Here is a 56,833-nt window from a genome sequence, read left to right as displayed (position 1 = left end):
CGCACCGACGGATAGCGCCCCCATATACCAGGTGAGCGCGCAGGTTAATAGCCCCGTCCACAACAACCAGCGAGGATAACGATAGCCTGACATCAGGTCGGCTCGTTTCCAGCCCACGTAGATAAAAAGCGTCATGCCGATCGGTAAAATCAGGCCGTTAAAACCACCGGCAAAGACCAGCAGCGCCGCAGGAGCCGTGCCCAACATCAGGTAAATAACCAGCGAGACGGCGATAAAAATGACCGTCGCAATACTGCGCTGGCGCTCGCCCATTTGTTTATTAAATACCGTCATAAAGGTCACAGAAGTGTAGGCTGCACCAATCACGCTGGTAATCGCCGCCGCCCAGAAAATGAAGCCGAAAAGCTGCACGCCGAAGGAGCCCACCGCATGTTGAAATGCCTGTAGCGCCGGGTTTGCAACCTGGCTGGAGATATCTAACGTGACGCCACTTGCAACGACGCCCAATACGGCGAGGAACAGGATATAACGCATTAACCCAACGACAAGTATGCCTTTTGTCGCGCCAGAAGAGACGGCCTGAATATTCTCCACGCCGCCCATGCCCTTATCCAGCAAGCGGTGCGCGCCGGCGTAGGAGATATAGCCGCCGACGGTACCGCCGACGATAGTGGTAATGGTGGCAAAATTAATGTGATCGGGCAGGACGCTCTGGTACAGGGCTTCGCCCACCGGCGGGCCTGAAACGAAAGCCACGTACAGCGTGAGCGCAATCATTACCAGGCCAAGGACGATCATCAGGCGGTCAATGGCCGTGCTGGCGCGGCGGGAAGAGAAAATATAAATGGCCAGCAGCGCGCTGAGTAATCCCCCCCATTTTGGCGCCAGGCCAAACATGGCATTCAGCCCCAGACCGGCCCCGGCAATATTGCCGATGTTGAATACCAGCCCACCAAAAATAACCAGTATGGATAGAAGGTAACCGCTGCCCGGCAGCGTTTCGTTGGCAAGATCGGACGCGCGCATTTTCGTGACCGTGACCACACGCCAAATGTTCTGCTGCACCACAAAATCAATGACAATCGAAGCCATAATGCCGAAGGCAAAGGCCGAGCCCATCGTTGCGGTAAAGGTGGCTGTCTGGGTGATAAATCCAGGCCCAATGGCCGAGGTCGCCATCAGAAATATTGCCGCGATCAGCGATGAGCGTCGCTTCTGAACAAAGGATTGGTTATCAGTTTCATGCGCTGCCATCTTACTCACTCCATTATTAGAATTATGACGTTGTCTGTTAAGCAATAAGCAGGCCATCGTTGATGTAAATAGCCATATTGTTAATCAAATATGAATTTATTGTTGAACAATAAGCTAATGACTGTTGATTAAACAGACAAACAGAATCGAGAAATGGATGATAAAAAACAAACGCCGATCACTTTTTGGCATCTTCTCAGAACTGAGCGCACCAAATAAGTGCATAAAAACGCACATAATCACCAAAATGGCGCATAAATTACCGCTTATTTTGAAATAATCTCGCTATGTCAATGTCTTGCTGCCCCCAGGCGAATATGCAAAGATTGCGACTTACCCGATCACGCGCGGAAAACCATGAAAAAAGAGCTGCCCGCTCAGATGCTGAGCGAGAAAATCGCCGAAACCGTTCGCCATAAAATCATTATCGGAGAACTTGTACCGGGTACGCGTCTGTCGGAGGCCGCGCTCAGCGAACAGTTAGATATTTCGCGCAACACGCTGCGGGAGGTGTTTCGTATGCTGACGCAGGAAGGATTATTGCGCTATGAGCCCAACAGGGGCGTGTATGTTGCGATACCCGATATGGCAGACATCCTCGACATCTACCGCATTCGCCGATTGATTGAATGCGATGCGTTAGCGCACGCTTATCCGTTGCATCCCGCGGTCACAAAAATGGAAGCCGCCGTGCAAGAAGCGAGAGAATACAGCCAAATCAGCGACTGGCGCAGCGTGGGAACGGCCAACATGAAGTTTCATACGGCGATTGTCGAACTTGCCGACAGCGAACGCCTGATTCGCCTCTACCGCAATATCTCCGCGGAGCTGAGGCTCGCGTTCGGGCACCTGAACGACCCTGAAATGCTCTATGCCCCGTACATTGAGAAAAATGCGCATATACTTGCCCTGCTCAATACCGGCAACAATGCCCAGGCCGCCGCAACGCTCGCCGAGTATCTGGAACTTTCGGAGCGTACGGTGCTGGCGGCGTGGTCACGGCATCAGCAAACCCACTGATAACGCTATTTTCTTAGCGGCTCATTTTTCATCAACAGCGCCAGGACAAAACCCAGCACAACAACGCCCGCCGAAATGATAAACACGGAATGAATTGCTGAGCCAAAGGCTTGCAGATAATCGTTACGGATCGCCACGGGCAGTTCGTGTACCGCCTGCGCGCCGAGCTGACGCGGCAGTTGAGTCCCCTCCGGGATCAGCCTCTCAAGATTACTGCGCAGCACGGAGGTAAATACCGCGCCGAACGCAGCCACGCCGATTGAGCCGCCGATGGAGCGAAACAGCGTCGCACTTGAGGTCGCGACCCCGATAAGTTTTATTTCCACGCTGTTCTGCACGGCCAGCACCAATACCTGCATCACCATGCCAAGCCCGAGCCCTAAAAGGCCAACATGCAGATAAAGCGTGGTCAGCGGTGTATCCAGCTTTAGCGTACCAAGCAGCGCCATCGCGATAAAACTTAACAACGTGCCGATAATGGGAAAAATGCGGTAGCGGCCTATTTTACTGATGATACGCCCGCTGATGATTGAGGTCAGGATAAGCCCCCCCATCAGCGGTAACATTTGCATCCCCGCCTGGGACGGCGTAGAAAACTTTACCACCTGCAGATAAAGGGGCAAAAAGGTCATCGAGCCAAACAGCGACATACCGATGATAAACCCAATCAAGCAGCTCAATAAAAAGGTGCGGTTGCGGAACAGGTTTAGCGGGATCATCGGCTCAATCGCCAGCCGCTCTTCATAGATAAACCCCATCAGCGCCACGACAAAGAACGCGAAGATGCACCACAGCTGCGGGTCAGACCACGCCATCACCGTACCGCCTTCGCTGGTGAATAAAATCAGGCAGGTCAGTGAAATCGTCAGGTAGCCCGCGCCGAGAAAATCAATCTGATGGCGAATTCGCGCCGTCTGGGATTTCAGCACTGCGCCGATAACCAGCAGGGCAAAAATCCCCAGCGGCAGGTTGATATAGAAAATCCAGCGCCAGGAAAAATGCTCAACCAGAAAACCGCCAATCAGCGGACCAATAACCGTCGCCAGGCCAAAAACACCGCCAAAAAGCCCCTGGTATTTACCGCGTTCGGCGGGCGGGATCACGTCGCCTACCGCCGCCATGGTGACCACCAATAGCCCGCCGCCGCCCAGCCCCTGCAGCGCCCGCATTAAAATAAGCTGCGTCATGTTTTGCGCGAGCCCGCACAGCGCCGAGCCAAGAAGAAAGACCACAATCGCCGTTTGCAACACAACTTTGCGCCCAAGCAGGTCACCAAACTTGCCGTAGAGCGGCACGACTATCGTGGAAGCCAGTAGATACGCCGTAACAACCCAGGAAAGCCTGTCCAGTCCGCCCAGTTCACCCACAATAGTCGGCAAAGCCGTAGAAACGATGGTCTGGTCCAGCGCGGCCAGCAGCATGACCAGCATAAGTGCCGCGAACAGCAGGCGGACTGAGGTTGTTTGCGGCGAGCCAGATGAAGCAGTTTCTGTTGTTGTCATGGTCGTTTTCATTAAGGGGAATACGTTCGCCCTGGCGATTTGCTGAGAGTGTAAAGATACCTGCTTAACCGCCGCCTGAACTGCATCAAAACTCTGAAAAGCGCGTTTAATCCGTTACTGGCAAATTAACCCTGTCGCCTCGGGTCGTCGGCTGCGAGATAACAAGAAATTCAACCTCGTTAGCGGAATCATTGCGAGCCTGATGCTTTGCCTGCGGCGGAATCGGGATCCCCTTCCCCGCTGGCACAACGTAGCGCTCTCCTTCTAGCTCCATCGTCAATGCTCCGGTTAACACAAAAAAGAATTGCTGCGCCACGGAATGGTAGTGCCTTTGTTCCGTCCGGCCCGGCGGCATACGTTCATGAATCACGCTCAAAGTAGGATCTTTTAACAGATGCCATCCATCACAGTCTGTTCCCCACAGATAGTGTTCCGCATTTTCTTTTGAAACGATCATCTTTCCTCCTGTTCAGCGAAAAAATTAATAAAATTTAGCGTAAGCAAAAATACTTATTTTTAGACGAAAAATATCACCAAAAAAGCGATATATCCTAATGTTTTTAATGAAGTAAATAAGGCATCACCTCCACCCAATTAAAGTTCAAAAAATAGACAACTGTCACAATTTTGAGACACTTGTTTTCATTTTTAATTTGGGAGTACATTAGCGCCGTCCGGGTAAGGTTTTACCTCCGAATACCAGATGAAGCGGCATCTTAAAAGCAGGTTGCGGCTTCAGCTTATTATGTACCTGTTGAGATGCGCGTCAGCGCGGAGCGATGTGAAGTGAAATATTTTCTGATGGGTATTTCTGTGATTGTTGTGTTGTGGGCCGGTACCTTCTTCCTGATGGTTGAATAAGCCTTCACAAACAGCAGCGCAAAAAGAACAGGAGCCAAAAGGCTCCTGTTTTCGTTTCATTACTCTGCGTTTTCCGCCGCGTTTTTCGGCAGCGGTGGCAGCAGCCCGTCAGCCCTGAACATCGCCTTAATACCGCGCACGGCCTGGCGGATACGATCCCGGTTTTCAATCAGCGCGAAGCGAACGTGAGTGTCGCCGTAGTCGCCGAAGCCAATCCCCGGTGAAACGCAGACTTTCGCTTCCTGTAGCAGCTTCTTGGCGAACTCCAGCGAGCCCATCGCCGCGTAGTGTTCAGGAATTTTTGCCCAGACGTACATGGACGCTTTCGGACATTCCACCATCCATCCCGCTTCGTGTAGGCCTTTCACCAGCACGTCCCGACGGCGTTTGTACTGCTCGGCGATATCTCGCACGCACTGCTGATCGCCTTCCAGGGCAGCAATCGCCGCCACCTGCAGTGGCGTAAAGGTGCCGTAATCATGGTAGCTCTTGATGCGCGCCAGCGCGCTGACCAGCTCCTGGTTGCCGACCATAAAGCCGATGCGCCAGCCCGCCATATTGTAACTTTTTGACAGCGTGAAGAACTCCACGGCCACGTCGCGCGCGCCGGGCACTTCCATAATGGAAGGGGCTTTCCAGCCGTCATACACAATATCGGCGTAGGCCAGGTCATGAATCACCAGCACGTCGTATTGCTTCGCCAGGGCAACAACCTTCTCGAAAAACTCCAGCTCCACGCACTGCGCGGTTGGGTTAGACGGGAAGCCGAGGATCATCATCTTCGGTTTAGGGTAACTTTCACGAATGGCTCGCTCCAGCTCGGCAAAAAAGTCCACGCCTTCCACCAACGGCACGGAACGAACCTGCGCCCCGGCGATCACCGCCCCGTAAATATGAATCGGGTAGCTTGGGTTTGGCACCAGCACGGTATCCCCGTGATCCAGCGTCGCCAGCATCAGGTGCGCCAGCCCTTCCTTCGAGCCAATAGTCACAATGGCTTCGCTTTCAGGGTCGATATCCACGTCGTAGCGATCTTTGTACCAACGAGAAATGGCGCGGCGCAGACGAGGAATACCTCGCGAAGTGGAATACCCGTGCGTGTCTTCACGCTGGGCCACGGTGCAAAGTTTCTCAACGATGTGCGGCGGCGTCGCCCCGTCCGGGTTGCCCATGCTGAAATCAATAATGTCTTCGCCGCGACGTCGCGCAGCCATTTTCAGCTCGGCAGTGATGTTAAAAACATAAGGGGGTAAGCGATCAATACGCGAAAAACGACGTTTTGGACTGGAGTCAGCCATAAATTCCTCAGAGTAACGTGAGCGCCCGGACCGTCCGAGCGACGCTGCCACGCGATGTGGCCTGTTTTGAAAATAGCCTGAATAAAAATCGCCTGTCGAGGGGGAAATGAAAATATTTTTCCGTTGCATAAAATGGGAAATTTCGAATGAAACATATCTCTATTTCATTTAATGATTCAGGCATACATTAACCAGGTAGCAACAACTCAGTAACCTACTCTCTGAAAGAGGAAGTCCCCTATGCACCTGGACATTAACGATCTGCCAAAAGCTATCCGTGAGATAAAACAAAAGCTGCGCCGCGATCTGCCCAACTATCAATCGGTCTTTGCCGGGCTTGAAGCCAATATTCGCCAGCAGATCGAAACGATCCGCGAAGAAATGGCGCGCGGCGAAAATCCTGTCCCGCAGCTCGACGCCGACGACATTCTTCAGGGCCGCGTGAGCGAGCAACAAAAAGCGCTGATTCGCCAGCGCGGCTGCTGCACGATCCGGGGCGTTTTCCCACAGGAGCAAGCTCGCGGCTGGAATGAAGAAATCGGCAATTATCTGGCACGAAATCACTTTGTTGAACGCCTGAAAAATGCGGCGGAAGATAACTATTTCGGCACTCTTGCCGACAGTAAGCCGCAAATCTACGGCATTTACTGGTCTAAACCGCAAACCGAAGCCCGTCAGCATGAGCGTATGAAAGCAGTGCAGGTGTTCCTGAATAATTTGTGGCAAACGGAAAGCCACGACAGGCAGCACTTCGATCCAAATCGCGTTGTATCCTACGCGGACCGCACTCGCCGCCGCCCACCCCACTCAAGCTCTCTTGGGCTTTCCCCACACGTTGACGGCGGCTCGGTTGAACGCTGGCTGGACGAGAACTTCCGCCACGTATATCGCCACGTCTTTTCCGGCAACTGGAAGGATTACGACCCGTTTGCCGCCGAGGGCAGAACGGAAGTAAGAGAATTCCCGTCCCCTGCGGTCTGTTCAATGTTCCGGACCTTCCAGGGCTGGACGGCGCTAACGCCCCAACGCAAACACGGTGGCACGCTGAATTTGCTGCCGGTGGCTAACGCTATGGCCTGGATCCTGCTGCGTGCGCTGCAGGACGATGTGCCAGAAGAATCGTTGTGCGAAGCTAAGCCAGGCAGAGCATTATCCATTAACAAAGAGTGGCATCCCCTTTTACTGACTGGGATTTCCTCCATTCCCGATATGGAGCCGGGCGATACCGTTTTCTGGCATTGCGATGTGATTCATGCCGTCGAGAACGAACACCTCGGCGAGTTCGACAGCAACGTGATGTACATCGCCGCCGCGCCTTGGTGCGAGAAGAACGCCGGGTATCTGCCGCGCCAGTGGGACGCGTTTGTTGAGGGCAAAACGCCGCCGGATTTCGCCGCCGATGATTTTGAGGTGGATTTTGTTGGCCGCGCTACAGAGCAGGATTTGACGCCCGCCGGAAAAGAGCAGCTTGGCGGGAAGTGAAGTAATGACCCTCACCCTGGCCCTCTCCCTGGAAGGGAGAGGGAATAAACAAACTCTCCCACCACCGTTTTCTCCCTCACCCCTTGGGGTGAGGGAATAAACAATCTCTCCCGCCACTGATTTCTCCCTCGCCCCTTTGGGGTGAGAGAATAAACAAACTCTTCCACCACTGATTTCTCCCTCTCCCCTTTGGGGTGAGAGAATAAACAATCTCTCCCACCACTGACTTCTCCCTCGCCCCTTTGGGGAGAGGGTCGGGGTGAGGGGCTCCCTCAACTGGAAACCCCCGCCAAATTTCCTTATCATTGACGCTTCCCTTCTGAGCCACGCGAGTGACCCGTGCACGAAATTTTTACTATGCTGCTGGCGGTGTTCGATCGTGCGGCGCTGATGCTTATTTGCCTTTTCTTCCTGATTCGCATTCGTCTGTTCCGCGAATTGCTGCACAAAAGCGCCCATACGCCTAAAGAACTGCTGGCCGTCACCGCTATCTTCTCGATGTTTGCCTTGTTCAGTACCTGGTCAGGCGTGCCGGTTGAAGGCTCGCTGGTTAACGTGCGTATTATCGCGGTGATGTCCGGTGGGATCCTGTTTGGCCCCTGGGTGGGGATTATTACCGGGCTTATCGCCGGGACGCACCGCTACCTGATTGATATCGGTGGCATTACCGCTATCCCCTGCTTTATCACCAGCATCCTTGCCGGGATAATGTCCGGCTGGATCAACCGCAAGGTGCCGAAAGAGAAGCACTGGCGGGTCGGTATCATCGGCGGCATGCTCTGCGAAACGATGACCATGATTCTGGTGGTGCTCTGGGCACCAAGCACCGCGCTCGGCCTCGATATCGTCTCCAAAATCGGCGTGCCGATGATCCTCGGCTCGGTCTCTATCGGCTTTATTATCCTGCTGGTGCAAAGCGTTGAGGGCGAGAAAGAGGCCAGCGCCGCCCGCCAGGCCAAACTGGCGCTGGATATCGCCAACAAAACGCTGCCGCTGTTCCGCAAGGTGAACAGTGAGTCGCTGCGCCAGGTTTGCCAGATTATTCGCCACGATATCGATGCGGATGCGGTGGCCATTACCGATACCGAAAAAGTGCTGGCCTACGTCGGGCTGGGGGAAAATAACTACCACGAGAACGACCAGGCTTTCAGCCCGCGCACCCGTCAGGCACTGAACGAGGGGCGCATCATCATTCGCAACGACGACGAAGCCTGGCGAACGCCGGAAATTCACTCCTTAATCATCATCCCGCTGTGGGAAAAAGGCGTGGTGACCGGCACCCTGAAGATCTATTACCGCCATGCCCACCAGATCACCTCCACGCTGCAGGAAATGGCGGTTGGCCTGTCGCAAATTATTTCTACCCAGCTTGAGGTTTCCCGTGCAGAGCAGCTCCGCGAAATGGCTAACAAAGCCGAACTAAGGGCGCTGCAAAGCAAGATAAACCCGCACTTCCTGTTCAATGCGCTGAATGCGATATCGTCCTCAATCCGCATGAATCCAGACACCGCACGCCAGCTTATCGTCAACCTGTCACGCTACCTGCGCTATAACATCGAGCTGAACGATGACGAACAGATTGATATCCGCAAGGAGCTGTATCAAATCAAGGATTACATTGCCATTGAGCAGGCGCGCTTTGGCGACAAACTGACGGTGATTTATAACATTGATGAGGAGGTCAACTGCCGGATTCCCAGCCTGCTTATCCAGCCTCTGGTGGAAAATGCGATTGTGCACGGCATTCAGCCCTGTAAAGGTAAGGGCGTGGTGACGATAAGTATTGAAGAGAGCGGCAACCGGGTGCGTATTGCCGTGCGTGATACCGGCCACGGGATCGATCCTAAAGTAGTCGAGCGCGTGGAGAATAACGAAATGCCGGGGAATAAAATTGGCCTGCTGAACGTGCATCACCGCGTGCAGTTGCTCTACGGCGAAGGGCTGATCATCCGCCGCCTGGAGCCGGGGACAGAAATCGCCTTTTACGTGCCGCGCTATGTCCCCACCGCCGCGCCCCGCCCACTGGAAGGGAGAGAAGCATGAAGGTCATTATCGTAGAGGATGAGTTTCTGGCGCAGCAGGAGCTGAGCTGGCTCATCAAAAACCACAGCGAAATGGAGATTGTCGCTTCCTTCGACGATGGTATGGACGTGCTGAAGTATTTGCAGCATCACGAAGTCGACGCCATCTTCCTCGACATCAATATTCCGTCGCTGGACGGCGTGCTGCTGGCGCAGAACATCAGCAAATTTGCCCACAGGCCGTTCATCGTGTTTATTACCGCCTGGAAAGAACATGCGGTGGAAGCCTTTGAGCTGGAGGCGTTTGACTACATTCTGAAGCCGTATCAGGAGTCACGCATTATTGGCATGCTGCAAAAGCTAGAGGCCGCTTATCTGCAGCAAACCTCGCAGCCTGCCGCCAGCCATGAAAACCGTGATGCCACGACGATTAACCTGATCAAAGACGAGCGAATTATCGTTACCGACATCAACGATATTTACTACGCGGAAGCCCACGAGAAGATGACATTTGTCTATACGCGCCGCGAGTCTTACGTCATGCCGATGAATATCACCGAATTCTGCAGCCGTCTGCCGGAGAGCCACTTCTTCCGCTGCCACCGCTCTTATGTGGTGAACCTGAGCAAAATTCGTGAAATAGAACCGTGGTTTAACAATACCTATATTCTGCGCCTGCGCGACCTGGATTTTCAGGTGCCGGTGAGCCGCAGCAAGGTGAAAGAGTTCAGGCAACTGATGCGCCTGTAGAGAAGGGAAACTGGCGGGCGCAGTGCGCCCGCACGGTATTACAGGACGTGACCCAGCGTCTGACGCAGGTGCGCCCCGGCACCCAGCAGCCCCGGCTGATCGTGCACAATGAGATACACAGGAATACCCTTCACAAATTCTTTGAAGCGACCTTTGTCTTCAAACCCACCGCGGAAGCCCGAAGCCTTAAAGAATTCCAGGAAGCGCGGCACGATACCGCCGGCGATATACACGCCGCCAAACGTACTCATGTTCAGCGCCAGGTTGCCGCCGAAACGCCCCAGGATCACGCAGAACAGCGACAGCGCGCGTCGGCAGTCGGTGCAGGTGTCATCCACGGCTTTTTCGGTAATGTCCTTCGGCTGGTAGTTTTCCGGCTCACGACCGTCGGCCTTAACGATGGCGCGGTAGAGATTCAGCAGGCCAGGTCCGGAGAGAATGCGCTCGTTGGAGACGTGCCCAAGTTCGTTGCGCAGTTGCTCCAGGATAATGCCCTCTTCTTCGCTGTTCGCCGCGAAATCTGAGTGGCCGCCCTCGCCCGGCAGGCTGATCCAGCGTTTGTCGACATGAACCAAGTGAGAAACACCCAGTCCGGTGCCCGCACCATACACCACCACCGGTTTGCCTGCTACAGGCTCGCCGCCGCCGAACTGAATCAGATGCTCTTTTTTCAGCGCCGGAATGGCCATGGAAACGCCGGTAAAGTCGTTGATAATTTCCAGATGATCGAAGCCCAGGTTTTGCTTCATTTCAGCGGTGGAAAACGCCCAGGTGTGGTTGGTCATTTCCACCCAGTCCCCGTTTATCGGGCAGGCGATGGCCACGCAGCCCGACTGCACGCTGATGTTATGTTCTTTGAGGTAGTGCTGAATCACCGCTTCCAGGCTTGGAAAATCAAGGCCGGAGTAAGTCTTTGCCTGTGAAATATCACCCGTGTTCAAATCGCATAGCGCCAGACGTGCATTGGTGCCGCCGACATCTCCCACCAAAGCATATTTTGTCATTCTCAAACAGCTCCGCTAAAGTCAGAATAAGTTCTGGCAACACTGTAAAATTAGCCAGCCGAAACAACAACGACCATCATTCAGGTGCGGCGCGATTGTTGAACCAGGTCACATTCTGGCTTTACCGTTTCAGCTCTATTTGCAATGCGGCTTAAGACTTTCCGTTTTTGCGCCGTGCGACTCCCTATTGTAAGGATTGACTATGCTCCATCCGCGAGCCAGAACAATGCTGGTACTTTCCATTCCGGCTCTGATTATCGGCGTCTTATCCAGCCTGGTGTTAATTGTCGTTATGAAGGTTGCCGCTGCACTGCAGGAATACCTGTGGGCAACACTGCCCGCGGCGCGCGGGTACGATCCCCAGTCCCCGTTTTGGATACTGCTGATTTTAACCCTGACCGGTGTCGCGGTTGGGCTGGTTATCCGCTATTTACCTGGCCACGGCGGGCCGGACCCCGCTACCGAACCGCTTATTGGAGCCCCCGTACCGACAATGGCTATTCCAGGGCTGGTGATGGCGCTGGTGATTGGCCTGGCGGGCGGCGTGAGCCTGGGGCCAGAGCACCCGATTATGGCGGTAAACATTGCGCTCGCGGTGGCGCTTGGTGCACGGGTTTTGCCGAAGGTCAGCCCGCTCGACTGGACTATTCTCGCCGCTGCAGGCACCGTCGGCGCGTTATTTGGCACGCCGGTGGCCGCTGCGCTGATCTTTTCGCAGACCCTGGGCGGAAATAATGAAGTGCCACTGTGGGACAGGCTGTTCGCGCCGCTGATGGCCGCCTCCGCCGGGGCGTTGACCACCAACATTTTCTTTCAGCCGCACTTTGCTCTGCCGGTTGCCAGCTACCCCGAAATGCACATTGAAGACCTGTTCAGCGGGGCGGTTGTCGCGGCTATCGCCATTGCGATGGGCATGGTGGGCGTCTGGTGTTTGCCAAGATTGCACCGCCTGATGCACCAGCTCAAACATCCGGTGCTTGTACTTGGCGCTGGCGGATTTTTGCTTGGCCTGCTGGGGGTAATCGGCGGTGAGGTGACGATGTTTAAAGGCCTGGATGAGATGCAGCAGTTGGCTATTTCCGACTTCTCCGTTTCATCATTGCTGCTGTTTGCCGTGGTGAAGCTGGCCGCGTTGATTATCGCGGCAGCCAGCGGTTTCCGGGGCGGACGTATTTTTCCGGCAGTGTTTGTGGGCGTGGCGTTGGGCATGATGCTGCACCAGCATGTAGAGGCGGTTCCTGCCGCGATTACGCTCTCCTGCGCCGTCCTTGGCATGGTGCTGGTCGTCACACGCGACGGCTGGCTGAGCCTGTTTATGGCGATGGCCGTGGTGCCGGACGTCAAACTCCTGCCCTTGCTGTGCATCGTGATGTTACCCGCCTGGCTCCTGCTGGCGGGTAAACCGTTGATGATGGCCGGGCGGCCAAACCGCTAATTAATGTTCCATTTCCGAGTTGCGTTTACCTAGCGAGGTGGTGACCGCCCTTAGCAGCTCGGGAATGTCCTGCTTAGGCAGCACCACTTCCACCAGCGCCAGCCTCTCCGGGCTGGCCAGTTTTTCCAGCACGGCAGCAAGCTGTGATGTTTCGGTGACACGCCAACATTCGGCCAGGCTATCCACGTTCATCGCCTGCGGCAGGCGGGTCCAGTCCCACGCGGCAATGTCGTTGTAGCGCTGTTCCGGGCCATGGATCGCGCGCTCAACCGTGTAGCCATCGTTATTCAGCACCATCACCACCGGTTTCTGGCCGTCGCGCTGCATGCTGCCCAGTTCCTGAATAGTCAGCTGGGCGGAGCCGTCGCCTATCAGCAGAAGTACACGCCTGTTCGGCCATGCGGTTTGCGCCCCAAACGCCGCAGGCAGCGTAAAACCAATTGATCCCCACAGCGGCTGGACGATAAACGTCACGCCTGCGGGCAGCGTTAAGGCCGCGGCACCAAAGGCCGCCGTACCCTGGTCGGCCAGAATGATATCGCCCGGCTGTAAGGCATCCTGCAAGGTTTGCCAGAAAGCATGCTGGTCCAGCCGGTCACTGTCACAGGCTGGAAGCTGAGGTGGCCTTTGCGTAGCCTCGGGCCAGGAGGCAGTCTGTTGCGCACACAGCGGCTGTAAAATAGATATGGCCAGCGCCATAGAGATCCCGCTAAACCAGCGATCGCCAACCCGCACAGCCTCCGGCTGAACCTCAATCGTCTGCTGCTGGCTTAACTTCTGGCTGAAGCCGGCGGTGATGGTATCGGTAAACTTCACGCCCACGCAGATAACCAGCTCCGCGCTTTCAATCCCCTGCTTCACCTGCGGCGGGCTGGCCGCTCCGCTGTAGGTGCCCAGAAAACCAGGCTGACTTTCATCGAACAACCCTTTCCCCATCAGCAGCGAAGCGTGAGGGATGGGCGTGCTCGCCATCCACTGCTGGAGCGTTTTTTGCTGCCCATAACGCAGAGCCAGAAAATCAGCCAGCAGCGCCACGCTTCGGCTTTCGGCTATTTTTGCCTGCGCACAATGACGAAACGCTTCCAGCGTTGCCGGTTCAGCCGCCGTTACAGGAGCCATTAACCGTTTTGAGGGCCGCGTTGCCGGTGCTTCCGCAACGTCGCTCGGCAGTAACAGGTAACCGGGGCGCTGCTGCTTGAGCGCTTCCAGAATTACGCGATCAATTTCGCTACAGGCATTGGCGGGCGTGAGCGAAGCCTGCGCCACGGAGACTTCTTCGGCAATACGCAGGAAATGGCGGAAATCCCCGTCCCCAAGCGTGTGATGCAGCAATTCTCCGCGCTGCTGGGCGCGGCTATTGGGCGCGCCAACAATATGAATGATGGGAAGATGTTCGGCATAGCTGCCCGCCACGCCGTTCAGCGCGCTCAGTTCACCCACGCCAAACGTGGTCAGCAGCGCCGCTGTACCTTTACAGCGGGCATAGCCGTCGGCGGCGTAGGCCGCGTTCAGCTCATTAGCACAGCCCACCCAGGCAAGCCTCGGATGCGCAATAACGTGATCCAGGAAAACAAGATTGTAGTCACCGGGGACACCGAAGAGGTGGTCGATCCCGCCTTCGTTAAGCCGGTCAACAAGATAGTCTGCCACACAGTAGCGCATAGGATTTTCCTTCTATGAGGGCTTGCTGTGAGTATTAAGTAACCGGGATCGGTGTCGAGAATATATCCGATTTAAGGGGTGGCACGTGGAATTTACAGTGGAATACGGCGTATTCTGGGTTGTGAAAGCGTATACACTGATTTCTCTGTTACCTATAAGGATGACAATAATGACCTGGCAGCCCAACCCTGAACGCTATTCGTCTATGGAGTACCGTCGCTGCGGCCGCAGCGGCCTGAAACTGCCCGCCATCTCCCTTGGCCTTTGGCATAATTTTGGCGATGAAACGCTGCTGGAAACCAGCCGCCAGCTGCTGAGAAAGGCTTTTGATCTGGGCATTACCCACTTTGACCTTGCCAATAATTACGGGCCACCGCCTGGTTCAGCGGAAGCAAACTTTGGGCGCATTTTGCAGGAAGATTTTCAGGCCTGGCGCGACGAGCTGATTATCTCCACCAAAGCGGGCTACACCATGTGGGATGGGCCTTACGGCGACTGGGGTTCACGCAAGTATCTGATTTCGAGCCTCGACCAAAGTCTGAAGCGCACGGGGCTTGAGTATGTCGATATTTTCTATCATCACCGCCCGGATCCTGACACGCCGCTGGAAGAGACCATGCGTGCCCTCGACCATGTGGTACGCCAGGGCAAAGCCCTGTATGTCGGGATCTCTAACTACCCGGCAGATCTGGCTGAAAAAGCCATTAATATCCTGAACGATCTCGGCACGCCTTGCCTGATCCACCAGCCGCGTTATTCCCTGTTTGAACGCTGGGTTGAAGGTGGCCTGCTGGATTTGCTGCAGGAAAAAGGCGTCGGCAGCATCGCTTTTTCCCCGCTCGCCGGAGGCCAGCTAACCGACCGCTATCTGAGCGGTATCCCCGCGGATTCACGGGCTGCCAGCGGCAGCCGTTTCCTGAACCCCGACCAGATTACGGCAGAGAAGCTGGCCAAAGTACGTCAGCTCAACGCGATGGCGGAGAAACGTGGGCAGAAACTGTCGCAGATGGCGCTGGCCTGGGTACTCCGCGATGAGAAGGTCACTTCGGTGCTTATTGGCGCGAGTAAAACCAGCCAGATAGAGGACGCCGTGGGCATGCTAAACCAGCGCCATTTCAGCGAACAGGAACGAGCGGAAATTGAGGCGATCTTAGTGTAAACGTTTAACTTTCTCTCCTGGTTCACACCAGCATTTGTGCAAAAAGTGCTGCGACCGATGATTTAGGAATTGTGTAGTTCATCGGCCCGTTTGTCGGTTTGTAATATTGTGTTAACAAGCCGCAACACGGCTATGAGAACCAGGGAGAGAAAGTATGTTCAGGTCACTAATGCTTGCCCTTGCCTTACTGGCCGCGGCGCCGATGGTTGCTAACGCGGGTGAAATCACCCTGCTGCCGTCGGTGAAATTACAGATTGGCGATCAAGATTATCGCGGTAATTACTGGGACGGCGGCAGATGGCGCGACCGTGATTACTGGCACCGCAACTATGAATGGCGCGATCGCGGCTGGCACCGCCACCGTGGCTGGGATAGAGGTTGGGACCGCGGTCGCAATAGCTATGAACGAGGCTATCGTGAAGGCTGGAACGATCGCGATGACCATCGCGGCAGAGGCCACGGACACCGTCATTAATAAAAAAGGGCTGGATAATCCAGCCCTTTTACTTTCTATGGCAAGGTTAGTTGCCAAACAGCGTACTGAAAATTAACCAAAGGTTGAGCGCCACCACCACCGCGACAATCGCCCAGCCAACCAGCTTAACCCAGCGCACGTTAACCAAATCACCCATCAGCTTTTTGTCGCTGGTAAACACCAGCAGCGGCACCAGCGCCAGCGCAATGCCGAAGCTCAGCAGGACCTGGCTCATGACCAGAATCCGCGTTGGGTCTAGCCCCATCATGATGACCACGAAGGACGGCGCCATAGTAATAGCGCGGCGTACCCAAAGCGGAATATAAAAACGCACAAAGCCCTGCATCACCACCTGCCCGGCAAGCGTGCCCACCACCGTGGATGACAAACCGGCCGCCACCAGGCTAAGCCCGAAAACCGTCGCTGCGGCATGGCTCAACAGCGGCTCCAGCGTTTTATAGGCATCTTCCAGCTCGGCGACGCCGGTATGCCCGGTGAAATGAAACGCCGCTGCGGCGGTGGCCATCATCGCCAGATTGACGAAGCCGGCAATGGTCATCGCTATCGCCACGTCCCATTTAGTGGCGGAATAGCGCTCTGCCCGGTTGCCCGCGTGCAGGTGCTGAGTCAGAGAAGAGTGCAGGTAAATCACGTGCGGCATGATAGTCGCGCCCAGAACGCCAGCGGCAAGATAGACCGCTTCGGACGTCGGCAGGCTTGGGATCAGCATCCCTTTGCCCAGCTCAGCCACCTTCGGCTGGGAAAAAATAAGCTCAACGATGTAGGCCGCGGCCACAAACAGCAGCAGCCCGCCAATGACTTTTTCCAGAGGCTTTTGCCCACGGCTTTGCAGCATCAAAATCAGGAAAGTGGCTATCCCGGTCAGCACCGCCCCTTGTAGCAAAGAGACACCCAGAATCAGCTTAAAGCCAATGGCCGCCCCGATAAACTCCGCGAGATCCGTCGCCATGGCGATAATTTCCGCCTGAACCCAGTAAATCCACACCAGCGGACGCGGGTAATGATCGCGGATTTGCTCGGCGAGGTTCTTGCCGGTGGCGATCCCAAGCTTAGCGGAGAGCACCTGAATCAGCGCCGCCATCAGGTTAGCCCACACCACCACCCACAGCAGTTGATAGCCATAGCTCGCCCCGGCCTGGATATTGGTCGCGAAGTTACCGGGGTCGATGTAGCCGATAGCGGCGATAAACGCTGGCCCCATCAACGCCAGCCGCAGCTTGCGCGCGGTGCGTCCGGTATTGCTGTCAATGCGACTGCTTGTCATCTTCTGCCTCTGAGATATAGCCTTTGCTATGTTTTATGCTATCAAAATGAGAATGGTTATCAAGTTCATTTAGTGCGGGGAAATTGATTTCTCTGATAGCTGAAAACGATGTGCAGGAGGCGTGAGATGGTGAATCTGGATGTCGGTTAACGGATTAACATTTGACCAACGTGTAAACTGTCGACAAGCCATCTTAACGTAACTTTTAGCTTCTTTACTTAACATAGCAGAAATGTATGGTGGATCACTATTTTTGCGTTCCGTCACAGGTCATCACTATAGTGTGGAATTGATCTCGTTTTCTTATTGCTTGTTACATAGAATGTGCAACGAAATTAAACCTGCCTCATATTTGGAGCAAATATGTCCCGCGTTTTGCACTTTGTTTTAGCGCTTGCTGTGGTCGCGCTGCTGGCTTTGCTGGTTAGCCCTAACCGCAAGCAAATTCGTATTCGCTTTGTCATTCAACTGTTAGTGATCGAAGTGTTACTGGCCTGGTTCTTCCTGACCTCTGACGTCGGCCTGGGTTTCGTGAAAGGTTTCTCCGAGATGTTCGAGAAACTGCTCGGTTTCGCTAACGAAGGGACAAACTTTGTCTTCGGCAAAATGAACGACGAAGGCCTGGCTTTCTTCTTCCTGAAGGTGCTGTGCCCTATCGTGTTCATTTCTGCGCTGATCGGTATTCTGCAGCACATTCGCATTCTGCCGATTGTTATCCGCGCCATCGGTACCGTGCTTTCTAAAGTCAACGGTATGGGTAAGCTGGAATCCTTTAACGCCGTAAGCTCGCTGATTCTGGGACAATCAGAAAACTTCATCGCCTATAAGGATATTCTCGGCAAGATGTCGCGCAACCGCATGTACACCATGGCGGCGACCGCTATGTCTACCGTGTCCATGTCAATCGTGGGTGCGTACATGACCATGCTGCAGCCAAAATACGTGGTTGCCGCACTGGTGCTGAACATGTTCAGTACCTTCATCGTGCTGTCGCTGATCAACCCGTACCGCGTGGATGAGAAAGAAGAGAACCTGCAGATGACTAACCTGCACGAAGGTCAAAGCTTCTTCGAAATGCTCGGCGAGTACATTCTGGCAGGTTTCAAAGTGGCGATTATCGTTGCCGCCATGCTGATTGGCTTCATCGCCCTGATTTCTGGCCTGAACGCGCTGTTCGCTGCCGTGCTGGGTATCTCCTTCCAGGGTATTCTGGGCTACATCTTCTACCCGGTTGCCTGGGTGATGGGCGTGCCGTCCGGTGAAGCCCTGCAGGTCGGCAGTATCATGGCGACCAAACTCGTTTCCAACGAATTCGTTGCCATGATGGATCTGCAGAAGATTGCCAGCTCCCTGTCTCCACGCGCGGAAGGCATCCTGTCTGTATTCCTGGTATCCTTCGCTAACTTCTCTTCTATCGGTATTATCGCCGGGGCCATTAAGGGCCTGAACGAAGAGCAAGGTAACGTGGTTTCTCGCTTTGGTCTGAAGCTGGTTTACGGCTCTACGCTGGTGAGTATCCTGTCCGCGTCTATCGCCGCGCTGGTTATCTAATTTCTGCGTATTAAAAAGCCGGTGCTGGTCACCGGCTTTTTTTATGCCTGCGATTCAGCTTCTCCGCCCCAACACACTCTGTTTCGCCCCTGCTCTTTTGCCCTGTACAGACGAATATCCGCCTGGCTCTGGATGTGTTCCAGGCTACCCTGAGGCGCTTCCTCATGGGAAGCCACACCCAGAGAGGCCGTCACCAGGAGTGAAGATTCGTCCTCAAGCCTGAGCGGCGTGTTCACCAGCATCTTGCGCACCCGCTGCGCTACAGCAATCGCCGCGTGCAGATCGGTATTGGGCAGGTAGATACAAAACTCTTCGCCACCGATACGCCCGACGATGTCCTGGGTGCGGATCGCCTGTTGGATGCAGCGCGTGGCATGGATAAGCACCCGGTCCCCAACCTGGTGCCCAAAGCGATCGTTCACTTTTTTGAAATGGTCGAGATCAAGCTGAATCAGGGAGTAATCCACGTACTGCGGGCTGATACGCCCGGTTGTTTCAAAGAATCCACGGCGATTTAAGACGCCGGTCAGGTCATCGTACAGCGCATGCCGGTGCATTTCCTGCTGCAACTGGCCCATGTTGCGAATCAGCCGGCAAATCATGCGGTGTGAACCAAACAGAATAAGAATCACGGTCAGCCACATCACGACCAGCAGCACGCTAAAACGCCCAAAGTCCTCATGCAGCCCCTGCCGGATTGTCTGGACGCTGACAAGGATTGCCCCCGTCCCGGTGACATGCCCGAAAGTGGCATAAGCATAGCCAAAGCGAAGCGTGCCCCGGGGTTCATCGGTCAGCTTTTCAAGAATCGCCTGGCGCTGCTTCTCGCTGAGCTGATAGCCATTCTGTGAGCCAACAGGGCGAGTGAGCGGGTTCATCTGCTCATCAAAAAGCAGATAAGCACTTTGCGTGTCGTCCGGCAAGGCGCTGGAGAGAAACAGTCGAAGCGTTTCGGTGGTGACCGCGATGCCAAACAGCCCAATCCATCTATCGTCAAAGTCCACCGGAAGGGAGCCATTAATCAGCGTCTTGCCAGTATCCGCGATATTTTGCCGTGTCCAGAACGGTTCGCGGCGCGGGTTTAACAGCGGCGAGCCAAGCACAAACGACCCCTGCATTGCCAGCGGGTTAGCGCTTTCGATAAGCAGTTTGTTCACATCAGGAGAGAGCGACGCAATAAATGCGCCAGAGCGCGACATGTAATAAATGCTCGAGGAGAGGCGGTTGCTCCCACCCGCCAGAGGAAAGAGATCCTGAATGTCCCGCAGCGCCTGGTATTCCCGCTGCGTGAGTTTTTCCCTTTCTTCTTTTGGCTTGTTTTTAAATGGCTGAACGCTGTCGGGGATCGGCAGACTTTGGATATGCAGCGGCGACAGTGTCTCTTTATTGCTGGCCCGGGAAGCCAGCTGCGAAATCGGCGTGAACTGCGGCTCATTTAGCGTTTCAATGAACATCCGCCGCAGATAACGCAGGTTATCCATCTGATATTCAGATTTGCTTTCAAGCCGGGCGATAACGCTTTCCAGGTGGCTAAGCTGGCTGGTGCGATAGCCATGGTTGAACAGTTCTCCCTGCTGCCAGAAAAGGAAGGTGATCAGCAGAAAGAGCGACAGAAAACACACATGGGTAATGCGCAGTGTTTTTACCATCGGCAGGCGAATATGGCTTATCAACGACGTGCTCACGGTGATTCCTTTTTAGGGTGCAAAGGAGAGCGTCAGTGCTTCAGTTTCTGCAGAGGCTCGGGTTTACCCACCAGATACCCCTGCAGGTACTGTACGCCAAGCTGCAGCAGAATATCGCGCTGCTCTTGTGTTTCAACATACTCTGCGACAACACTGAGCGACCTGGCCGCCGCCAGTTTGCAAATGGACTTCACAATAAGCTTGTCCATCACATCGCTGGTGATGTCGCGGACGAAGCAACCATCTATCTTAATGATATCCGCCTGCAGCTTCTTCAGACGCTCATAGTTAGCGTAGCCTGTCCCGAAATCATCGATGGCAATCTTAAAACCTTTCTCGCGCAGCAGAGCAATATTTTGATTAGAGGTTTCCGAGTTGGAAAACGCCTGTTCTTCCGTGACTTCTATGACCACAGCGCGGGTCGGAACCTTGTAAACCTCAAACAGGTCAACAATCTGTTGAGCAATCTCTTTTTGCATCAGCGTGAGCGGCATTAAATTGACAGAAAAACGCGCCTGCTGCTCGTCTCCTGGATGCTTTGCAAGCCAGGCCAGCAGCATCTTCATCACCATCATGTCAAAACGGGTGCTGAGGTTAAATTCGGCGACAATCGGAATAAATTTATCCGGGGTGATGCTCTGCCCGCCAATCACCAGCCGACTGAGGATTTCGTGATAGCCCTTCCCTTCACCGTCGACAATGGGCTGCGCGTAGAGCTGAAAGGCTTCTTCGTCTATGGCCCGCTTAATCTTTTGTAGCAGCAATACCCGCTCGGTTGTTTGCCCGGAAACAGCCTGCAGCCGGGAATCAAGCCCAAGCACACGCTGTGTGTCGCTGGCTTTTTCTGCCAGATAGCTGAGTTGCCCGAGCATACGCTGCAGTTCTTTCGGAGAATCCACAATGCCCCAGGAAGCCCCGTATTCAATCTCGAGGACAGCGTTGTGCCAGGGGATTTTTTTATTATTCAAGTGCTCAACAAAATAGGTCAGCCGGGCTTCTGTTTCACCCTCGCGTAAAAACAAGAGCAGCTCACTGCCCGGAAGCTGAAATATTTTTTCCCCCTCCAGCAGCCAGGGCTGTAATTCTCTGGCAATGGTTTTCTTGCAATAAATTCGCATCATCATGCCGTAATGTCGGCTAAGAAACTCAAAGTTAGCCATCCTCAGGCAGCAAAGCGCACCGGTTGGATAGGTCAGAATATGTTCTTCAAGCGCGCGTAAATTCGGTAATTTTGTTAAAGGGTCAGTCTGCGCCTGCAGGTGATACACGCGCTTCATCCATTCGTTCTTATGGTAGGAAATGGCCATATACAACAGGCAAACGGTAAAGGAAATAAAGACGGATAAAATAAAGGACAGGGCGTATTGCGTATTCACACCCTGCAAAAAACCGGTGTTATAAGTTAATAATACCCATGCCGAAATCCCCCAAAGTAGAGATACCAGCCTTGCGTCAAGCCGACGTATTCCCAGCGTAAACAACACAAAGACCAACGGAACCAGATAGCCGGAAATCAGTTCGCTATGCCACGGCGAACACATCAGCACCAGATACAACACCCAGGCAACCAGCCAGCATGGGGTATAGAGCCGGTGCTTATCCTGCCTGTAGTGGCGCATGCAGCGCCGCCAAAAACCGACAGCAAAATGCGGGTTCAATGCCATACGCAGCGGGTAATAGAAAAGGGGTGTAAAGATGAGCGAGGCCACGACAAGATTCAGCACATCGACAATCATATAGATAACCGAACCACCACCGAAGAACGGCGCCAGCTCAGGCGGATATGCAATAGCATTGCCTGTAAGGTACATCAGCAGCTTAATGGTCAGCGGTGCCGCGAAACCAAGCCAAAAAATGCGCTGCCCCATGCCTTTATTAGGGAGTCCAAAACGCCAACGCCGCCCCACATAGCTGCGGGTAATAAAACTGGCAATCAGTAAAGGAAATAGCAGGCAGAAAATGAAAGCAACAAGCGGTACAGCGGCTAAATCAAGCAACCAGCTGTAAATAATCAGCGACCCTATCGTGAGTGGAATAATCACAGACCGGCCATAAATAATAATCATTGCCATGATAAAACTTAATGGCAGATAGGCGAGATAGGTTTTATGTCCATCAACAAGGGTTGTCGGTGAAATATAACGAGAAAACGGAATAAAAAGTAAACACAATGCCAGGGCAATCGCTATTTTCTTTATCGTCTTGTAAATGATCATAGGCCCTGATGTAAACTTTATGTGATTGTTGAATCAGTATTTTTCGGCAATTAGGGTACGTTTATTTATTGAGCGAATCAAGTTTCGAACCTGCACAAAAGCAGATCTTACCGTACAGCAGAAATATTAGAACAAGCAGACGTAAGTAGAGACTTTTTTACTGAGAAGTAGCCAAAAGCAGAAAGGTTGGGTTCTGAAAAGCAAAAACCCCCGCCGAAGCGAGGGTTTCAAATTTTGGTGGAGCTAAGCGGGATCGAACCGCTGACCTCTTGCATGCCATGCAAGCGCTCTCCCAGCTGAGCTATAGCCCCACGGACAGGTGCTGATTTTACGGTACCAAATCTGCTGGTGAAGATTTGGTGGAGCTAAGCGGGATCGAACCGCTGACCTCTTGCATGCCATGCAAGCGCTCTCCCAGCTGAGCTATAGCCCCAAACCGTAAAGACCTTGTCGTGTTGACGGGCGGCATAATATGAAACCCCACATAGCGTGTCAACGGCAATTTGTTCTTCCGCGATCAATCGCCTAAAAAGCCATCGCCTCCGGCAATTCTCGGTTGCATATCATCCCGTTGTAGTTAATTCTGTCACAGTTTCGCGTTAGTCAGTTCAATAAAATGAGCCGCTAATAAAGCCGTTTCGGCCGCAATGAAAAGGAATCACTGTGCTCAAGGAAAGAATGACACCTGAAGAATTAGCCGTTATCACCGGCTACAGCCGCCAGACCATCAATAAGTGGGTACGTAAAGAAAATTGGGAAACCTCACCTAAACCCGGCGTTCAGGGAGGCAAAGCGCGGCTTATCCATATAGACGAGCAGGTCAGGGAATTTATCAACAACACCAGGCGGGTGACGGAGAGTACAGCCCGCTACAGCGCAACCGACGCCTCACTGGAAAACCTGCTGATTAACTCAGTCCAGCAAATGTCCGACAGCGAGCAGAAAAAGATGTCAGCCATGCTGCTGCGGGACGGAATTGCCGGCTTACTGACACGGCTGGGTATCCGCGACAACGAGTAGCTGTCCGGCTATTTCCTGTCGGTGCCAGGAAGAATAAAGGATTGCAGATGTTCAAGGAAAAAATGACCGCCGATGAACTCGCAGCAATGACGGGTTACCCCCCCCAGACGATTAATCAATGGGTACGAAAACATGACTGGGAAACCACTGAGAAACGAGGCGTCCCCGGCGGTAAAGCAAGATTTATTTATATCTCTGAGCAGGTAAAAACGTTTATCTACAACACTCGCTATATGCGCGAAAAAGTTGCCTCTTATAGCGTCCTTCGGACGCCATTAGAACAGCTGATGTTGAACGCCCTGCGTACCCTATCCGAAGAAGAACAGCATAAAGTGACCGCGATCCTCGAGCGTGAAGGCAGCGAAGGTTTGCTTAAACGCCTTGGAATCCAAAAGAAGAAATAAAAAAAGCCGGTGACTCAGCACCGGCTTTTTACATTTACGACGTTTACTGCTGAGCTTCACGCTCGCTGATGAATTCGAGCGCTTTGTTGATGCGCGCCACGGAACGCTGTTTGCCAATAGCATGTACGGTTACGTCAAGGCCTGGAGACTGACCTGCGCCGGTCACGGCGACACGCAGCGGCATCCCCACCTTACCCATCCCAACTTCCAGCTCATCGGCCGTGGCCTGAATAGCGTGGTGAACGTTTTCTGCAGTCCAGTCGCTCAGCGCGGCAAGTTTGTCGCGCACCACTTCCAGCGGCTGACGTGCAACCGGGCGTAAATGCTTCTTCGCGGCATCAGCGTCAAACTCGCTGAAATCTTCGTAGAAGTAGCGGCACGTCTGCGCCATCTCTTTCAGGGTTTTACAACGTTCGCCCAGCAGTTTCACCAGCTCAGACAGCTGCGGGCCATTACGCGTATCAATATTTTCCTGCTCGATATGCCATTGCAGGTGAGTTGCCACGTACTCCGGCTCCAGCGTATTGATGTAATGGTGGTTCAGCCACTGCAGCTTTTCAGTATTGAATGCGCTGGCTGACTTGCTTACCGCGTTCAGGCTGAACATCTCAATCATCTCTTCGCGAGAGAAGATCTCCTGATCGCCGTGGGACCAGCCCAGGCGCACCAGGTAGTTGAGCAGCGCTTCCGGCAGGTAACCGTCATCGCGATACTGCATTACGCTCACCGCCCCGTGACGCTTAGACAGCTTTTTACCGTCGTCACCGTTGATCATGGAAACGTGTGCATAAAGCGGAACCGGCGCGTTCAGCGCCTTCAGGATGTTAATCTGGCGCGGCGTGTTGTTGATATGGTCTTCACCACGGATCACGTGGGTAATCTCCATATCCCAGTCGTCCACCACTACGCAGAAGTTGTAGGTTGGAGAACCGTCGGTACGGCGAATGATCAGATCGTCCAGTTCCTGGTTGCTGAATTCGATCGGGCCACGGATTTGGTCATCAAAGATGACGGAGCCTTCCTGTGGGTTGGCAAAACGCACGACGCACGGTTCGTCATCGGCGTGGTGCTCATGACTGTGGCGGCAGCGACCGTCATAACGAGGTTTCTCGTTATTGGCCATTTGCTCTTCACGCAGGGCCTCAAGGCGCTCTTTAGAGCAATAGCACTTATACGCTGTGCCTGCGGCCAGCATTTCGTCGATGGCCTGGTTGTAACGATCAAAACGCTTGGTCTGATAGTACGGGCCCTCATCCCACTGCAGGCTCAGCCAGTTCATCCCGTCCATAATTGCTTCGATGGCTTCCGGGGTTGAACGCTCGAGGTCGGTGTCTTCTATACGCAGCACGAACTCGCCTTTGTTATGACGAGCAAACAGCCAGGAGTAGAGAGCAGTACGGGCACCGCCAACGTGCAGATAGCCTGTTGGGCTTGGCGCAAAGCGAGTTTTGATTTTCATTAAACGGCCTTAGTTACACATATTTGCCGGCAAAGCGGCAATTGCCAGGGAAAATTAACAGGCAACATTCTATCACTGTGCGCTAATTCCTCAATGTTGATGCCTGTAGATAGCCGGAAAGCAGAGAATTTGATGATAAATCAAACGCCAATGTCTGTTTCTTGATCGCATCGTTTAATTTTAAGACGAACGAATAAAAACTTTAGAAAATGCGTTGACTCATTTTCAACTGTCCCTATAATGCGACTCCACAAACCGGGGGTGATTAGCTCAGTTGGTAGAGCATCTCCTTTACACGGAGGGGGTCGGCGGTTCGAGCCCGTCATCACCCACCACTCTTCAGAGTGACCCGGAATGTGAAGTAAGAGATTTAGAGATGGGTGATTAGCTCAGTTGGTAGAGCATCTCCTTTACACGGAGGGGGTCGGCGGTTCGAGCCCGTCATCACCCACCATCTCCTCTTACAAAATTAGCAGTACCGAAGTTTGGGTGATTAGCTCAGTTGGTAGAGCACCTCCTTTACACGGAGGGGGTCGGCGGTTCGAGCCCGTCATCACCCACCATCGGGTCGTTAGCTCAGTTGGTAGAGCAGTTGACTTTTAATCAATTGGTCGCAGGTTCGAATCCTGCACGACCCACCAATGTAGAAAGGCGCCCTAAAGGCGCCTTTTTGCTATCTGCGATATCTGAAAATCCCATCGTCAAAAAATTATCAACTTCCCCGCTGCCAGGCCGATAACTCCCTTACCATTCCATCAAAGGAGTTATGATGACAACAATATCCAGCAATGCTCTACAGGGCTCTCAGTTGACAACCAGTACGTCGACAGGCTCTTCTGCTTCCGGCAGCACTGATAACAGCACAGCCGCGCAGATTGCCCAAATCAGCAAAAAAATTACTCAGTTGACGGAGAAACTGAAAGAAGTTTCCGGCACGCCAGATCGCTCTGCTGAAGAGAAGAAAAAACAAGTCGAGATCATTCAGGCCGAAATTAAAATGCTACAGGCCCAATTGGCACAGCTTCAGCGCAAACAGGCAGAAGAAGCCCAGCAGAAGCAGGAACAACAGCAGATCAAGGCCACTGGCGTAAACAACCCTTCCGACGACCACCAGATTGATATTTATATCTAGTCGTCCTTAAATAGCGGATCGCCAATACGGGCCAGGGTTAACAGCCTGGCCTGCTCCCGCACCACCTGCCAGATAGCTTCCGCCGCACGGGAAAGCGATCGGTTCTTCCTTCTGACCAACATTAACTGTCGGTTTATAACCGGCATTAATCGCTTGACCACCAACGGTCTTCCTTCGGGCAACGGCAACGCCAGCGCGGGCAACACGCTTAAACCTATCCCCGCTTCAACCATCGGGTACAGCGTTGCGGGGTGGCCAATCTGTTGGACTACATTCACCTCGATCCCCTGCCGGACAAACGCCTCATCAATCAATGGGCGGCTGCCCGAGGCATAATCTTGCAGCACCAGCTTTTGCCCCTGTAGAACATGCCAGTCAATCTGCTCCATCTTCGCGAACGGATGATCGCTGCGGCAAAGCAGCAGAAAAGGCTCAGACAACACCGTTTCACACTCCAGATCGCTGGCCTGCACCGGATCGATAACGACGCCAAAATCAACTTCGCCCTGGCGGATGCTCTGCAAAACCCACTGCTGCGAAGCGTCATGCAGCATAAATCGAATATTCGGATAAGCCTCCGCGCTGGCTGCGATAGATTGCGGCATAAGGTGCGCGGATAGCGTCTGACTGGCAGCCACGCGAACCGTGCCGCTAAGCTGATGGCCGACCACGCGCGTATCCAGCAGCGTTGTGGTCAGCTCTTCCAGCAGCCGTTCCAGGCGAGGAGCCAGCAACTCTCCCGCAGGCGTGAGCACCACTTCCCGCGTGGTACGGTCAAGCAGCTTAACGCCCAGCTCGGCCTCCAGCTCCTTCAGGCTGTGGCTGACGGCCGACTGGCTCAGCCCAATGCTCTCCCCTGCCCGGCTGAAACTGCCGGCATGGGCCACGGCGACAAACACACGAAGCTGACGCAGGGAATAATTCATCTATTTTCTTCATCAATGCATTTAATAAATCAATTTTATTTCTGAAATCAGCGGAAACACAATAGCGCCCTTCACCTTTGAGGAATCGCTATGAAATTGCTCCGCATTGTCGACCCCTTTACGTTAACGCTGGTTTGTACCGTCCTGCTAGCTTCTTTCTTCCCGGCACAAGGGAGCTTTGTCGGCTTCTTTGAAGGGCTGACTACCGCCGCCATTGCGCTGTTGTTCTTTATGCATGGCGCAAAACTGTCTCGCGAGGCGGTAATTTCCGGCGGCAGCCACTGGCGGCTGCATCTGTGGGTAATGTGCAGCACGTTCATCCTGTTCCCGGTACTTGGCGTGTTATTTAGCTGGTGGAAACCGGTCAATGTCAGCCCTGAGCTTTACAGCGGGTTCCTTTATCTCTGCATTTTGCCCGCCACGGTACAATCGGCCATCGCTTTTACCTCTATTGCCGGCGGCAACGTGGCGGCGGCCATTTGTTCGGCCTCTGCCTCAAGTCTTCTGGGCATTTTTCTTTCGCCGTTACTGGTCGGCCTGGTGATGCACGTTCAGGGGGCAAGCGGCAGCCTGCATCAGGTGGGCAGTATTATGCTGCAACTCCTGGTCCCGTTCGTAGCTGGACATCTGATGCGGCCCTGGATTGGCGCCTGGGTGGCGAAAAACAAAAAATGGATCAGCAAAACTGACCAGACCTCGATTCTTCTGGTGGTCTATTCCGCCTTTAGTGAAGCCGTGACGCACGGCATCTGGCATAAAGTTGGGGCGGGTTCGTTGCTGTTTATCGTGATATCCAGCCTTGTGCTGCTGGCGGTTGTGATCACAGTGAATATTTTTGTGGCGCGGCGCTTTGGCTTTAGCAAAGCGGATGAAATTACGATTGTTTTCTGCGGCTCGAAAAAGAGCCTGGCCAACGGGATCCCGATGGCTAACATTCTGTTTCCGGTGGCTGCCGTAGGAATGATGGTGCTGCCGCTGATGATTTTCCACCAGATCCAGCTGATGGTGTGCGCCGGTATGGCCCGGCGTTACCAAAGAAAAGCGGCTGCAGCCGGGGAAAAACAGGCCGCAGCCATCAGAACTTAGTGCCGCTTGAGGGGCCGGACCAGGTTGTCCAGCCCTTCCACCTTAATCAGCAGCGTCAGGGCCATCAGCTCACCGAGATGGCCCGCGGGGAATTCACCTTTGCGGGAAAACCACAGCAAATACTCCTCCGGCAAATCAATCAGCATCCGGCCTTTGTATTTACCAAACGGCATGGCCGTGTTGGCTATCTCAATGAGCTGTTCTTTGTCCATTTAGTCACCCAGCAAACGAATCATTTCCGCCTCGTCGATCACCTGGATGCCCAGCTCCTGCGCTTTAACAAGCTTGGAGCCGGCCGCTTCCCCGGCAATGACCAGATCGGTTTTTTTCGACACGCTTCCAGCCACTTTTGCACCGAGCGCGGTCAGCCGGTCTTTGGCTTCGTCACGGGAAAGAATGCTCAGCGAGCCGGTGAGCACCACGGTTTTACCGGCAAACGGGCTGTCAATTTCTTCGGCTTTGACAACCACAGGCGCGGGCCAGTGAACCCCGGCCTCTTCGGTAAGCTGGCGGATAACATCCCGATTGCTCTCTTCGGCAAAGAAGTTAAAGGTATGTTTCGCCACAACAATGCCGACATCCGGCACTTTTTGCAGATCCTCAATACTGGCCGAGATAAGCGTATCCAGCGTGCCGAAGTGCGCGGCCAGCCCTGCGGCGGTGGCCTCTCCAACTTCGCGAATGCCTAAGGCGTACAGGAAACGTGCAAACGTTGTCTCTTTGGCTTTTTCCAGCGCATCCACGACGTTTTGTGCCGATTTAGGCCCCATGCGATCCAATCCGGTGAGCTTGCCCGCCGTCAGCTTAAACAGATCTGCCGGAGTGTGGACGTACTCTTTTTCCACCAGTTGATCGATGATTTTGTCGCCCATGCCATCAACGTCCAGTGCCCGGCGGGACACAAAGTGCTTCAACGCCTCTTTGCGCTGGGCGCCACAGATCAGGCCACCGGTACAGCGGGCGACGGCTTCGCCTTCCACACGCTCAACGTCTGACCCGCAAACCGGGCACTGCAGAGGGAAGACGATTGCCTGAGTATCTTCCGGGCGTTCCGACTCCACCACGCCAACAACCTGCGGGATAACATCTCCGGCGCGACGGACAACAACTCTGTCGCCAATACGCAGGCCAAGACGCTCTATTTCATCGGCATTGTGCAACGTCGCGTTGCTCACCAGCACCCCGGCAACCTGCACAGGCTCAAGACGAGCGACGGGCGTAATTGCGCCAGTACGCCCTACCTGAAATTCCACGTCACGCACGGTGGTCATCTGTTCCTGTGCCGGGAATTTAAACGCAACGGCCCAGCGTGGCGCTCTCGCCACAAAGCCCAGCGTTTCCTGCAGTGCAAGCGAATCGACTTTAATAACCACGCCATCAATATCAAAACCCAGAGTTGGGCGATCGGCCTCTACCTGGTGATAAAACGCCAGTACCTCTTCCGGCGTGTTGCACAGGCGGATGCGGTCGCTGACCGGCAATCCCCAGGCTTTAAACTGTTGTAAACGCGCCATGTGACTGGCGGGCAGTTCCCCCCCCTCCAGCAACCCCACACCGTAGCAGAAGAAGGTCAGCGGGCGTTTAGCAGTAATGCGGGGATCTAACTGACGCAGCGAGCCTGCCGCCGCATTGCGCGGGTTGGCAAACCCCTTCCCGCCAGTGCGGCGAGCTTCTTCGTTGATTTTTTCGAAGCCAGCCTGCGGCAAGAAAACTTCGCCACGCACTTCAAGGCGACGAGGAATATTGTCCCCATGAAGTTTGAGCGGTATCGCGCGGATAGTCCGGACGTTAGATGTGATATTTTCACCGGTTGTACCGTCGCCGCGCGTTGCAGCCCGCACAAGAATCCCATCCTCATACAGCAGGCTTACCGCCAGGCCATCCAGTTTTAATTCACAGCAAAACGTCAAAGCATCGCTGCTTTTGAGCCTGTCCAGCACGCGTTTGTTAAACGCCAGATAGCTTGCTTCATCAAAAACGTTATCGAGGGACAGCATCGGCACTTCATGCCGCACTTGAGTAAACTCACTCAGCGGAGCAGCCCCAACTCGTTGGGTCGGTGAATCCTGGGTAATCAGTTCCGGATGCGCTTCTTCAAGCGCACGGAGTTCACGCATCAGCCTGTCGTATTCCGCATCGGGAATTTCGGGATTATCCTGCACATGGTACAGATATTCATGATGGCGAAGCGTGGTTCGCAGGTGGTTAAGTTGTTGTTCGATTGAGTCCATATCGCACCATCAATGATAAAAAACCCCCGACAGGCGGGGGTTTAGGGGGAAGATTCAGGCCGGGATTCAGGCGTTGGCTTCAACAACCTCGCGGATCCTGTCCTGGTACTCGCGCAGCTTTTGCGGAGTCATCATGCGACGCTGATCGTCGAGCACTACGCCGCCGACTTCATCGGCGATGTGCTGCGCGGACTGCAGCATCAGCTTAAAGTTTTGCGCTGCATTGCCGTAGGACGGCACCTGCATAAAGATGGTCACACCTGGCGTGGCGAAATCGGCCATGTTTTCAGGATCAAAGGATCCCGGTTTAACCATATTCGCAAGGCTAAACAGAACCGGGCCGCTGCCATCCGGGCTGAGATGGCGGTGGAAAATATTCATTTCACCAAACTTGAAACCAGCCTGCTGAATGCTGTTCAACAGCAGCTCACCGTTTAACATCGTGCCAGCATGGGCAGCGACGTTCATCACGATCACCGTTTCTTTTTTCACCGGTGCAGGCTGCGGGGCTGGTTCAGCAACAACAGGCTCAGGCACAGGTTCTGCAGTGAATTGTGGCGCAGGCTGAACGGGTGCAGCCGGCTGCGGCTCAGGCACTGCTGCCGGAGCTGGTGCAGAAGGTGCCACAGGACGCACAGGTTCAACATGCTGAGGAACGGGCTCAACGTGGCGCGGGGTAACCGGCTCAGGCTGGCGCGGCTGCGGAGCAGGACGAGGTTCTGCTGACGCATACGGCGGCTCATAGTTGTGCTGGGGCGCCTGAGGCTGACGTGGAGAACTCGCTTCACGAGAGGCAGACTCTGGCACTGGCGCAGTACGACGCACGCGCACTTCACCGACGCCTTCCTCTTCCTCATCGTCCTCTTCTTCGTATTCGTCACGCTTCGACTTCATACGTTTCAAAGGGCGATCGCGGAACACGGACGAGCGTTCCTTACGACTGGTCCACAGACCGTGTACCAGTAAGGCTATTATGGCGATTGCGCCAACAATGATTAATATCAGACGCAAATCCTGCATCATTATATTCTCTGTTGTTCTAACACCTTGCCACCGCGGCAAACATTTACTCACTAAGAGTATTTGCCCATCTGCTCAAGTGCAAGTGCGAGCACGGTTTTCTCACCATAAAGATAGCGTAAGCGCACCTTTTTGCTGATTTTTCGACCAATTCCTGGCAAGTTTTTCTGAATGCAGTCAGTTATGATAGCGAGGCAGCTAACTGCATTGACCTGATAAGGAGTCTGCTCAGATTATGGTTTCATCTTCCGGAACCCCGCCGCGTAGTGGCGTGTATTATTTTTCCCAGGGCTGGAAACTGGTCCGCGAACCTGGCATCAAGCGTTTCGTTGTGCTGCCTCTGTTGGTCAATATCATCCTGCTTGGCGGCGCTTTTTGGTGGCTTTTCACGCGTCTTGATGTCTGGATCCCGTCGATGATGAGCCACGTACCGGACTGGCTACAATGGCTGAGTTACGTGCTTTGGCCACTGGTAACGCTCTCGGTGTTATTGGTGTTTGGTTACTTCTTTTCGACAATCGCAAACCTGATTGCCGCGCCGTTTAGCGGCCTGTTGGCAGAGCAGCTTGAAGCTCGCCTCACGGGCGCAACACCGCCGGATACAGGCGTGCTCGATATAATGAAAGATCTGCCGCGCATCATGAAGCGCGAGTGGCAAAAACTGGCCTGGTATCTGCCGCGCGCGCTAGTCCTGCTCCTGCTCTACTTTATTCCGGGTATCGGCCAAACCGTCGCCCCGGTCTTGTGGTTCTTATTCAGCGCATGGATGCTGGCCATTCAATACTGCGACTACCCTTTTGATAACCATAAAGTGCCATTCAAACAGATGCGTGTGGCGCTTCGCGAGAAAAAGGTTGTCAACATGCAGTTTGGCGCGCTGGTAAGCCTGTTCACGCTGATCCCTGTCCTGAACCTGTTTATCATGCCGGTTGCCGTCTGCGGTGCGACGGCCATGTGGGTGGACTGCTATCGGGCAAAACACGCCATGTGGAAATAACGACCTCAGGAAGGGAAAGACGCTTATGCCATTGCTTATTCCATGTTGCATTGGCTTATTTCCCTTCCACATATAGATATGCTATTTCCTTACTTCCGCATATTTCCTGAGCGGGTATGCTGGACCGGTATCCCAAAATTCAGACAGTTAAGGACGAGCCATGAGCAAAATTTATGAAGACAACTCCCTGACAATCGGCCACACGCCGCTGGTTCGCCTGAACCGTATCGGCAATGGACGCATTCTGGCTAAGGTGGAGTCCCGTAACCCAAGCTTTAGCGTCAAATGCCGTATTGGTGCCAACATGATTTGGGATGCCGAAAAACGCGGCGTGCTGAAACCTGGCGTGGAGTTAGTCGAACCTACCAGTGGCAACACCGGTATCGCTCTGGCCTACGTTGCGGCCGCGCGCGGCTACAAGCTGACGCTGACCATGCCGGAAACCATGAGCATCGAACGCCGTAAGCTGTTAAAAGCGCTGGGTGCAAATCTGGTGCTGACCGAAGGCGCTAAAGGCATGAAAGGCGCTATTCAGAAAGCTGAAGAAATCGTTGCCAGCGACCCGGCCAAATACCTGCTGCTTCAGCAGTTCAGCAACCCGGCAAACCCAGAAATTCACGAAAAAACCACTGGCCCGGAAATCTGGGAAGACACCGACGGTGAAGTGGATGTATTTATCGCCGGCGTCGGTACCGGTGGCACGCTGACGGGTGTCAGCCGCTACATCAAAAACACCAAAGGCAAAACCTCGCTAATTAGCGTAGCGGTGGAACCAACGGATTCTCCGGTGATTACTCAGGCGCTGGCGGGTGAAGAACTGAAGCCTGGTCCGCATAAAATTCAAGGGATCGGGGCCGGTTTTATCCCTGGCAACCTCGACCTTAAGCTTATCGACAAAGTGGTCACTATCAGCAACGACGACGCCATTGCGACCGCCCGCCGCCTGATGGATGAAGAAGGTATTCTCGCGGGTATCTCTTCCGGTGCCGCCGTTGCCGCCGCGCTGAAACTTCAGGAAGACGAAGCCTTTACCAATAAGAATATTGTGGTTATCCTTCCGTCCTCCGGGGAGCGCTATTTGAGTACTGCTTTGTTTGCCGATCTGTTCACTGAGAAAGAACTGCAACAGTAATGCCAGTATTTGATACATGCTTAAAAAAGCACCCGCGAGGGTGCTTTTTTGTGGCCTACATCAAACTTTCACCCTCATCGGCATTGCGCTTACCCCCGCAGGTCTGGTATTTAACCAGCAATTATTTTGATGCGCGAAATTAATCAAGCTGTGAGATGCACCTGCTGAATCGATTTAACGATTTGGTGCCTATCTGCTTTTCACGGCATAATGATGAAGAATCTGTGAAACGCTGTTGGCGTTTTTTTCACGATTCCCATGCATCCGGTGCCTCGTTCCTTTGATGATGGCGCTAACGATACAGGCTAAAGTGTGGCCGCCAGGCTAGACTTTAGTTCCACAACACTAAACCTATAAGTTGGGGAAATACAATGTTCCAGCAAGAAGTAACTATTACCGCTCCGAACGGTCTGCATACCCGCCCTGCTGCTCAGTTTGTTAAAGAAGCTAAAGGCTTCACTTCCGAAATCACTGTGACTTCCAACGGCAAAAGCGCCAGCGCTAAGAGCCTGTTCAAACTGCAAACTCTGGGCCTGACTCAGGGTACTGTAGTGACTCTCTCCGCCGAAGGTGAAGATGAGCAGAAAGCCGTTGAGCATTTAGTAAAACTGATGGCTGAACTCGAGTAAGTTCTGGGTTCTTCGTAAATATCAGTCACAAGTAAGGTAGGGTTATGATTTCAGGCATTTTAGCATCCCCGGGTATCGCTTTTGGCAAAGCACTTTTGCTGATAGAAGATGAAATTGTCATCGACCGGAAGAAAATTTCTGCCGACAAAGTTGAGCAGGAAGTTGAACGTTTCCTCAGCGGGCGCGCCAAAGCATCCGAGCAGTTAGAAGCGATCAAAATTAAAGCTGGCGAGACCTTCGGTGAAGAAAAGGAAGCTATCTTCGAAGGCCACATTATGTTGCTGGAAGACGAAGAGCTCGAGCAGGAAATCATAGCCCTTATCAAAGACAAGCTGGTCACGGCGGACGCCGCGGCGTACGAAGTGATTGAAGGCCAGGCAACGGCTCTGGAAGAGTTGGATGACGAATACCTGAAAGAGCGTGCGGCTGACGTGCGTGACATCGGTAAGCGTCTGCTGCAGAACATTCTCGGCCTGAACATTATCGATTTAAGCGCAATCAAGGATGAAGTTATCCTGGTTGCCAAAGATCTGACGCCGTCTGAAACCGCACAGCTGAACCTGAAAAAGGTGCTGGGTTTCATCACCGACATCGGCGGACGTACCTCCCACACCTCCATCATGGCGCGCTCCCTTGAGCTGCCAGCGATTGTGGGCACCGGTAGCGTCACTTCCGACGTGAAAAACGACGACTATCTGATCCTCGACGCGGTTAACAACAAAGTTTACGTTAACCCAACTAACGAGCAGATCGAAGAGCTGCGTGCCGTTCAACAGCAGGTTGCTTCTGAGAAAGCAGAGCTGGCTAAGCTGAAAGACCTGCCGGCCATCACCCTCGACGGCCACCAGGTCGAAGTGTGTGCCAACATTGGTACCGTGCGTGACATCGATGGTGCTGAGCGTAACGGCGCCGAAGGTGTGGGTCTGTATCGTACCGAATTCCTGTTCATGGACCGTGACTCGCTGCCAACCGAAGAAGAGCAGTTTGCCGCGTACAAAGCCGTGGCTGAAGCCTGTGGCTCTCAGGCAGTTATCGTCCGTACCATGGACATCGGCGGCGACAAAGAGCTGCCGTACATGAACTTCCCTAAAGAAGAGAACCCGTTCCTGGGCTGGCGTGCCATTCGTATCGCCATGGATCGCAAAGAGATCCTGCGTGACCAGGTTCGTGCCATCCTGCGCGCCTCTGCATTTGGCAAGCTGCGCATTATGTTCCCGATGATCATCTCTGTTGAAGAAGTGCGCGCACTGAGAAAAGAGATTGAGATCTTCAAGCAGGAACTGCGTGACGAAGGCAAAGCGTTCGATGAATCTATCGAAATCGGCGTGATGGTCGAAACCCCTGCGGCCGCGACGATTGCTCGTCATCTGGCCAAAGAAGTCGACTTCTTCAGCATCGGCACCAACGATTTAACTCAGTACACCCTGGCAGTTGACCGCGGTAATGATATGATTTCACATCTTTACCAGCCGATGTCACCGTCCGTACTGACTCTGATTAAGCAAGTTATTGATGCTTCTCATGCAGAAGGTAAATGGACCGGTATGTGTGGTGAGCTTGCGGGCGACGAACGTGCTACACTTCTGTTGCTTGGGATGGGCCTGGACGAATTCAGTATGAGCGCCATTTCTATCCCACGCATCAAGAAGATTATTCGTAACACGAACTTCGAAGATGCGAAAGTGTTAGCAGAGCAGGCTCTTGCTCAACCGACAACGGACGAGTTAATGACGCTGGTTAACAAGTTCATTGAAGAAAAAACAATCTGCTAATTCACGAGATGCTGCCCAAATTACTGCTTAGGAGAGAAGGCTAATGGGGTTATTTAGTAAACTGTTCGGTGACAAAAGCAATAGCGACACCGGAACCATTGAGATCGTTGCTCCACTGTCTGGCGAAATCGTTAACATTGAAGACGTGCCGGACGTCGTGTTTGCTGAAAAAATCGTTGGTGATGGGATCGCTATCAAACCAACCGGCAACAAAATGGTTGCTCCGGTTGACGGCACCATCGGTAAAATCTTTGAAACCAACCATGCCTTCTCTATCGAATCCGATAGCGGCATTGAGCTGTTCGTTCACTTTGGTATCGACACCGTTGAGCTGAAAGGCGAAGGCTTCAAGCGCATCGCTGAAGAAGGCCAGCGCGTGAAGAAAGGCGACGTGGTTATTGAGTTCGACCTGCCGCTGCTGGAAGAGAAAGCCAAGTCTACCCTGACCCCGGTTGTTATCTCCAACATGGACGAAATCAAAGAGCTGATCAAACTGACAGGTAGCGTAACCGTGGGCGAAACCCCGGTGATCCGCATCAAAAAGTAAGATTCATGCAGAAAAAAGGCACCTCAGGGTGCCTTTTTTATTGGCTGCGATTCAGCGAGGAAGAATCAGTTCATCTGAGCGCTGCGCCTGAGTCCAGGTCATCACGTCAAACACCCGGTGCGCAGCTTCTCCTGCGGCAACCGCTACTGCCTTGCCCTCCAGCATTCGGCTTACCAGCTCGGCGCAGAACAAATCCCCGGTGCCTTTCAGGTCGGTCACCACGCGCGCATGGCTGGTCACATCAACGTCATCAGCGGTCACCGTCACCACGGAAATCGTCTCCGCGCTATTCCCCGGCGCGCTGGTTATCACCACCCAGCGCAGCGTTTCAGAGAGAAGGCTTCTGGCCGCCATCACCGCCTGTTCCAGCGTATCGCAGGGCATCCCGGTCAGAATATGCAGCTCAAAGAGATTGGGCGTGATCCCCTGCGCATGGGGCAACAGCGCCGTGCGATAAGCTTCAGGAATACCCGCCTTGACGTAAATACCGCTGTCGGTATCCCCCATTACCGGGTCGACAAGAATCAACAGCTCAGGATGGCTGTCGCGCCTCTGACGCAACCACTCCGCCAGCAGATGGATTTGCTCCGCGCTGCCCATATAACCCGTCGTCACGGCCTTCAGTTCACGTAACGCATCCCGTTCTTCTAGCGCTTGCAGATAACCGCTAAACCAGTCAGCCGGGATCACACCGCCATAAAACGTATCGTAGTGTGGCGTGTTGCTGAATAACACCGTTGGAACGGCCATAACCCGCCAGCCATGCTGCTGGATCGCCGGGACCGCGATACTGTTCCCGACGCTGCCGTAAACGACCTGAGATTGTACCGCCACAATATCTGTCTGCAGCGCCCGGCCTGCATCGTGAAACAATACCGACTGTATATCGCTATCCTGACTCATTTTTTCCCCTTGCCCGCCAGACCGCTGAGGCCCGAATTGCTGAGCGGCCATTATAACCAGACCAGGGCTACGCAACCACGATAAGTACGGTCGCTTTATTCCGACAATGACCCACATGTGGCTGCCATCATTCAGATTTATCGAATCAATGGCAAAAGTAATATTTTCTTTCTGTCGTTACATTTTGAAAATGTATCACCTGAATGATGAACGAAAAAATTATTACCGATTAGTGCTGGATGTCTGAAAATTAATAATTTCCACATCAACACTTCGTCAACAATATCTTCATTACCGCTGGATAATATATCTTCACCCCTCTTTTTTAACATTATTGAATTCTGCCAGCCTTACAATTTCACCGGGTCAAATATCATAACCTCACCTATAACAAAAGTTCCCTCCGGAGAATAAACCTCACTCTGCATGAATAAAAGGAAGCGATTATATGAAAGATATATCCAGAAGAAGCTTCATGGCCTTTGCCGCAGGCGGTACCGTCGTATTAGCGGCCGGGCAGGCACATGCCCACGATGACAAAGTAAAATCCTACCCGGCAAGCGTGCGCGATCCTGGCCCTCACGACCCCATCCGGGAAGCCGAAAACCCTGATATCGTCAATCCACCCTCTACCGACAGCGGCACACTGCCAAATCTGCGCTACTCCTTCAGCGATGCCCATGTCAGAAAAGGCACAGGCGGCTGGACAAGGCAGGTGACCAAACGTGAGTTGGGGATTTCAACCACCATCGCCGGGGTGGATATGCGCCTTAATGCCGGAGGCATCCGCGAACTTCACTGGCACAAAGAGGGAGAATGGGCTTATATGACCTACGGCAATGCGCGAGTAACGGCCTTCGACGCAAAGGGAGGCTGGTTTGTGGATGATATCGGCGTCGGTGATTTATGGTATTTCCCGCCGGGCATCCCTCACTCGATTCAAGGTATAGGGCCTGACGGCTGTGAATTTCTTTTGGCCTTCGACGACGGTGGATTTGATGAAGACAGCACGTTCCTGTTATCCGACTGGTTTAAACATATCCCCCCTGAGATATTAGCCAAAAATTTCCAGGTTCCCGTTTCTACATTTTCTAAACTGCCTTCACCTGCCGATGAATATATTTTCGCGGGTACGGTGCCAGGCAGCCTTGCCTCAGACAGTATTAATAGCGCGGCTAAATCAGAAATTAATTTTACCCACCATATGCTGGCGCAGGATCCGATTAAAGCCCCTGGCGGCACGGTCAGAATAACAGACTCATCTAATTTCCCGGTGTCGAAAACGATTGCCGCTGCCCTGGTAGAAATAGAACCCGGCGGACTGAGAGAGCTTCACTGGCATCCAAATAACGACGAATGGCAATACTATCTTGAAGGGGAAGGCAGAATGGGCGTGTTTGCCTCTTCGGGCCAGGCCAGAACCTTTGATTACCGCGCCGGTGATGTCGGCTACGTTCCCTTTGCGATGGGGCATTATATCGAGAATACCGGCACCACGACCCTGCGCTTCCTGGAACTGTTTAAAAGCGACTATTACGCGGATATTTCGCTCAACCAGTGGCTGGCCAGCACGCCGCCTGAGCTGGTGAAACAGCATTTGCAGCTGGATGATACCTTTATGAAGGCGTTGGACCTGCATAAAAATCCGGTTGTGAAGTAAGCCTGCTCTCAGGAAAAGATCGCCTCAGGCGACCTTTTCCTGGCTTACAGTGTCAGATGCCCGCGCCCTGAACGTAGCTCTCTTCCCCGAACACACCGGTAGAAAGATAGCGGTCTCCCCTGTCGCAAATAATAGCGACCACTACGGCCCCCGGGTTAGCTTTGGCTACGCGCAGCGCACCTGCCACCGCCCCGCCGGAGCTCACGCCGCAGAAAATCCCCTCTTCCATCGCCAGGCGACGCATAGTCTGCTCGGCTTCCGTCTGTGCCATGTCGATGACTTCATCCACCAGCGCCGGATTGAAAATCTTCGGCAACCACTCTTCAGGCCAGCGGCGGATCCCCGGAATGCTGCTGCCCTCTTCCGGCTGCAGCCCGACAATTATCACCGGCTTACTTTGCTCGCGCATAAAGCGGCTGACGCCGGTAATCGTGCCCGTCGTGCCCATGCTGGACACAAAATGCGTGATACGCCCTTCGGTCTGTCGCCAGATCTCAGGCCCGGTTGTCGTGTAATGCGCCAGCGGGTTATCCGGGTTATTAAACTGATCGAGGATTTTGCCTTCGCCTCGGTCGGCCATTTGCTGAGCCAGTTCACGCGCGCCTTCCATGCCCTGAGCTTTGCTGACCAGAATCAGCTCCGCGCCGTAAGCCTGCATCGCCGCCTTACGCTCCATACTCATGTTGTCCGGCATCAGCAGCTTAATGCGGTAGCCTTTCAGCGCAGAGATCATCGCCAGCGCAATGCCGGTATTGCCGCTGGTTGCCTCAATCAGCGTATCGCCGGGTTGAATTTCACCTCGCTTTTCCGCCTGAACAATCATCGACAGCGCTGCGCGGTCTTTTACCGAGCCAGCGGGGTTGTTGCCCTCGAGCTTGACCCAAATTTCGCTGCCGTTAGTCAGCCCGCTGCGCTGCAGCCGGACCAGAGGAGTATTGCCAATTGTGCTTTCTAAAGTGATCACTTGCCTGCCCGCAATAAATGAAAAAGCGGCCTCAGTGGGCCGCTAGTGCGTGTCCTGTCGGGGTAAATTATCAGGCGGACTGCGCCAGGTCTACACCCTGAATACGGTTAACCCCTTCGTACAGGCGCGCGTTTTGTAGCCCCACAAACAGGCGCTCGCCGCGCTGTGGAATTTGCTGCTCTTTCAAAACCACCGTCAGCGGTTCGTCATACCAGCCTAGCGGCTGCACAACTAACTGCATGTAATGCCCACGCGGGCTAACTTCCAGCACCTGCACCGGCAGCGGTGAATCAAGGTTCGTGCGGCGGCTAACGTCCACTTCCCACGGACGCAGGAACAAATCAACGTCACCCTGATGGACCGGAGTGAACCCCAGTGGCCAGCGGTGCGCGCCAACGTGAAACTGGCTCCCACGAATCACGCCTTTCAGGCGGTTAACCTCGCCGAGGAACTCCAGCACGAAGCGGGTCGCGGGCTCACGCCAGACCTGCTCAGGCGTATCGACCTGCTCGATATTGCCCTGGCTCATCACCACCACGCGGTCGGCGACTTCCATCGCTTCTTCCTGATCGTGCGTCACAAACACGCTGGTGAACTTTAACTCTTCATGCAGCTCACGCAGCCAGCGGCGCAGCTCTTTACGAACCTGAGCATCAAGCGCCCCAAACGGTTCATCCAGCAGCAGGATTTGCGGCTCCACCGCCAGCGCACGCGCCAGGGCAACGCGCTGCTTCTGGCCGCCGGACAACTGTGCCGGGTAGCGATCGGCCAGATGGGAAAGCTGCACCATCTCCAGCAGTTTCGTCACTTTCTGTTTGATCTCGGCGGCAGAAGGCCGTTCGCGACGCGGCAGCACCGTTAAACCAAAGGCAATATTGTCGAAGACCGACATATGGCGGAACAGCGCATAGTGCTGAAACACAAAACCGACTTTACGGTCGCGGGCATGCATCCGACTCACGTCGGTGCCGTGGAAGCTGATGCGGCCGCTGTTCTGGTGCTCCAGCCCGGCAATAATACGCAGCAGCGTGGTTTTCCCGGAACCGGATGGCCCAAGCAGCGCCACCATCTGACCAGAAGGGATATCCAGCGAGATATCGTTCAGCACCTGGGTGCGTCCAAATGACTTCTTAATATTGGCAATATCAATGCTCATGATTTTCCTCCTGCTTCAGGCGCTTTTCCTGATTATTCAGACGCCACTGCACCGCACTCTTTAAGAACAAGGTCAGAACTGCCATCAGGGTCAACAACGCCGCGGCGGTAAACGAACCGACGGTGTTGTAATCCTGCTGCAGTAACTCAATCTGTAACGGCAGCGAGAATGTCTCGCCGCGAATCGAACCGGACACTACCGACACCGCGCCAAATTCGCCGATGGCGCGGGCGTTGGTCAGCACCACGCCATAAAGCAGCGCCCAGCGAATATTGGGCAGCGTCACGCGGCGGAACATCTGCCAGCCGGAAGCGCCCAGTAAAATCGCAGCTTCATCTTCCTGGCTGCCTTGGCTCAACATCACCGGCACCAGCTCACGCACCACAAACGGACAGGTCACGAAGATAGTCACCAGCACCATGCCCGGCCAGGCAAACATAATCTGCAGGTTGTGGGCATCCAGGAACCCTGCCAGCGGGCCGTTAGAGCCGTAAAACAGCAGATAAACCAGGCCCGCAACGACCGGGGAAACGGCAAACGGAATATCCAGCAGCGTCAGCAACAATTGGCGGCCGGGGAAGTTAAAACGCGTCACCAGCCAGGCCAGCAGCGTGCCTAACACCAGGTTTACCGGCACGGTAATCAGCGCAATCATCACCGTCAGCCAGATGGCGTGCAGCATGTCCGGATCAGCGATATTTTGCAGCGCGGGCATCAGCCCTTTAGAAAAAGCTTCAACAAAAATAGAAGCGACCGGCACCACCAGAATCAGGAAAGAGACCAGCACGCCGATAGCAATCAGCGCCCATTTTCCCCAGTTAATGCGGGAGCGGTTATAGTTTTTCAAAGCAGTGACGTCCGTCATCAGTGACCTACCACGCGTCGACCAAAGCGACTCTGCAACGTATTAATGGTGAACAGCAGCAGCAGCGACGCCGCCAGAATCACTGACGCAATGGCGCTGGCCGCCGGGTAATCAAACTCCTGCAGGCGCACGAAGATCATCAGCGAGGTGACTTCCGTCTTCCAGGCGATGTTTCCGGCAATAAAGATAACCGCACCAAACTCCCCCAGACTGCGGGTGAAGGAAAGCGCTACGCCCGCCATCAGTGCCGGAGAAAGCTCTGGCAGCACTACGCGGCGGAAGCTCTGCCAGCGAGTCGCGCCGAGCGTTTCAGCGGCCTCTTCGTATTCTGGTCCCAGCTCTTCCAGCACGGGCTGAACGGTACGCACCACAAACGGAATGCTGGTAAACGCCATCGCCACCGCGATACCCAGCCAGGTGTAGGTCACCTTAATGCCAAACTGCGCCAGCCACTCGCCGTACCAGCCGTTCACGGAAAACAGCCCGGCGAGGGTTAAACCCGCCACCGCGGTGGGCAGCGCAAAAGGTAAATCCATCAGCGCATCTAGCAGGCTGCGCCCCGGAAACTGGTAACGCGTCAGGATCCACGCCATTAGCAGGCCGAACACGCCGTTAAACACGGAAGCCAGCGCGGCGGAAAGCAGCGTGACTTTATAGGCGGCCACCACCTGCGGGTTAGTAATCACGTCCCAGTACTGGGAGAAGGACATTTGTGCCAGCTGCATCACCAGCGCGCTCAGCGGCAGCAGCAGGATCAGGCACACAAACAGCAGGCTGGTGCCGAGGCTAAGCGTAAACCCCGGCAATACGCGTTTTGAACGACTGGCAAACATCAACTACGCCCCGCCGCTAACAGCTTGTCCAGCTCCCCGCCGGTAGCAAAATGCGTTTTCATCACTTCCGGCCAGTTGCCGAAGGCATCTTCCACACGGAACAGCTCGGTCTGCGGGAATTTATCTTTCTGCTTATCCATCACCTGCGGGTTATTCACGCGGTAGTAGTAATCGGTAATGATGGTCTGCGCCTGTGGGCTATAGAGATAGTTCAGGTAAGCTTTCGCCGCCTTCTCCGTGCCGTTGGCCTTCACATTTTTATCCACCCAGGCAACCGGGAACTCGGCCAGAATGTTGACCTTCGGCACGACGACTTCATAACCGTCTTTGGCGTACTGGTTACGAATGTTATTCACTTCTGACTCGAAAGAAATCAGCACGTCGCCCAGCCCACGCTCAACAAAGGAGGTTGTCGCGCCGCGGCCGCCGGTATCAAACACTTCGACGTTTTTCAGGAATTGCGTCATGAACTGCTCGGTTTTGGCTTTATCGCCACCGTCAGCTTTGTCTGCCGCGCCCCAGGCTGCCAGATAGGTATACCGGGCGTTGCCGGAAGTTTTCGGGTTCGGGAAAATCAGTTTTACGTCCGGGCGCACAAGGTCGCTCCAGTCGTGAATGTTCTTCGGGTTGCCCTTGCGCACCAGGAAAGCCATGGTGGAGTAGAAAGGCGAGCTGTTGTTCCCCAGGCGGCTCTGCCAGTCCGCCGGGATCAGGTTGCCTTTATCGTGCAGGATCTGCACATCGGTCACCTGGTTATAAGTTACAACGTCAGCTTTTAAGCCCTGCAAAATGGCCAGCGCCTGTTTTGATGACCCGGCATGAGATTGTTTTATCGTCAGCTTGTCGCCGTTATTCTCCTGCGCCCACTGTTTTTCAAACGGCGGGTTCAGCGCGGCAAACAGCTCGCGGGACACATCATAAGAGCTATTCAGCAGCTCTGTTGCGTGGGCAGAGCCTGCCAGCAGCAGAGAGACCGCAAGCGCGTTCCATACTTTTTTAACTGACCTGATTGCCATGCTTCGCCCTTATAAATGTGATGAATGCCATAAAGTCATGACAGTCAGTGTATTTATAACGAGCGATAAAGCTGTAACGCTTTTATATACCGTTTGGCGATTTACAAGAAGAAAGGGATATAAGAAAGCGGCGTAGCAAACGCTACGCCGGAGGGGATTACAGGCTCAGTAATTTATCGAGCGACGGCGCGAAGTAGTAGCCGCCGGTGACCGGCTTAGTGAAGCGCAGCATACCGTCACGCTTGCCGTCAGCGTCGCCAAACATGCTCAGCAGCTGCTGTTCAATGTTATGCAAACGCGCACAATAGGCGATGAAATAGAGACCGTGCACACCGCTGGCGGTGCCGTAAGGCAGGCTCTGACGCACAATTTTCAGCCCCTTGCCGTCTTCTTTCAAATCGACCCGGCTCAGGTGAGAAGTGGCTGGCCGCGCGTCGCCGTCGATCTCTTCGTTTTCCTGTTTGGTACGGCCGAAGATCATCTCCTGGTCGTGCACGCTCAGGCGGTTAAGCTGCTTGAGGTTGTGTTCCCAGCGCTGAACCAGCACATAGCTGCCTCCGGCATCCACGCCTTCGTTGATCACCGCCACCTGGCGACGATTCTCTTCGCCCTGCGGGTTTTCGGTCCCGTCAACGAAGCCGCTGAGATCGCGCTCTTCTACCCAGCGGAAACCGTGAATCTCTTCTTCAATTTTCAGCGCATCGCCAAACGCGGCCAGCGCGGCCTGAGCCACGGAGAAGTTCACGTCATGGCGCAGAGAAAGAATGTGGATCATCACATCGTGCTGGGTTGCAGGCGCCAGGCCTTTGCCTAATGGCGTAAAGTTTTTCAGCTCTGCGGCACCTTCGCCTTTGCTGAGATCGCGCCACAGGTCGTGCCCGAAGCCAACGGTCGCCCCCAGCATCGCGTCAGGAAATTGTTCCTGGAAAGCGTTCAACGCTTCAATAAAGGTTTTGCACCCTGCGCTAACCGCGCTGAAGTCGCCCTGCACAGAAGCTTCCAGCCAAACGGCGGCACGACAATGTTCCGGCAGAATGCCGCTTTGAACCCGAGACATGATTCCTCCTGAAAAAATGCCACCCAGGGTGGCATCATAGTTACGTACCACCGGAGGTGGCATTTATCGGGCTATTTTAACCTGATTCATTCGCACCGACTTGCGGCGGCGCAAACCTGGCGCAGATTTTATCGACGCCAGATAATTTTGTTAAGCTTCCATTTCTTCAGCGTATCATCCGACGGCATCAAGCCTTCCGGCCCGTGCCATTCACCTGTAAACAGATAGCTGATGTGCTGGCTGTCAGGCGCCTGACAGATAACAGCTTCCGCATCATCGCCGGTGCCTTTTTCGCAAACCCCAAACGCTTTCTGATAAAGCTCACTGAAAGGCGTACCAATTTTCACGCCGCTGGCGGTTTTGATGTCATCATCCATCACATACACGCGGCTCACGGTGCCTTTTTCGCCATTCACCACCAGCTTCACGTCTTTGTCTTTCATCGCCTCAAAGTAGCGCACGATGGTGCCGTTTTCGGTTTTCATGCCGCTGCGCAGGCGATAATTGTCATTCAATCCCTCGCTCACGGCCTTCTCATCCATCGCGGTGGCAGAGGTCAGTTTCCCCACACCCTGCTCGCTCACCTCAACGGAAGAGCCAAACCAGTTCCACGGATAAGCCGCAGACCAGTTAACAGAAGACAGCGTGGAGCATCCGCTCAGAACCAGCGGCAGGCCTAGCATCATCAGGCGCAGAGATTTCATTGATCATTCCTTTTCAAAAAATGGTAACGGCCTTTGGAGTACGGGGATGTCAAAAAGTGCCGCTTAACTCGTTTTTCAGGGCGAAGTAATCCCGCAGCCGGCGGTTAGCCAGCAGCCACCAAAGCGCGAACAGATCGACAATCAGCAGAACAAGGGTGGTACCGGTCAGCGTTTCATCCCCGGCCAGCAGCGCCAGTTGCCACGCCAGCAGCCCAATCTGAGCCGCAATCAATATCCAGCGAAACGCCCGCCAGAACCGGGGCCAAAGGTGTCGACGCCCGCTAAGCAAAAAGGCCAGCGCAGCCGGAATACCGGGGATCAACCCCAGCCAGAAGTTATCGCGGTCGGGATAAAACAGGCCCAATAGCGCATCGCCCTGCTGACGAGAAGCCCCCGCCAGCACCAGCAAAACCCAGGTGCGGGCCTGTAACAACAACACCGCCCAGAACAGCAGCGGTGCTTTTAAGTTGCCCTGCGAATCATAATCAGCAGGCAAATACATGGCATGAACACATTTGAAAATTAATATTCCTGATCTTCTATCAGCCGTTTGCCGAGCAAAATGGTGTCCTGATGCTCGTAGTCGAGCTTTTCATAGAGGCCGATAACCAGATCGTTCTCTTCGCGCACCATGATGTGGATCTTCGGGCAGCCGCGGGCAATCAGCTTCTTTTCCAGCCGGTTCAGCAAGGCGTTAGCAATGCCACGGCCCCGAAACTCCGGGTGCACGCCCAGGTAATAGGCTGAACCTCGATGGCCGTCATACCCGCCCATCAACGAACCGACTATCTCACCGCCTACCTCAGCGACTAAAAACAGGTCTGCATCGTGATGCAGCTTACGTTCAATGTCCATTTCCGGGTCATTCCATGGGCGCAGTAAATCGCAGCGCTCCCAAAGGGTAATGACCTCTTCGAAATCTTCCTGGCGAAAAACGCGAATTTCCATGGTATTAGCCACCTTAAGCCGTAAAAGGTTGATTATGGCGTTAACCGTCCGTTAAGCCAATAACTGCCGCAAAAGCGCGAAAAAAATGGCATAATCTCCGACCAGTCATGAAATGAAACGAATGGATATACATTTCTGACGCCAGAGTGTCGTTTGCATGAAGCCGATACGTTATAACTTCCCATCTGGACTCCATAAGATAAATAATTCATCCGCATGAGCAAAATTAAATCGCTAACGCAACTTACGACGCGCCGCCAGGTCCTGCTCACGGGTTTGGCAGCGTTGACGCTAACCGGTATGAACAAAGCGCTGGCAAAGGAAGAAGCCAAATCGCTGAAAACCACCAATTCCCACAGTAAAGTGGCCAAAAAATCCGGGGCAAAACGCATTGTTATGCTCGACCCGGGCCACGGTGGGATTGATACCGGCGCCATCGGCCACAACGGGTCGAAAGAAAAACACGTGGTGCTGGCTATTGCCAAAAACGTGCGCAGCATCCTGCGCAGCAACGGGATCGACGCCAGGCTGACACGCACCACGGACGAATTTATTCCGCTGTACGATCGCGTTGAGATAGCCCACCAGCACGGTGCAGATCTGTTTATGTCTATTCACGCGGATGGCTTCACCAGCCCAACCGCCGCAGGTGCTTCCGTATTCGCCCTGTCTAACCGCGGCGCAAGTAGCGCCATGGCGAAATATCTATCAGACAGAGAGAACGCCGCGGATGATGTAGCGGGCAGCAAAGTGAAAGACAAAGATCACTACCTGCAGCAGGTGCTGTTTGATCTGGTGCAGACCGACACGATTAAAAACAGCCTGACGCTCGGCTCGCATATCCTGAAGCAGATAAAGCCGGTGCATAAGCTGCACAGCCGCAACACGGAACAGGCAGCCTTCGTGGTGCTGAAGTCGCCGTCTATTCCGTCCGTGCTGGTTGAAACGTCGTTTATCACCAACCCGGGCGAAGAAAAATTGCTCGGCACCACCGCCTTCCGCCAGAAGATTGCCACCGCCATTGCCTCCGGCGTGATGAGCTATTTCAACTGGTTTGATAACCATAAAGTCCACGGTAAGAAGCGTTAATTTTTATGACTGAGCCCGATATCCACGCCGTAAAACAGTTCCTGCTCTCCCTGCAGGACAAGATATGCCAGCAGCTTTCCACCCTTGATGGCGCTGTCTTCCAGGAAGACAACTGGCAGCGAGAAGGCGGCGGCGGCGGGCGCAGTCGGGTTTTGCGCGGCGGTGCGGTGTTCGAACAGGCTGGCGTTAACTTTTCTCACGTTCACGGCGACGCCATGCCGGCGTCGGCCACGGCCCACCGTCCGGAGCTGGCGGGCAGAAGCTTTCAGGCGATGGGCGTTTCGCTGGTGGTACACCCGAACAACCCTTATGTGCCGACCAGCCACGCCAACGTGCGCTTCTTTATTGCCGAAAAACCGGGGGCCGATCCGGTCTGGTGGTTTGGCGGCGGCTTCGACTTAACGCCTTATTATGGCTTCGAAGAAGATGCGGTGCACTGGCACCGCACGGCTCGCGACCTGTGCCAGCCGTTTGGTGACGACGTCTTCCCTCGTTATAAAAAGTGGTGCGATGACTACTTCTTTATCAAACACCGCAACGAGCAGCGCGGCATCGGCGGGCTGTTCTTCGACGATCTGAATAAGCCAGACTTTGATTACGGCTTCCGCTTTATTCAGGCCGTTGGGCAGGGGTATCTGGACGCCTATCTTCCGATTGTTGAACGCCGCAAAGATACTCCGTTCGGCGAGCGCGAGCGGGACTTCCAGCTCTACCGCCGTGGGCGTTATGTAGAATTTAATCTGGTGTGGGATCGCGGCACGCTGTTTGGCCTGCAAACCGGCGGGCGAACCGAATCGATTTTAATGTCGATGCCGCCGCTGGTGCGCTGGGAGTATGACTACCAGCCAGAAGAAGGCAGCCCGGAGGCTGCCCTGTATCGTGATTTCCTGCCGGTGAAGGAGTGGGTGTAGCTTTAGATTCTTTACCCTAACCCTAACCCTCTCCCTAAAAGGGAGAGGGAACAGATTCCGTACTGTGCTGCCTGTTGTTTTCCCCCTCGCCCCTCCAGGGAGAGGGCCGGGGAGAGGGGGCGTTCAATCACAGCGGTGCGGTTTGCGCCTCCACAACCGCCAGTGCCACCATATTCACAATGCGGCGAACCGAAGCAATCGGCGTCAACACGTGAACCGGCTTCGCCACCCCCATCAGGACTGGCCCTACAGTCACCCCTTCAGAACTCGACACGCGCAGCAGGTTGTAGCTAATACGCGCCGCCTCAACGTTCGGCATGATCAGGATGTTGGCAGAGCCTTTCAGCGGGCTATCCGGCATACGCTCATGGCGAATACTTTCTACCAGCGCGGCATCCCCGTGCATCTCCCCGTCAATTTCCAGGTCAGGCGCACGCTCGCGCACCAGATCCAGCGTTTTGCGCATCTTGCAGGCCGCTTTGCTGTTGGAGGAACCGTAGTTGGAGTGGGACAGCAGCGCAACTTTCGGCTCAATGCCGAAGCGACGCACCGTTTCCGCCGCCAGCAGGGTGATTTCCGTCAGCTCTTCCGGCGTTGGGTCATCGTTCACATAGGTATCCGCGATAAAGGTGTTGCCGCTCGGCAGCAGCAGCGCGTTCATCGCCCCGGCAGCCTTCACGCCTTCACGGTAGCCAAACAGCTTCTCTACCACGTCAAAGTGCTCGTGATATTCGCCAATTGTCCCGCATATCAGCGCATCCGCTTCACCGCGATGCACCATGATCGCCCCGATCACCGTGGTGTTGCTGATCACCGCCCGCTGCGCCTGCTCCTGAGTAATCCCACGGCGCTTCATGATGTTGTAATACTCGTGCCAGTACTCTTTGAAACGCGGATCGGACTCGTTATTCACGATCTCAAAATCTTTGCCCGGCTGAATTTGCAGGCCCAGCTTTTTGATACGCATTTCGATAACGCTTGGGCGACCAATCAGGATAGGCTTCGCCAGCCCCAAAGTGATCAGCTCCTGCGTGGCATGCAGCACGCGGGCCTCTTCCCCTTCACTTAACACCACGCGCTTCGGCTCTTTGCGTGCCTGGGAGAAGATCGGCTTCATAAACAGGTTAGTTTTGTAGACAAACTCTTCCAGCTTCTCGCTGTAAGCATTGAAATCCTGAATCGGGCGCGTGGCCACGCCGGAGTCCATCGCCGCTTTGGCTACCGCAGGGGCAATTTTCACAATCAGGCGTGGGTCAAAAGGTTTAGGAATGATGTATTCCGGGCCGAACGTCAGTTCCTGCTCGCCGTAGGCGGAGGCCACCACGTCGCTTTGTTCAGCGTGAGCCAGCTCGGCTATCGCATGCACCGCAGCCAGCTTCATCTCTTCGTTAATAGCCGTCGCGCCCACGTCCAGCGCGCCACGGAAGATGAACGGGAAGCACAGCACGTTGTTCACCTGGTTCGGATAGTCCGACCGGCCGGTACAGATAATGGCTTCCGGACGCACTTCTTTCGCCAGCGGCGGCAGAATTTCCGGCTCAGGGTTAGCCAGCGCCAGAATCAGCGGCGCTTTGCCCATTTTCTTCACCATCTCCTGGGTTAGTACTTTCGGGCCGGAGCAGCCGAGGAAGATGTCCGCGCCTTCAATCACGTCGTCCAGCGTCCGCTTGCCGCTGTCCTCAACGGCATAGGCAGCTTTGGTTTCGGCCATGTTCTCTTCGCGGCCTTTATAGATAACGCCCTTCGAGTCGCAAACCACGATGTTGTGTTTTTGCATTCCCAGCGCAACCAGCAGGTTCATACAGGCGATTGCCGAAGCCCCTGCGCCGGAAACCACCAGCCGTACATCGGTAATGTTCTTTTCAACTACACGCAGGCCGTTCAGCACTGCAGCGGTACAAATAATCGCGGTGCCGTGCTGGTCGTCATGGAACACCGGAATGTTCATGCGCTCGCGCAGCTTCTGCTCGATATAGAAGCACTCAGGCGCTTTGATATCTTCCAGGTTGATGCCGCCAAAGGTTGGCTCCAGCGCGGCTACCACGTCGATAAGCTTGTCCGGATCCATCTCATCAATTTCGATATCGAAGACGTCGATACCTGCGAATTTTTTAAACAGGACGCCCTTACCTTCCATGACCGGCTTGCCCGCCAGCGCGCCGATATTGCCCAGCCCGAGTACCGCAGTGCCGTTAGAAACCACGCCCACAAGGTTGCCGCGTGCAGTGTATTTGTAGGCGGCAAGCGGGTCCTTTTCAATTTCAAGACAAGGTGCCGCTACGCCCGGCGAATACGCCAGCGCCAGGTCACGCTGGGTAGCAAGGGGTTTGGTCGGAGAAACCTGGATTTTCCCCGGAATTGGAAACTCATGGAAATCGAGGGCACTTTGCTTCAGTTGTTCATCCATTGCATCGTTCCTTTTTGGGTCTTCTTTATTGTTACGTTAGCCGCCTAGTATCACGCGGGCACGTTTCGCAAACTTTGAAGGTAGCCATACTATTAAGATTAGGCGTGATTATTGTTAGCTAACTATAGAACCAATGTTAGCGGCTGCCCCGTCATCGCCCCCATCTGCTATGCTTTTGGGTTATGCAAAGCATTAATTTTCACGGCGAGCGACACGGAACGCTCAGGTAAGACGTTGCTTTTTCAAGGAGATAGTAATGAATCAGTTAGACAGCATTAAACAGTACACCACCGTGGTTGCCGACAGCGGTGATATCGACTCTATTCGCCACTACCAGCCTGAAGACGCCACCACCAACCCTTCACTGTTGTTAAAAGCCGCAGGGCTTGAGCAATATCAGCCGCTGATTGATGACGCCCTGGCCTACGGCAAACAGCGTGGCGGCAACAGGGAGCAAATTGTGGCCGAAGCCAGTGACAAACTGGCAGTCAATGTCGGTGCGGAAATTCTGAAAAGCATTCCGGGTCGCGTGTCCACCGAAGTGGATGCCCGTCTCTCCTACGACAAAGAAAAGAGCATCAGCAAGGCTCGTCGCCTGGTGGAGCTGTACGCCGAGCAGGGGATCGATAAATCGCGCATTCTCATCAAGCTGGCGTCAACCTGGGAAGGCATCCGCGCGGCGGAAGAGCTGCAAAAAGAAGGCATCAACTGCAACCTGACGCTGCTGTTCTCTTTCGCTCAGGCGCGTGCCTGTGCGGAAGCGGGCGTTTTCCTGATCTCCCCGTTCGTGGGCCGCATTTACGACTGGTATCAGGCGCGTAAACCGATGGATCCGTATATCGTTGAAGAAGATCCGGGCGTGAAATCCGTGCGCAATATCTACGACTACTTCAAGCAACATAACTATGAAACCATCGTGATGGGTGCCAGCTTCCGTCGTAAGGAACAAATCCTCGCCCTGGCGGGCTGTGACCGACTGACCATCGCCCCAAATCTGCTGCAACAGCTGCAGGACAGCGAAGAAGAGGTTGTCCGTAAACTGATTCCTTTCTCACAGGGCTTCCGCCGCCCGGCCCCAATGAGCGAAGCGGAATTCCGTTGGGAACATAGCCAGGATGCTATGGCCGTGGAAAAACTGGCCGAAGGGATCCGCCTGTTCGCCATAGATCAACGCAAACTGGAAGACCTGCTCGCCGCCAAACTTTAACAAGACCTGGAGTGAAACATGTCATCACGTAAAGAGCTTGCCAACGCCATTCGCGCCCTCAGTATGGATGCGGTCCAGAAAGCCAACTCCGGCCACCCCGGAGCGCCCATGGGCATGGCCGATATCGCCGAGGTGCTGTGGAATGATTTCCTCAGCCATAACCCGTCTAACCCGCACTGGGCCAACCGCGACCGCTTCGTGCTGTCGAACGGCCATGCGTCGATGCTGCTTTACAGCCTGCTGCACCTGAGCGGCTATGACCTGCCGCTGGAGGAGTTGAAAAACTTCCGCCAGCTTCACTCCAAAACGCCCGGTCACCCGGAAGTGGGCTATACCCCCGGCGTGGAAACCACCACCGGCCCGCTGGGCCAGGGGTTAGCCAACGCCGTGGGGATGGCGATTGCCGAGCGCACGCTGGCCGCGCAGTTTAACCAGCCGGGCCATGACATCGTTGACCACTACACCTATGTGTTCATGGGCGACGGCTGCCTGATGGAGGGGATTTCCCATGAAGTCTCTTCCCTGGCCGGTACGCTGGGCCTGGGCAAACTAATTGGCTTCTATGATCACAACGGGATTTCCATCGACGGGGAAACCGACGGCTGGTTTACCGACAACACGGCCAAACGCTTCGAGGCCTATCACTGGCACGTGATCCATGAGATTGACGGCCACGACCCGGCGGCGCTGAAAAAAGCCATTAAAGAAGCCCAGAGCGTGAAGGACAAACCGTCCCTCATTATCTGCCGCACCGTGATTGGCTTTGGTTCGCCAAACAAAGCGGGCAAAGAAGAGGCTCACGGCGCGCCGCTCGGTGAAGAAGAAGTCGCCCTGGCCCGCAAGCAGCTTGGCTGGAAATACCCGCCGTTTGAGATCCCAAAAGAGGTTTATCACGCCTGGGATGCCAAAGAGGCTGGCGAAAAAGCAGAAGCCGCCTGGAAAGAGAAATTTGCCGCTTACGCAAAGGCACACCCTACCCTCAGCGCCGAATTTAAACGCCGTACCGAAGGTAAGCTGCCGGATAACTGGCAGAAAACGGCCCAAAGCTACATTGAACAACTGCAGGCGAACCCGGACAAAATCGCGACCCGCAAGGCTTCGCAAAATACTCTTAACGCCTTCGGCCCGTCGCTGCCGGAACTGTTGGGCGGCTCCGCCGACCTGGCCCCAAGCAACCTGACCATCTGGAAAGGTTCGAAGTCGATTAAAGAGGACACCGCCGGGAATTATATCCACTACGGCGTACGTGAATTCGGCATGACCGCCATTGCCAACGGTATCGCGCTGCACGGCGGCTTTATCCCTTACACCGCCACCTTCCTGATGTTTGTGGAGTACGCCCGTAATGCGGCGCGTATGGCGGCGCTGATGAAAGCGCGGCAGATCATGGTTTATACCCATGACTCCATCGGCCTTGGGGAAGATGGTCCGACGCACCAGGCCGTGGAGCAATTAGCCAGCCTGCGCCTGACGCCAAACTTCAGCACATGGCGCCCTTGCGATCAGGTTGAGGCCGCAGTGGCCTGGAAATCCGCGCTTGAGCGCCAGACTGGCCCAACTGCGCTGATCCTGTCTCGCCAGAACCTGGCACAGATGGATCGTACGCCTGAGCAACTGAAAGCCATCAGCCGCGGCGGATATATTCTGAAGGACAGCGACGGCAAGCCGGATCTCATCCTGATTGCCACAGGCTCTGAGATCGAAATTACCGTCGAAGCCGCGGCAGCATTGAGCAAAGAAGGGCATAAAGTGCGCGTCGTGTCGATGCCATCCACCGACGTTTTCGATTCTCAGGATGAGGCGTATCAGGAATCCGTTCTGCCTTATGCCGTCCGTGCCCGCGTTGCGGTAGAGGCGGGTATTGCCGATTACTGGTACAAATACGTCGGTCTTAAAGGCGGGATTGTAGGTATGACAACCTTCGGCGAATCCGCCCCTGCAGGGAAGCTGTTCCCGTTCTTTGGCTTTACGGTAGAAAACATCGTAGCCACGGCGAAAAAATCACTCGGCAAGAAATAGCCCTACTCTGCCAACCCTCTCCTTCCGGGAGAGGGTTTTCTTTTTTCAATGAGCCAACCTATTTGGTGACCCACAGCGTCGGCCAGCCGCCCGCTTTATGCCAGCCATCACAGGCGGGCTCTTCCGCATAGCGAACCAGTCGAAAACGCTGCCCATCAAAGCGCCAGCGCGTGGCCACCCCGCAATCGCCGGGCCCGCGCCCTTTCGCCAAAGTCGTTAGCTCTTTGCTGTGCACATCAAATCCAGCATTCATCAGTTCCAGTTCGGTGCTACCGCTGTCCGGCATAAAGGGTAACCGCAGGTGAATCGTCCTGGCGACAAACGGCTTTTGCCGGGAGATGACCCAGGCCAGAGACACCACGTTATAGGCGCCTGCTTCACAGCTGGTCAGCATCAGCGCTTTGTCGTCGGTCAGAGGGAAAACGCGCACTTCCCGGCGCTGTGGATCGAGTGAACACTGGCTGTTATTCATTCGCCATGTGCCGTAATCCAGCAGATCGTTCAGTTCGTCGTGTGAAAGCGGCGTTGATGTGGCCGTTGCTGCAGCCACTTCTTTCAGCGGCGGAGCCGGAGGCACGCTGAGCGGAGGCCCGTCACCTTTTTTAATCCACGCGGTTTCACTGCCAATACGCTTTTGCTGGCTGTCGATAAACAGCAGCGCCGCTTTCAGCCCGCTGAGTGAGATAATGCCCATCCCATCGGCAAGCGTGATTTTGTCGCCGTTCACAACAGCGTTTAACAGAGCGTTAATCGCCTCCGGATTATTGGTCATCAAATGGTGAGGTGACACTTTCCATTCGTTAGGCTGGATAACAAGAGGCGCGTCGTCGAGCCGCAGCCGCGGTGCTACAGGCGGAACTTTGACGTCCACACTCTCCATATTCCCAAGGTCGATACGCAAACTGCTATCAATGCGAGCCCCGGCCCCCCGGGTAATCGTCATCACCAGCCCCTGATGCGCCCCGGTATTACGGGTGCTGCAAAAGTTCTGGTTATTGCAGGTCACCTGCCAGTCGGAAAACTGCTTTTGTGCCGGCGCGGCACGTGCAGCATTAGCCGCCAGCAGTGCAAGCATGAGTAAGGAGGATATCCGATAGAACATTGAAGGCTGCCCTAAGATGCAAAGCGTGAAAAACGTACGATGGTGCGACGTATATTCGGCCTACGAGACAGCCTGCTCAATCGGATTTGTCGGATAGCTTTATCGCAATATTAAAAATTGCAATGGTATGATTTTATGGAGCTTTACCCCATGATATTGCGCAACTGCAGCTGTTGCAGCAGTATCACGGTCTTACCGTCGCGAATTTCACCGTTCTTGACCATCACCATCGCCTGGCTAAACGGGATTTCCAGCACGTCGATATCTTCATCTTCCACGCCGCCGCCAGCCCCCTCTCGCTGAGAGTCACTGTATTCCGCCAGATAGAAATAGACGATTTCGGTCACGCCGCCGGGAGACATGTACAGCTCAAAGACTTTCTCAACTTCACCCACCTGAAAGCCCGTTTCTTCCATGGCCTCTTTGCGCGCGCAGACTTCCGGCTCATCGGCATCCAACAGCCCGGCGCAGGCTTCTATCAGCATGCCGTCTTCATTCCCGTTAACCCAGGTCGCGACGCGGAACTGGCGTGTTAGCACCACGCTTTTCTTTTCGCGGTTATAAAGCAGAATGGTCGCCCCGTTGCCCCGATCATAAACCTCGCGCTTATGGCGCACGCTTTCAGCCCCGTTACGAGACAGGTCATAAGTAATATTGCGCAGGATGAAGTAGTTATCAGACAGGACTTTATCTTTGATGACTTCAATACGTAACGACATACGGTCTCCACGAGGCGGTAAGGGAGCCGATAATCATATGATGTTCTGTGAGCGTTGTCGCGCGGCGTTAGGTGTGTTTTTAGTGGGGTGATTTTCTTTATGTTAACCAGGGGTGGTTCCGTTCACTTATCGCTCCCCCCCTCACCCCGGCCCTCTCCCCAAAGGGAGAGCAGCTGTGTTTAAAGTCAAGGGTGGCGCTATGTCGTCACCCATTCTTTATTATCCCGAAGCATTGCATTCAGGATGGTCACCAGCTTTCTGATACAGGCCGTTATGGCCACTTTGAACGCCTTTCCC

50 protein-coding genes and 6 tRNA genes (1 of these 56 cut by a window edge) are annotated in these 56,833 nt (G+C 54.3%); 27 read left to right on the top strand and 29 right to left on the bottom strand.

Translation table 11 applies throughout. The features are described from left to right. On the bottom strand, nucleotides 1-1,215 hold the 5' portion of the coding sequence (locus B9Y90_RS00275; protein WP_085539854.1) for an NRAMP family divalent metal transporter. 27 nt of this gene lie to the left of the window's left edge; 1,215 of the gene's 1,242 nt are visible here — the first part of the coding sequence; the start codon lies at nucleotides 1,213-1,215; its stop codon lies beyond the left edge, outside the window. 357 nt (nucleotides 1,216-1,572) lie between these two features. On the opposite strand from B9Y90_RS00275, the gene B9Y90_RS00270 reads away from it, so the two are divergent. Further along, nucleotides 1,573-2,235 (top strand): GntR family transcriptional regulator, encoded by a 663-nt coding sequence (locus tag B9Y90_RS00270; RefSeq protein WP_039295730.1) that lies wholly within the window; start codon nucleotides 1,573-1,575, stop codon nucleotides 2,233-2,235. Between the two features lie 5 nt (nucleotides 2,236-2,240). On the opposite strand, the gene B9Y90_RS00265 is transcribed toward B9Y90_RS00270, so the two are convergent. Further along, a complete protein-coding gene (locus tag B9Y90_RS00265; RefSeq protein WP_085539983.1) occupies nucleotides 2,241-3,737 on the bottom strand; it encodes an MDR family MFS transporter in 1,497 nt (498 codons plus the stop codon). A 106-nt stretch (nucleotides 3,738-3,843) separates the two neighbouring features. Then, a complete protein-coding gene (locus B9Y90_RS00260) occupies nucleotides 3,844-4,194 on the bottom strand; it encodes a cupin domain-containing protein (protein ID WP_039295732.1) in 351 nt (116 codons plus the stop codon). Nucleotides 4,195-4,496: 302 nt separating this feature from the next. Between B9Y90_RS00260 and ypdK the strand changes: the two genes are divergently transcribed. Further along, entirely contained in the window at nucleotides 4,497-4,598 is a 102-nt protein-coding gene (ypdK, locus tag B9Y90_RS27525; RefSeq protein ID WP_034809579.1) for a membrane protein YpdK, read from the top strand. A gap of 59 nt (nucleotides 4,599-4,657) precedes the next feature. On the opposite strand, the gene alaC is transcribed toward ypdK, so the two are convergent. Further along, a complete protein-coding gene (gene alaC / locus B9Y90_RS00255; RefSeq protein WP_039295735.1) occupies nucleotides 4,658-5,896 on the bottom strand; it encodes an alanine transaminase in 1,239 nt (412 codons plus the stop codon). 240 nt (nucleotides 5,897-6,136) lie between these two features. On the opposite strand from alaC, the gene B9Y90_RS00250 reads away from it, so the two are divergent. The 3 genes from B9Y90_RS00250 (at nucleotide 6,137) to B9Y90_RS00240 (ending at nucleotide 10,149) form a co-directional block, all read left to right on the top strand. After that, the gene (locus B9Y90_RS00250; RefSeq protein WP_085539853.1) at nucleotides 6,137-7,378 is read left to right on the top strand and encodes a DUF1479 domain-containing protein; all 1,242 of its coding nucleotides are present in this window, start codon (nucleotides 6,137-6,139) and stop codon (nucleotides 7,376-7,378) included. A gap of 339 nt (nucleotides 7,379-7,717) precedes the next feature. Further along, nucleotides 7,718-9,421, top strand: coding sequence for a sensor histidine kinase (locus B9Y90_RS00245; RefSeq protein WP_085539852.1), 1,704 nt, complete (start codon nucleotides 7,718-7,720; stop codon nucleotides 9,419-9,421). Further along, complete coding sequence (locus B9Y90_RS00240) at nucleotides 9,418-10,149, top strand: LytR/AlgR family response regulator transcription factor (RefSeq protein ID WP_085539851.1); 732 nt, start codon at nucleotides 9,418-9,420, stop codon at nucleotides 10,147-10,149. Before B9Y90_RS00245 ends, B9Y90_RS00240 begins: the two co-directional genes overlap by 4 nt. Before the next feature lie 38 nt (nucleotides 10,150-10,187). Here the strand turns inward: B9Y90_RS00240 and glk are convergent, their stop codons facing one another. Then, nucleotides 10,188-11,153: a glucokinase gene (glk, locus tag B9Y90_RS00235; RefSeq protein ID WP_039295746.1), complete on the bottom strand. Its 966-nt coding sequence runs from the start codon at nucleotides 11,151-11,153 to the stop codon at nucleotides 10,188-10,190. 202 nt (nucleotides 11,154-11,355) lie between these two features. Here glk and B9Y90_RS00230 point away from each other — a divergent pair, with 202 nt between their 5' ends. Continuing rightward, nucleotides 11,356-12,588, top strand: a complete 1,233-nt coding sequence (locus B9Y90_RS00230; protein ID WP_085539850.1) for an ion channel protein — start codon at nucleotides 11,356-11,358, stop codon at nucleotides 12,586-12,588. Here B9Y90_RS00230 and B9Y90_RS00225 read toward each other — a convergent pair whose 3' ends face one another. Next, complete coding sequence (locus B9Y90_RS00225; RefSeq protein WP_085539849.1) at nucleotides 12,589-14,250, bottom strand: alpha-keto acid decarboxylase family protein; 1,662 nt, start codon at nucleotides 14,248-14,250, stop codon at nucleotides 12,589-12,591. Nucleotides 14,251-14,419: 169 nt separating this feature from the next. On the opposite strand from B9Y90_RS00225, the gene mgrA reads away from it, so the two are divergent. Next, nucleotides 14,420-15,409, top strand: a complete 990-nt coding sequence (gene mgrA, locus B9Y90_RS00220) for an L-glyceraldehyde 3-phosphate reductase (RefSeq protein WP_085539848.1) — start codon at nucleotides 14,420-14,422, stop codon at nucleotides 15,407-15,409. 154 nt (nucleotides 15,410-15,563) lie between these two features. Beyond that, nucleotides 15,564-15,884: a DUF2502 domain-containing protein gene (locus B9Y90_RS00215; protein WP_008459618.1), complete on the top strand. Its 321-nt coding sequence runs from the start codon at nucleotides 15,564-15,566 to the stop codon at nucleotides 15,882-15,884. A 46-nt stretch (nucleotides 15,885-15,930) separates the two neighbouring features. On the opposite strand, the gene B9Y90_RS00210 is transcribed toward B9Y90_RS00215, so the two are convergent. Further along, on the bottom strand, nucleotides 15,931-17,187 hold the full coding sequence (locus tag B9Y90_RS00210; RefSeq protein WP_303393651.1) for an Nramp family divalent metal transporter: 1,257 nt from the start codon (nucleotides 17,185-17,187) through the stop codon (nucleotides 15,931-15,933). A gap of 345 nt (nucleotides 17,188-17,532) precedes the next feature. Here B9Y90_RS00210 and B9Y90_RS00205 point away from each other — a divergent pair, with 345 nt between their 5' ends. Beyond that, nucleotides 17,533-18,720 carry a NupC/NupG family nucleoside CNT transporter gene (locus B9Y90_RS00205; protein ID WP_061278771.1) on the top strand — a complete coding sequence of 396 codons (1,188 nt, stop codon included), beginning with the start codon at nucleotides 17,533-17,535 and terminating at the stop codon, nucleotides 18,718-18,720. A 41-nt stretch (nucleotides 18,721-18,761) separates the two neighbouring features. Here the strand turns inward: B9Y90_RS00205 and B9Y90_RS00200 are convergent, their stop codons facing one another. The 4 genes from B9Y90_RS00200 to B9Y90_RS00185 form a co-directional block, all read right to left on the bottom strand. After that, nucleotides 18,762-20,405, bottom strand: coding sequence for a diguanylate cyclase (locus tag B9Y90_RS00200; RefSeq protein ID WP_085539846.1), 1,644 nt, complete (start codon nucleotides 20,403-20,405; stop codon nucleotides 18,762-18,764). A 32-nt stretch (nucleotides 20,406-20,437) separates the two neighbouring features. Further along, nucleotides 20,438-22,621 (bottom strand): sensor domain-containing phosphodiesterase, encoded by a 2,184-nt coding sequence (locus tag B9Y90_RS00195; protein WP_085539845.1) that lies wholly within the window; start codon nucleotides 22,619-22,621, stop codon nucleotides 20,438-20,440. Nucleotides 22,622-22,856: 235 nt separating this feature from the next. Then, nucleotides 22,857-22,932, bottom strand: a tRNA-Ala gene (locus B9Y90_RS00190). Nucleotides 22,933-22,978: 46 nt separating this feature from the next. Further along, nucleotides 22,979-23,054 (bottom strand) — tRNA-Ala (locus B9Y90_RS00185). Between the two features lie 230 nt (nucleotides 23,055-23,284). Here B9Y90_RS00185 and B9Y90_RS00180 point away from each other — a divergent pair. Together B9Y90_RS00180 and B9Y90_RS00175 are read left to right on the top strand one after the other, a co-directional pair. Continuing rightward, entirely contained in the window at nucleotides 23,285-23,641 is a 357-nt protein-coding gene (locus B9Y90_RS00180; RefSeq protein WP_039295762.1) for a YfeC-like transcriptional regulator, read from the top strand. 47 nt (nucleotides 23,642-23,688) lie between these two features. Continuing rightward, complete coding sequence (locus tag B9Y90_RS00175; RefSeq protein ID WP_085539844.1) at nucleotides 23,689-24,045, top strand: YfeC-like transcriptional regulator; 357 nt, start codon at nucleotides 23,689-23,691, stop codon at nucleotides 24,043-24,045. A gap of 43 nt (nucleotides 24,046-24,088) precedes the next feature. Here the strand turns inward: B9Y90_RS00175 and gltX are convergent, their stop codons facing one another. Next, nucleotides 24,089-25,504 (bottom strand): glutamate--tRNA ligase, encoded by a 1,416-nt coding sequence (gene gltX / locus B9Y90_RS00170; RefSeq protein ID WP_039295767.1) that lies wholly within the window; start codon nucleotides 25,502-25,504, stop codon nucleotides 24,089-24,091. A gap of 259 nt (nucleotides 25,505-25,763) precedes the next feature. Between gltX and B9Y90_RS00165 the strand changes: the two genes are divergently transcribed. From B9Y90_RS00165 to B9Y90_RS00145, 5 genes are all read left to right on the top strand, one after another. Next, a tRNA-Val gene (locus B9Y90_RS00165) sits at nucleotides 25,764-25,839 on the top strand. A gap of 43 nt (nucleotides 25,840-25,882) precedes the next feature. Beyond that, nucleotides 25,883-25,958 (top strand) — tRNA-Val (locus B9Y90_RS00160). 33 nt (nucleotides 25,959-25,991) lie between these two features. Continuing rightward, nucleotides 25,992-26,067: transfer RNA gene (locus B9Y90_RS00155), tRNA-Val, on the top strand. 2 nt (nucleotides 26,068-26,069) lie between these two features. Further along, nucleotides 26,070-26,145: transfer RNA gene (locus B9Y90_RS00150), tRNA-Lys, on the top strand. Between the two features lie 128 nt (nucleotides 26,146-26,273). Then, on the top strand, nucleotides 26,274-26,636 hold the full coding sequence (locus B9Y90_RS00145; RefSeq protein WP_039295769.1) for a FlxA-like family protein: 363 nt from the start codon (nucleotides 26,274-26,276) through the stop codon (nucleotides 26,634-26,636). On the opposite strand, the gene B9Y90_RS00140 is transcribed toward B9Y90_RS00145, so the two are convergent. Continuing rightward, nucleotides 26,633-27,562 (bottom strand): LysR family transcriptional regulator, encoded by a 930-nt coding sequence (locus tag B9Y90_RS00140; protein WP_085539843.1) that lies wholly within the window; start codon nucleotides 27,560-27,562, stop codon nucleotides 26,633-26,635. The genes B9Y90_RS00145 and B9Y90_RS00140 overlap by 4 nt on opposite strands. Before the next feature lie 90 nt (nucleotides 27,563-27,652). On the opposite strand from B9Y90_RS00140, the gene B9Y90_RS00135 reads away from it, so the two are divergent. Next, nucleotides 27,653-28,648 (top strand): bile acid:sodium symporter family protein, encoded by a 996-nt coding sequence (locus tag B9Y90_RS00135; RefSeq protein ID WP_085539842.1) that lies wholly within the window; start codon nucleotides 27,653-27,655, stop codon nucleotides 28,646-28,648. On the opposite strand, the gene B9Y90_RS00130 is transcribed toward B9Y90_RS00135, so the two are convergent. From B9Y90_RS00130 to zipA, 3 genes are all read right to left on the bottom strand, one after another. Continuing rightward, nucleotides 28,645-28,860, bottom strand: a complete 216-nt coding sequence (locus B9Y90_RS00130) for a DUF3820 family protein (RefSeq protein ID WP_039295779.1) — start codon at nucleotides 28,858-28,860, stop codon at nucleotides 28,645-28,647. The two genes, B9Y90_RS00135 and B9Y90_RS00130, sit on opposite strands and share 4 nt — an antisense overlap. Next, nucleotides 28,861-30,879 carry an NAD-dependent DNA ligase LigA gene (gene ligA / locus B9Y90_RS00125; RefSeq protein ID WP_085539841.1) on the bottom strand — a complete coding sequence of 673 codons (2,019 nt, stop codon included), beginning with the start codon at nucleotides 30,877-30,879 and terminating at the stop codon, nucleotides 28,861-28,863. 66 nt (nucleotides 30,880-30,945) lie between these two features. Further along, entirely contained in the window at nucleotides 30,946-31,902 is a 957-nt protein-coding gene (gene zipA, locus B9Y90_RS00120; RefSeq protein ID WP_039295785.1) for a cell division protein ZipA, read from the bottom strand. Between the two features lie 232 nt (nucleotides 31,903-32,134). On the opposite strand from zipA, the gene cysZ reads away from it, so the two are divergent. The 5 genes from cysZ to crr all read left to right on the top strand — a co-directional run bounded on the left by cysZ (nucleotide 32,135) and on the right by crr (nucleotide 36,976). Continuing rightward, a complete protein-coding gene (cysZ, locus tag B9Y90_RS00115; protein ID WP_085539840.1) occupies nucleotides 32,135-32,896 on the top strand; it encodes a sulfate transporter CysZ in 762 nt (253 codons plus the stop codon). A 160-nt stretch (nucleotides 32,897-33,056) separates the two neighbouring features. Further along, nucleotides 33,057-34,028, top strand: a complete 972-nt coding sequence (gene cysK, locus B9Y90_RS00110; RefSeq protein ID WP_008459590.1) for a cysteine synthase A — start codon at nucleotides 33,057-33,059, stop codon at nucleotides 34,026-34,028. Between the two features lie 371 nt (nucleotides 34,029-34,399). Further along, nucleotides 34,400-34,657, top strand: a complete 258-nt coding sequence (gene ptsH / locus B9Y90_RS00105) for a phosphocarrier protein Hpr (protein WP_002913505.1) — start codon at nucleotides 34,400-34,402, stop codon at nucleotides 34,655-34,657. A gap of 44 nt (nucleotides 34,658-34,701) precedes the next feature. Then, nucleotides 34,702-36,429 carry a phosphoenolpyruvate-protein phosphotransferase PtsI gene (ptsI, locus tag B9Y90_RS00100; RefSeq protein ID WP_039295793.1) on the top strand — a complete coding sequence of 576 codons (1,728 nt, stop codon included), beginning with the start codon at nucleotides 34,702-34,704 and terminating at the stop codon, nucleotides 36,427-36,429. A gap of 43 nt (nucleotides 36,430-36,472) precedes the next feature. Then, nucleotides 36,473-36,976 carry a PTS glucose transporter subunit IIA gene (gene crr, locus B9Y90_RS00095; RefSeq protein ID WP_016537566.1) on the top strand — a complete coding sequence of 168 codons (504 nt, stop codon included), beginning with the start codon at nucleotides 36,473-36,475 and terminating at the stop codon, nucleotides 36,974-36,976. A 51-nt stretch (nucleotides 36,977-37,027) separates the two neighbouring features. Here crr and pdxK read toward each other — a convergent pair whose 3' ends face one another. Continuing rightward, nucleotides 37,028-37,879, bottom strand: a complete 852-nt coding sequence (gene pdxK / locus B9Y90_RS00090) for a pyridoxine/pyridoxal/pyridoxamine kinase (RefSeq protein WP_085539839.1) — start codon at nucleotides 37,877-37,879, stop codon at nucleotides 37,028-37,030. Nucleotides 37,880-38,327: 448 nt separating this feature from the next. On the opposite strand from pdxK, the gene B9Y90_RS00085 reads away from it, so the two are divergent. Next, nucleotides 38,328-39,539, top strand: a complete 1,212-nt coding sequence (locus B9Y90_RS00085) for an oxalate decarboxylase family bicupin (RefSeq protein WP_085539838.1) — start codon at nucleotides 38,328-38,330, stop codon at nucleotides 39,537-39,539. Nucleotides 39,540-39,591: 52 nt separating this feature from the next. Here the strand turns inward: B9Y90_RS00085 and cysM are convergent, their stop codons facing one another. The 9 genes from cysM to B9Y90_RS00040 form a co-directional block, all read right to left on the bottom strand. Further along, a complete protein-coding gene (gene cysM / locus B9Y90_RS00080) occupies nucleotides 39,592-40,503 on the bottom strand; it encodes a cysteine synthase CysM (protein WP_085539837.1) in 912 nt (303 codons plus the stop codon). A gap of 70 nt (nucleotides 40,504-40,573) precedes the next feature. Then, nucleotides 40,574-41,659: a sulfate/thiosulfate ABC transporter ATP-binding protein CysA gene (cysA, locus tag B9Y90_RS00075; protein ID WP_039295808.1), complete on the bottom strand. Its 1,086-nt coding sequence runs from the start codon at nucleotides 41,657-41,659 to the stop codon at nucleotides 40,574-40,576. Then, nucleotides 41,649-42,524, bottom strand: coding sequence for a sulfate/thiosulfate ABC transporter permease CysW (gene cysW / locus B9Y90_RS00070; protein ID WP_085539836.1), 876 nt, complete (start codon nucleotides 42,522-42,524; stop codon nucleotides 41,649-41,651). Before cysW ends, cysA begins: the two co-directional genes overlap by 11 nt. Continuing rightward, nucleotides 42,524-43,357 (bottom strand): sulfate/thiosulfate ABC transporter permease CysT, encoded by an 834-nt coding sequence (gene cysT / locus B9Y90_RS00065; RefSeq protein WP_008459572.1) that lies wholly within the window; start codon nucleotides 43,355-43,357, stop codon nucleotides 42,524-42,526. The genes cysW and cysT overlap by 1 nt, the downstream gene beginning before the upstream one ends. Beyond that, the gene (locus B9Y90_RS00060) at nucleotides 43,357-44,373 is read right to left on the bottom strand and encodes a sulfate ABC transporter substrate-binding protein (RefSeq protein WP_085539835.1); all 1,017 of its coding nucleotides are present in this window, start codon (nucleotides 44,371-44,373) and stop codon (nucleotides 43,357-43,359) included. The genes cysT and B9Y90_RS00060 overlap by 1 nt, the downstream gene beginning before the upstream one ends. 157 nt (nucleotides 44,374-44,530) lie before the next feature. Further along, nucleotides 44,531-45,430: a Dyp-type peroxidase gene (locus tag B9Y90_RS00055; protein ID WP_085539834.1), complete on the bottom strand. Its 900-nt coding sequence runs from the start codon at nucleotides 45,428-45,430 to the stop codon at nucleotides 44,531-44,533. 128 nt (nucleotides 45,431-45,558) lie between these two features. Further along, nucleotides 45,559-46,134, bottom strand: a complete 576-nt coding sequence (locus B9Y90_RS00050; RefSeq protein WP_085539833.1) for an RpoE-regulated lipoprotein — start codon at nucleotides 46,132-46,134, stop codon at nucleotides 45,559-45,561. 49 nt (nucleotides 46,135-46,183) lie between these two features. Then, a complete protein-coding gene (locus tag B9Y90_RS00045) occupies nucleotides 46,184-46,636 on the bottom strand; it encodes a DUF2919 domain-containing protein (RefSeq protein WP_085539832.1) in 453 nt (150 codons plus the stop codon). Between the two features lie 20 nt (nucleotides 46,637-46,656). Continuing rightward, nucleotides 46,657-47,082: a GNAT family acetyltransferase gene (locus B9Y90_RS00040; protein ID WP_008459564.1), complete on the bottom strand. Its 426-nt coding sequence runs from the start codon at nucleotides 47,080-47,082 to the stop codon at nucleotides 46,657-46,659. Between the two features lie 216 nt (nucleotides 47,083-47,298). Between B9Y90_RS00040 and amiA the strand changes: the two genes are divergently transcribed. Both amiA and hemF read left to right on the top strand, forming a co-directional pair. Beyond that, a complete protein-coding gene (gene amiA, locus B9Y90_RS00035) occupies nucleotides 47,299-48,171 on the top strand; it encodes an N-acetylmuramoyl-L-alanine amidase AmiA (protein WP_039295821.1) in 873 nt (290 codons plus the stop codon). 5 nt (nucleotides 48,172-48,176) lie between these two features. After that, a complete protein-coding gene (gene hemF / locus B9Y90_RS00030) occupies nucleotides 48,177-49,082 on the top strand; it encodes an oxygen-dependent coproporphyrinogen oxidase (protein ID WP_085539831.1) in 906 nt (301 codons plus the stop codon). A 127-nt stretch (nucleotides 49,083-49,209) separates the two neighbouring features. Here the strand turns inward: hemF and maeB are convergent, their stop codons facing one another. Beyond that, nucleotides 49,210-51,489, bottom strand: a complete 2,280-nt coding sequence (gene maeB, locus B9Y90_RS00025) for an NADP-dependent oxaloacetate-decarboxylating malate dehydrogenase (RefSeq protein WP_008459558.1) — start codon at nucleotides 51,487-51,489, stop codon at nucleotides 49,210-49,212. A 256-nt stretch (nucleotides 51,490-51,745) separates the two neighbouring features. Between maeB and tal the strand changes: the two genes are divergently transcribed. Together tal and tkt are read left to right on the top strand one after the other, a co-directional pair. Then, a complete protein-coding gene (tal, locus tag B9Y90_RS00020) occupies nucleotides 51,746-52,696 on the top strand; it encodes a transaldolase (protein ID WP_039295828.1) in 951 nt (316 codons plus the stop codon). An 18-nt stretch (nucleotides 52,697-52,714) separates the two neighbouring features. Further along, nucleotides 52,715-54,715, top strand: coding sequence for a transketolase (gene tkt, locus B9Y90_RS00015; protein ID WP_085539830.1), 2,001 nt, complete (start codon nucleotides 52,715-52,717; stop codon nucleotides 54,713-54,715). 58 nt (nucleotides 54,716-54,773) lie between these two features. Here the strand turns inward: tkt and B9Y90_RS00010 are convergent, their stop codons facing one another. Next, a complete protein-coding gene (locus tag B9Y90_RS00010; protein ID WP_085539829.1) occupies nucleotides 54,774-55,817 on the bottom strand; it encodes a DUF1176 domain-containing protein in 1,044 nt (347 codons plus the stop codon). Between the two features lie 143 nt (nucleotides 55,818-55,960). Then, nucleotides 55,961-56,536, bottom strand: a complete 576-nt coding sequence (gene nudK, locus B9Y90_RS00005) for a GDP-mannose pyrophosphatase NudK (RefSeq protein WP_085539828.1) — start codon at nucleotides 56,534-56,536, stop codon at nucleotides 55,961-55,963. Nucleotides 56,537-56,833: the final 297 nt, after the last annotated feature.

Origin of the sequence: Cedecea sp. NFIX57, assembly GCF_900177785.1 — a bacterium.
Lineage (GTDB): Bacteria > Pseudomonadota > Gammaproteobacteria > Enterobacterales > Enterobacteriaceae > Cedecea > Cedecea neteri_C.
The sequence above is the reverse complement of the archived record's forward strand: the minus strand, read 5'-3'. Positions and strand labels throughout refer to the sequence as shown.

Excerpts from the sequence above, each read along its gene's own strand:
- B9Y90_RS00175 (WP_085539844.1), top strand. The coding sequence starts at position 23,689 with ATGTTCAAGGAAAAAATGACCGCCGATGAACTCGCAGCAATGACGGGT.
- B9Y90_RS00135 (WP_085539842.1), top strand. The coding sequence starts at position 27,653 with ATGAAATTGCTCCGCATTGTCGACCCCTTTACGTTAACGCTGGTTTGT.
- B9Y90_RS00230 (WP_085539850.1), top strand. The coding sequence starts at position 11,356 with ATGCTCCATCCGCGAGCCAGAACAATGCTGGTACTTTCCATTCCGGCT.
- amiA (WP_039295821.1), top strand. The coding sequence starts at position 47,299 with ATGAGCAAAATTAAATCGCTAACGCAACTTACGACGCGCCGCCAGGTC.
- B9Y90_RS00265 (WP_085539983.1), bottom strand. The coding sequence starts at position 3,737 with ATGACAACAACAGAAACTGCTTCATCTGGCTCGCCGCAAACAACCTCA.
- cysZ (WP_085539840.1), top strand. The coding sequence starts at position 32,135 with ATGGTTTCATCTTCCGGAACCCCGCCGCGTAGTGGCGTGTATTATTTT.
- cysT (WP_008459572.1), bottom strand. The coding sequence starts at position 43,357 with ATGTTTGCCAGTCGTTCAAAACGCGTATTGCCGGGGTTTACGCTTAGC.
- B9Y90_RS00010 (WP_085539829.1), bottom strand. The coding sequence starts at position 55,817 with ATGTTCTATCGGATATCCTCCTTACTCATGCTTGCACTGCTGGCGGCT.
- alaC (WP_039295735.1), bottom strand. The coding sequence starts at position 5,896 with ATGGCTGACTCCAGTCCAAAACGTCGTTTTTCGCGTATTGATCGCTTA.
- pdxK (WP_085539839.1), bottom strand. The coding sequence starts at position 37,879 with ATGAGTCAGGATAGCGATATACAGTCGGTATTGTTTCACGATGCAGGC.
- cysA (WP_039295808.1), bottom strand. The coding sequence starts at position 41,659 with ATGAGCATTGATATTGCCAATATTAAGAAGTCATTTGGACGCACCCAG.
- B9Y90_RS00250 (WP_085539853.1), top strand. The coding sequence starts at position 6,137 with ATGCACCTGGACATTAACGATCTGCCAAAAGCTATCCGTGAGATAAAA.
- B9Y90_RS00240 (WP_085539851.1), top strand. The coding sequence starts at position 9,418 with ATGAAGGTCATTATCGTAGAGGATGAGTTTCTGGCGCAGCAGGAGCTG.
- B9Y90_RS00050 (WP_085539833.1), bottom strand. The coding sequence starts at position 46,134 with ATGAAATCTCTGCGCCTGATGATGCTAGGCCTGCCGCTGGTTCTGAGC.
- B9Y90_RS00195 (WP_085539845.1), bottom strand. The coding sequence starts at position 22,621 with ATGATCATTTACAAGACGATAAAGAAAATAGCGATTGCCCTGGCATTG.
- B9Y90_RS00225 (WP_085539849.1), bottom strand. The coding sequence starts at position 14,250 with ATGCGCTACTGTGTGGCAGACTATCTTGTTGACCGGCTTAACGAAGGC.
- glk (WP_039295746.1), bottom strand. The coding sequence starts at position 11,153 with ATGACAAAATATGCTTTGGTGGGAGATGTCGGCGGCACCAATGCACGT.
- B9Y90_RS00270 (WP_039295730.1), top strand. The coding sequence starts at position 1,573 with ATGAAAAAAGAGCTGCCCGCTCAGATGCTGAGCGAGAAAATCGCCGAA.
- gltX (WP_039295767.1), bottom strand. The coding sequence starts at position 25,504 with ATGAAAATCAAAACTCGCTTTGCGCCAAGCCCAACAGGCTATCTGCAC.
- nudK (WP_085539828.1), bottom strand. The coding sequence starts at position 56,536 with ATGTCGTTACGTATTGAAGTCATCAAAGATAAAGTCCTGTCTGATAAC.
- cysW (WP_085539836.1), bottom strand. The coding sequence starts at position 42,524 with ATGACGGACGTCACTGCTTTGAAAAACTATAACCGCTCCCGCATTAAC.
- B9Y90_RS00130 (WP_039295779.1), bottom strand. The coding sequence starts at position 28,860 with ATGGACAAAGAACAGCTCATTGAGATAGCCAACACGGCCATGCCGTTT.
- ptsH (WP_002913505.1), top strand. The coding sequence starts at position 34,400 with ATGTTCCAGCAAGAAGTAACTATTACCGCTCCGAACGGTCTGCATACC.
- cysK (WP_008459590.1), top strand. The coding sequence starts at position 33,057 with ATGAGCAAAATTTATGAAGACAACTCCCTGACAATCGGCCACACGCCG.
- mgrA (WP_085539848.1), top strand. The coding sequence starts at position 14,420 with ATGACCTGGCAGCCCAACCCTGAACGCTATTCGTCTATGGAGTACCGT.
- ligA (WP_085539841.1), bottom strand. The coding sequence starts at position 30,879 with ATGGACTCAATCGAACAACAACTTAACCACCTGCGAACCACGCTTCGC.
- B9Y90_RS00145 (WP_039295769.1), top strand. The coding sequence starts at position 26,274 with ATGACAACAATATCCAGCAATGCTCTACAGGGCTCTCAGTTGACAACC.
- B9Y90_RS00045 (WP_085539832.1), bottom strand. The coding sequence starts at position 46,636 with ATGTATTTGCCTGCTGATTATGATTCGCAGGGCAACTTAAAAGCACCG.
- ptsI (WP_039295793.1), top strand. The coding sequence starts at position 34,702 with ATGATTTCAGGCATTTTAGCATCCCCGGGTATCGCTTTTGGCAAAGCA.
- hemF (WP_085539831.1), top strand. The coding sequence starts at position 48,177 with ATGACTGAGCCCGATATCCACGCCGTAAAACAGTTCCTGCTCTCCCTG.
- B9Y90_RS00260 (WP_039295732.1), bottom strand. The coding sequence starts at position 4,194 with ATGATCGTTTCAAAAGAAAATGCGGAACACTATCTGTGGGGAACAGAC.
- B9Y90_RS00215 (WP_008459618.1), top strand. The coding sequence starts at position 15,564 with ATGTTCAGGTCACTAATGCTTGCCCTTGCCTTACTGGCCGCGGCGCCG.
- maeB (WP_008459558.1), bottom strand. The coding sequence starts at position 51,489 with ATGGATGAACAACTGAAGCAAAGTGCCCTCGATTTCCATGAGTTTCCA.
- B9Y90_RS00060 (WP_085539835.1), bottom strand. The coding sequence starts at position 44,373 with ATGGCAATCAGGTCAGTTAAAAAAGTATGGAACGCGCTTGCGGTCTCT.
- B9Y90_RS00055 (WP_085539834.1), bottom strand. The coding sequence starts at position 45,430 with ATGTCTCGGGTTCAAAGCGGCATTCTGCCGGAACATTGTCGTGCCGCC.
- B9Y90_RS00205 (WP_061278771.1), top strand. The coding sequence starts at position 17,533 with ATGTCCCGCGTTTTGCACTTTGTTTTAGCGCTTGCTGTGGTCGCGCTG.
- tkt (WP_085539830.1), top strand. The coding sequence starts at position 52,715 with ATGTCATCACGTAAAGAGCTTGCCAACGCCATTCGCGCCCTCAGTATG.
- B9Y90_RS00040 (WP_008459564.1), bottom strand. The coding sequence starts at position 47,082 with ATGGAAATTCGCGTTTTTCGCCAGGAAGATTTCGAAGAGGTCATTACC.
- B9Y90_RS00140 (WP_085539843.1), bottom strand. The coding sequence starts at position 27,562 with ATGAATTATTCCCTGCGTCAGCTTCGTGTGTTTGTCGCCGTGGCCCAT.
- crr (WP_016537566.1), top strand. The coding sequence starts at position 36,473 with ATGGGGTTATTTAGTAAACTGTTCGGTGACAAAAGCAATAGCGACACC.
- ypdK (WP_034809579.1), top strand. The coding sequence starts at position 4,497 with ATGCGCGTCAGCGCGGAGCGATGTGAAGTGAAATATTTTCTGATGGGT.
- tal (WP_039295828.1), top strand. The coding sequence starts at position 51,746 with ATGAATCAGTTAGACAGCATTAAACAGTACACCACCGTGGTTGCCGAC.
- zipA (WP_039295785.1), bottom strand. The coding sequence starts at position 31,902 with ATGATGCAGGATTTGCGTCTGATATTAATCATTGTTGGCGCAATCGCC.
- B9Y90_RS00085 (WP_085539838.1), top strand. The coding sequence starts at position 38,328 with ATGAAAGATATATCCAGAAGAAGCTTCATGGCCTTTGCCGCAGGCGGT.